Annotated in this window: 59 protein-coding genes (2 of these 59 running past the window's edge); 23 read left to right on the top strand and 36 right to left on the bottom strand. The window is 61.0% G+C overall.

The genetic code is table 11. From position 1 onward, the window contains the following. Window positions 1-900 carry the 5' portion of a calcium-binding protein gene (locus tag ACFOGH_RS18970; RefSeq protein WP_380074744.1) on the bottom strand. The gene continues 261 nt to the left of window position 1, outside the view, so 900 of the gene's 1,161 nt are visible here — the first part of the coding sequence; its start codon is at window positions 898-900; its stop codon lies beyond the left edge, outside the window. 116 nt (window positions 901-1,016) lie between these two features. Here ACFOGH_RS18970 and ACFOGH_RS18965 point away from each other — a divergent pair, with 116 nt between their 5' ends. Then, window positions 1,017-1,523, top strand: coding sequence for a DUF1643 domain-containing protein (locus ACFOGH_RS18965; RefSeq protein ID WP_380074743.1), 507 nt, complete (start codon window positions 1,017-1,019; stop codon window positions 1,521-1,523). Here ACFOGH_RS18965 and ACFOGH_RS18960 read toward each other — a convergent pair. After that, entirely contained in the window at window positions 1,520-2,578 is a 1,059-nt protein-coding gene (locus tag ACFOGH_RS18960) for a calcium-binding protein (RefSeq protein ID WP_380074742.1), read from the bottom strand. The two genes, ACFOGH_RS18965 and ACFOGH_RS18960, sit on opposite strands and share 4 nt — an antisense overlap. Before the next feature lie 317 nt (window positions 2,579-2,895). On the opposite strand from ACFOGH_RS18960, the gene rpsO reads away from it, so the two are divergent. From rpsO to ACFOGH_RS18935, 5 genes are all read left to right on the top strand, one after another. Further along, window positions 2,896-3,165 (top strand): 30S ribosomal protein S15, encoded by a 270-nt coding sequence (gene rpsO, locus ACFOGH_RS18955; protein ID WP_380074741.1) that lies wholly within the window; start codon window positions 2,896-2,898, stop codon window positions 3,163-3,165. Between the two features lie 148 nt (window positions 3,166-3,313). Next, entirely contained in the window at window positions 3,314-3,505 is a 192-nt protein-coding gene (locus tag ACFOGH_RS18950) for a hypothetical protein (protein ID WP_380074740.1), read from the top strand. Window positions 3,506-3,539: 34 nt separating this feature from the next. Further along, the gene (locus tag ACFOGH_RS18945; protein ID WP_380074739.1) at window positions 3,540-3,911 is read left to right on the top strand and encodes a type II toxin-antitoxin system death-on-curing family toxin; all 372 of its coding nucleotides are present in this window, start codon (window positions 3,540-3,542) and stop codon (window positions 3,909-3,911) included. 129 nt (window positions 3,912-4,040) lie between these two features. Next, window positions 4,041-6,182, top strand: coding sequence for a polyribonucleotide nucleotidyltransferase (gene pnp, locus ACFOGH_RS18940; RefSeq protein ID WP_380074738.1), 2,142 nt, complete (start codon window positions 4,041-4,043; stop codon window positions 6,180-6,182). Window positions 6,183-6,375: 193 nt separating this feature from the next. After that, window positions 6,376-7,386, top strand: coding sequence for a rhamnan synthesis F family protein (locus tag ACFOGH_RS18935; protein WP_380074737.1), 1,011 nt, complete (start codon window positions 6,376-6,378; stop codon window positions 7,384-7,386). Window positions 7,387-7,426: 40 nt separating this feature from the next. Here the strand turns inward: ACFOGH_RS18935 and ACFOGH_RS18930 are convergent, their stop codons facing one another. Further along, on the bottom strand, window positions 7,427-8,083 hold the full coding sequence (locus tag ACFOGH_RS18930) for a peroxiredoxin (RefSeq protein WP_380074736.1): 657 nt from the start codon (window positions 8,081-8,083) through the stop codon (window positions 7,427-7,429). A 226-nt stretch (window positions 8,084-8,309) separates the two neighbouring features. Between ACFOGH_RS18930 and ACFOGH_RS18925 the strand changes: the two genes are divergently transcribed. Next, window positions 8,310-9,755, top strand: a complete 1,446-nt coding sequence (locus ACFOGH_RS18925; protein WP_380074735.1) for an aldehyde dehydrogenase family protein — start codon at window positions 8,310-8,312, stop codon at window positions 9,753-9,755. A gap of 123 nt (window positions 9,756-9,878) precedes the next feature. Beyond that, window positions 9,879-11,852, top strand: a complete 1,974-nt coding sequence (locus ACFOGH_RS18920) for an oxidoreductase (RefSeq protein WP_380074734.1) — start codon at window positions 9,879-9,881, stop codon at window positions 11,850-11,852. Here ACFOGH_RS18920 and ACFOGH_RS18915 read toward each other — a convergent pair. The 10 genes from ACFOGH_RS18915 to hspQ form a co-directional block, all read right to left on the bottom strand. Continuing rightward, entirely contained in the window at window positions 11,849-13,477 is a 1,629-nt protein-coding gene (locus tag ACFOGH_RS18915) for an FMN-binding glutamate synthase family protein (protein ID WP_380074733.1), read from the bottom strand. The genes ACFOGH_RS18920 and ACFOGH_RS18915 overlap by 4 nt on opposite strands. Before the next feature lie 87 nt (window positions 13,478-13,564). Then, window positions 13,565-14,218 (bottom strand): RluA family pseudouridine synthase, encoded by a 654-nt coding sequence (locus ACFOGH_RS18910; protein ID WP_380074732.1) that lies wholly within the window; start codon window positions 14,216-14,218, stop codon window positions 13,565-13,567. Beyond that, window positions 14,215-15,108 carry a homocysteine S-methyltransferase family protein gene (locus tag ACFOGH_RS18905; RefSeq protein WP_380074731.1) on the bottom strand — a complete coding sequence of 298 codons (894 nt, stop codon included), beginning with the start codon at window positions 15,106-15,108 and terminating at the stop codon, window positions 14,215-14,217. The genes ACFOGH_RS18910 and ACFOGH_RS18905 overlap by 4 nt, the downstream gene beginning before the upstream one ends. Window positions 15,109-15,111: 3 nt before the next feature. Further along, the gene (locus ACFOGH_RS18900) at window positions 15,112-15,735 is read right to left on the bottom strand and encodes a LysE family translocator (protein ID WP_380074730.1); all 624 of its coding nucleotides are present in this window, start codon (window positions 15,733-15,735) and stop codon (window positions 15,112-15,114) included. Between the two features lie 13 nt (window positions 15,736-15,748). Then, a complete protein-coding gene (locus tag ACFOGH_RS18895; RefSeq protein ID WP_380074729.1) occupies window positions 15,749-16,108 on the bottom strand; it encodes a GFA family protein in 360 nt (119 codons plus the stop codon). After that, window positions 16,105-16,551 (bottom strand): GAF domain-containing protein, encoded by a 447-nt coding sequence (locus tag ACFOGH_RS18890; RefSeq protein ID WP_380074728.1) that lies wholly within the window; start codon window positions 16,549-16,551, stop codon window positions 16,105-16,107. The genes ACFOGH_RS18895 and ACFOGH_RS18890 overlap by 4 nt, the downstream gene beginning before the upstream one ends. Before the next feature lies 1 nt (window position 16,552). Continuing rightward, window positions 16,553-18,124, bottom strand: coding sequence for a gamma-glutamyltransferase family protein (locus ACFOGH_RS18885; protein ID WP_380074727.1), 1,572 nt, complete (start codon window positions 18,122-18,124; stop codon window positions 16,553-16,555). Between the two features lie 217 nt (window positions 18,125-18,341). Next, window positions 18,342-18,794: an ATP-binding protein gene (locus ACFOGH_RS18880; RefSeq protein ID WP_380074726.1), complete on the bottom strand. Its 453-nt coding sequence runs from the start codon at window positions 18,792-18,794 to the stop codon at window positions 18,342-18,344. A 4-nt stretch (window positions 18,795-18,798) separates the two neighbouring features. Next, window positions 18,799-19,134, bottom strand: coding sequence for an STAS domain-containing protein (locus tag ACFOGH_RS18875; RefSeq protein ID WP_380074725.1), 336 nt, complete (start codon window positions 19,132-19,134; stop codon window positions 18,799-18,801). Between the two features lie 85 nt (window positions 19,135-19,219). Beyond that, complete coding sequence (hspQ, locus tag ACFOGH_RS18870; RefSeq protein ID WP_380074724.1) at window positions 19,220-19,546, bottom strand: heat shock protein HspQ; 327 nt, start codon at window positions 19,544-19,546, stop codon at window positions 19,220-19,222. A gap of 242 nt (window positions 19,547-19,788) precedes the next feature. Between hspQ and ACFOGH_RS18865 the strand changes: the two genes are divergently transcribed. Further along, complete coding sequence (locus ACFOGH_RS18865) at window positions 19,789-20,367, top strand: transglycosylase SLT domain-containing protein (protein WP_380074723.1); 579 nt, start codon at window positions 19,789-19,791, stop codon at window positions 20,365-20,367. Window positions 20,368-20,380: 13 nt separating this feature from the next. On the opposite strand, the gene ACFOGH_RS18860 is transcribed toward ACFOGH_RS18865, so the two are convergent. Beyond that, on the bottom strand, window positions 20,381-20,989 hold the full coding sequence (locus tag ACFOGH_RS18860) for a LolA family protein (protein ID WP_380074721.1): 609 nt from the start codon (window positions 20,987-20,989) through the stop codon (window positions 20,381-20,383). Between the two features lie 350 nt (window positions 20,990-21,339). Here ACFOGH_RS18860 and ACFOGH_RS18855 point away from each other — a divergent pair, with 350 nt between their 5' ends. The 5 genes from ACFOGH_RS18855 to ACFOGH_RS18835 all read left to right on the top strand — a co-directional run bounded on the left by ACFOGH_RS18855 (window position 21,340) and on the right by ACFOGH_RS18835 (window position 26,379). Further along, complete coding sequence (locus ACFOGH_RS18855) at window positions 21,340-21,525, top strand: zinc-finger domain-containing protein (RefSeq protein WP_380074720.1); 186 nt, start codon at window positions 21,340-21,342, stop codon at window positions 21,523-21,525. 11 nt (window positions 21,526-21,536) lie between these two features. Then, the gene (locus ACFOGH_RS18850; protein ID WP_380074719.1) at window positions 21,537-22,211 is read left to right on the top strand and encodes a TIGR02117 family protein; all 675 of its coding nucleotides are present in this window, start codon (window positions 21,537-21,539) and stop codon (window positions 22,209-22,211) included. A gap of 335 nt (window positions 22,212-22,546) precedes the next feature. After that, entirely contained in the window at window positions 22,547-25,342 is a 2,796-nt protein-coding gene (gene polA, locus ACFOGH_RS18845) for a DNA polymerase I (protein ID WP_380074718.1), read from the top strand. Between the two features lie 115 nt (window positions 25,343-25,457). Beyond that, window positions 25,458-25,820, top strand: a complete 363-nt coding sequence (locus ACFOGH_RS18840; protein ID WP_380074717.1) for an MmcQ/YjbR family DNA-binding protein — start codon at window positions 25,458-25,460, stop codon at window positions 25,818-25,820. After that, window positions 25,813-26,379 carry a YdeI/OmpD-associated family protein gene (locus ACFOGH_RS18835; protein WP_380074716.1) on the top strand — a complete coding sequence of 189 codons (567 nt, stop codon included), beginning with the start codon at window positions 25,813-25,815 and terminating at the stop codon, window positions 26,377-26,379. The genes ACFOGH_RS18840 and ACFOGH_RS18835 overlap by 8 nt, the downstream gene beginning before the upstream one ends. Before the next feature lie 10 nt (window positions 26,380-26,389). Here ACFOGH_RS18835 and ACFOGH_RS18830 read toward each other — a convergent pair whose 3' ends face one another. From ACFOGH_RS18830 to ACFOGH_RS18820, 3 genes are all read right to left on the bottom strand, one after another. Next, window positions 26,390-26,851 (bottom strand): DUF1203 domain-containing protein, encoded by a 462-nt coding sequence (locus tag ACFOGH_RS18830; RefSeq protein ID WP_380074715.1) that lies wholly within the window; start codon window positions 26,849-26,851, stop codon window positions 26,390-26,392. Between the two features lie 152 nt (window positions 26,852-27,003). After that, window positions 27,004-27,372: an HIT domain-containing protein gene (locus tag ACFOGH_RS18825; RefSeq protein WP_380074714.1), complete on the bottom strand. Its 369-nt coding sequence runs from the start codon at window positions 27,370-27,372 to the stop codon at window positions 27,004-27,006. A gap of 3 nt (window positions 27,373-27,375) precedes the next feature. After that, a complete protein-coding gene (locus ACFOGH_RS18820; RefSeq protein WP_380074713.1) occupies window positions 27,376-28,953 on the bottom strand; it encodes a DUF5928 domain-containing protein in 1,578 nt (525 codons plus the stop codon). A gap of 138 nt (window positions 28,954-29,091) precedes the next feature. On the opposite strand from ACFOGH_RS18820, the gene ACFOGH_RS18815 reads away from it, so the two are divergent. Further along, window positions 29,092-29,910, top strand: coding sequence for a sulfotransferase family protein (locus tag ACFOGH_RS18815; RefSeq protein WP_380074712.1), 819 nt, complete (start codon window positions 29,092-29,094; stop codon window positions 29,908-29,910). 90 nt (window positions 29,911-30,000) lie between these two features. On the opposite strand, the gene ACFOGH_RS18810 is transcribed toward ACFOGH_RS18815, so the two are convergent. Together ACFOGH_RS18810 and ACFOGH_RS18805 are read right to left on the bottom strand one after the other, a co-directional pair. Then, window positions 30,001-30,993, bottom strand: a complete 993-nt coding sequence (locus ACFOGH_RS18810; RefSeq protein WP_380074711.1) for an NAD(P)H-quinone oxidoreductase — start codon at window positions 30,991-30,993, stop codon at window positions 30,001-30,003. A gap of 12 nt (window positions 30,994-31,005) precedes the next feature. Next, window positions 31,006-31,692, bottom strand: a complete 687-nt coding sequence (locus ACFOGH_RS18805) for a COQ9 family protein (RefSeq protein WP_380074710.1) — start codon at window positions 31,690-31,692, stop codon at window positions 31,006-31,008. Window positions 31,693-31,799: 107 nt separating this feature from the next. On the opposite strand from ACFOGH_RS18805, the gene rpsU reads away from it, so the two are divergent. Both rpsU and ACFOGH_RS18795 read left to right on the top strand, forming a co-directional pair. Further along, window positions 31,800-32,006: a 30S ribosomal protein S21 gene (rpsU, locus tag ACFOGH_RS18800; protein ID WP_054008279.1), complete on the top strand. Its 207-nt coding sequence runs from the start codon at window positions 31,800-31,802 to the stop codon at window positions 32,004-32,006. 229 nt (window positions 32,007-32,235) lie between these two features. Beyond that, entirely contained in the window at window positions 32,236-33,042 is an 807-nt protein-coding gene (locus tag ACFOGH_RS18795) for a transglutaminase-like domain-containing protein (RefSeq protein ID WP_380074709.1), read from the top strand. Here ACFOGH_RS18795 and ACFOGH_RS18790 read toward each other — a convergent pair. Genes ACFOGH_RS18790 through ACFOGH_RS18775 form a run of 4 tightly spaced genes read right to left on the bottom strand, consistent with a single transcriptional unit; the run spans window position 33,039 to window position 35,038 of the window. Continuing rightward, on the bottom strand, window positions 33,039-33,692 hold the full coding sequence (locus ACFOGH_RS18790; RefSeq protein WP_380074708.1) for an aquaporin: 654 nt from the start codon (window positions 33,690-33,692) through the stop codon (window positions 33,039-33,041). The genes ACFOGH_RS18795 and ACFOGH_RS18790 overlap by 4 nt on opposite strands. After that, entirely contained in the window at window positions 33,689-34,180 is a 492-nt protein-coding gene (locus ACFOGH_RS18785; protein ID WP_380074707.1) for an arsenate reductase ArsC, read from the bottom strand. The genes ACFOGH_RS18790 and ACFOGH_RS18785 overlap by 4 nt, the downstream gene beginning before the upstream one ends. A 7-nt stretch (window positions 34,181-34,187) precedes the next feature. Then, complete coding sequence (locus tag ACFOGH_RS18780; RefSeq protein WP_380074706.1) at window positions 34,188-34,532, bottom strand: ArsR/SmtB family transcription factor; 345 nt, start codon at window positions 34,530-34,532, stop codon at window positions 34,188-34,190. Window positions 34,533-34,573: 41 nt separating this feature from the next. Further along, a complete protein-coding gene (locus tag ACFOGH_RS18775; RefSeq protein WP_380074705.1) occupies window positions 34,574-35,038 on the bottom strand; it encodes an Lrp/AsnC family transcriptional regulator in 465 nt (154 codons plus the stop codon). A 141-nt stretch (window positions 35,039-35,179) separates the two neighbouring features. Here ACFOGH_RS18775 and ald point away from each other — a divergent pair, with 141 nt between their 5' ends. Beyond that, a complete protein-coding gene (gene ald / locus ACFOGH_RS18770) occupies window positions 35,180-36,298 on the top strand; it encodes an alanine dehydrogenase (protein ID WP_380074704.1) in 1,119 nt (372 codons plus the stop codon). A gap of 93 nt (window positions 36,299-36,391) precedes the next feature. On the opposite strand, the gene ACFOGH_RS18765 is transcribed toward ald, so the two are convergent. From ACFOGH_RS18765 to ACFOGH_RS18710, 12 genes are all read right to left on the bottom strand, one after another. Continuing rightward, a complete protein-coding gene (locus ACFOGH_RS18765; protein ID WP_380074703.1) occupies window positions 36,392-36,709 on the bottom strand; it encodes a hypothetical protein in 318 nt (105 codons plus the stop codon). 80 nt (window positions 36,710-36,789) lie between these two features. Continuing rightward, the gene (gene mscL / locus ACFOGH_RS18760) at window positions 36,790-37,200 is read right to left on the bottom strand and encodes a large conductance mechanosensitive channel protein MscL (RefSeq protein ID WP_380074702.1); all 411 of its coding nucleotides are present in this window, start codon (window positions 37,198-37,200) and stop codon (window positions 36,790-36,792) included. A 168-nt stretch (window positions 37,201-37,368) separates the two neighbouring features. Then, window positions 37,369-39,714 carry an aldehyde dehydrogenase family protein gene (locus ACFOGH_RS18755; RefSeq protein ID WP_380074701.1) on the bottom strand — a complete coding sequence of 782 codons (2,346 nt, stop codon included), beginning with the start codon at window positions 39,712-39,714 and terminating at the stop codon, window positions 37,369-37,371. 161 nt (window positions 39,715-39,875) lie between these two features. Beyond that, window positions 39,876-40,862, bottom strand: coding sequence for a deoxyribose-phosphate aldolase (gene deoC, locus ACFOGH_RS18750; RefSeq protein ID WP_380074700.1), 987 nt, complete (start codon window positions 40,860-40,862; stop codon window positions 39,876-39,878). A gap of 87 nt (window positions 40,863-40,949) precedes the next feature. Beyond that, window positions 40,950-41,309, bottom strand: a complete 360-nt coding sequence (locus ACFOGH_RS18745) for a cation:proton antiporter (protein ID WP_380074699.1) — start codon at window positions 41,307-41,309, stop codon at window positions 40,950-40,952. Continuing rightward, on the bottom strand, window positions 41,306-41,575 hold the full coding sequence (locus tag ACFOGH_RS18740; protein WP_380074698.1) for a K+/H+ antiporter subunit F: 270 nt from the start codon (window positions 41,573-41,575) through the stop codon (window positions 41,306-41,308). Before ACFOGH_RS18740 ends, ACFOGH_RS18745 begins: the two co-directional genes overlap by 4 nt. Next, a complete protein-coding gene (locus tag ACFOGH_RS18735; protein WP_380074697.1) occupies window positions 41,575-42,063 on the bottom strand; it encodes a Na+/H+ antiporter subunit E in 489 nt (162 codons plus the stop codon). Before ACFOGH_RS18735 ends, ACFOGH_RS18740 begins: the two co-directional genes overlap by 1 nt. Next, on the bottom strand, window positions 42,060-43,487 hold the full coding sequence (locus tag ACFOGH_RS18730; protein WP_380074696.1) for a monovalent cation/H+ antiporter subunit D: 1,428 nt from the start codon (window positions 43,485-43,487) through the stop codon (window positions 42,060-42,062). Before ACFOGH_RS18730 ends, ACFOGH_RS18735 begins: the two co-directional genes overlap by 4 nt. Next, the gene (locus ACFOGH_RS18725) at window positions 43,484-43,822 is read right to left on the bottom strand and encodes a Na+/H+ antiporter subunit C (RefSeq protein WP_380074695.1); all 339 of its coding nucleotides are present in this window, start codon (window positions 43,820-43,822) and stop codon (window positions 43,484-43,486) included. The genes ACFOGH_RS18730 and ACFOGH_RS18725 overlap by 4 nt, the downstream gene beginning before the upstream one ends. After that, window positions 43,822-46,593, bottom strand: coding sequence for a monovalent cation/H+ antiporter subunit A (locus tag ACFOGH_RS18720; RefSeq protein ID WP_380074694.1), 2,772 nt, complete (start codon window positions 46,591-46,593; stop codon window positions 43,822-43,824). The genes ACFOGH_RS18725 and ACFOGH_RS18720 overlap by 1 nt, the downstream gene beginning before the upstream one ends. 649 nt (window positions 46,594-47,242) lie before the next feature. Then, window positions 47,243-48,466: an ROK family transcriptional regulator gene (locus tag ACFOGH_RS18715; protein WP_380074693.1), complete on the bottom strand. Its 1,224-nt coding sequence runs from the start codon at window positions 48,464-48,466 to the stop codon at window positions 47,243-47,245. 8 nt (window positions 48,467-48,474) lie between these two features. Then, on the bottom strand, window positions 48,475-48,900 hold the full coding sequence (locus tag ACFOGH_RS18710; protein ID WP_380074692.1) for an RbsD/FucU family protein: 426 nt from the start codon (window positions 48,898-48,900) through the stop codon (window positions 48,475-48,477). Window positions 48,901-49,121: 221 nt separating this feature from the next. Here ACFOGH_RS18710 and ACFOGH_RS18705 point away from each other — a divergent pair, with 221 nt between their 5' ends. From ACFOGH_RS18705 to ACFOGH_RS18690, 4 genes are all read left to right on the top strand, one after another. Continuing rightward, window positions 49,122-50,135 carry a substrate-binding domain-containing protein gene (locus ACFOGH_RS18705; RefSeq protein WP_380074691.1) on the top strand — a complete coding sequence of 338 codons (1,014 nt, stop codon included), beginning with the start codon at window positions 49,122-49,124 and terminating at the stop codon, window positions 50,133-50,135. Window positions 50,136-50,258: 123 nt separating this feature from the next. Then, window positions 50,259-51,338, top strand: coding sequence for an ABC transporter permease (locus ACFOGH_RS18700; protein WP_380074690.1), 1,080 nt, complete (start codon window positions 50,259-50,261; stop codon window positions 51,336-51,338). Further along, a complete protein-coding gene (locus tag ACFOGH_RS18695) occupies window positions 51,335-52,120 on the top strand; it encodes an ATP-binding cassette domain-containing protein (protein ID WP_380074689.1) in 786 nt (261 codons plus the stop codon). Before ACFOGH_RS18700 ends, ACFOGH_RS18695 begins: the two co-directional genes overlap by 4 nt. Beyond that, a complete protein-coding gene (locus tag ACFOGH_RS18690; RefSeq protein WP_380074688.1) occupies window positions 52,117-52,725 on the top strand; it encodes a nucleoside triphosphate hydrolase in 609 nt (202 codons plus the stop codon). The genes ACFOGH_RS18695 and ACFOGH_RS18690 overlap by 4 nt, the downstream gene beginning before the upstream one ends. Before the next feature lie 259 nt (window positions 52,726-52,984). On the opposite strand, the gene ACFOGH_RS18685 is transcribed toward ACFOGH_RS18690, so the two are convergent. Next, window positions 52,985-53,932, bottom strand: a complete 948-nt coding sequence (locus ACFOGH_RS18685) for a DMT family transporter (RefSeq protein WP_380074687.1) — start codon at window positions 53,930-53,932, stop codon at window positions 52,985-52,987. Between the two features lie 80 nt (window positions 53,933-54,012). On the opposite strand from ACFOGH_RS18685, the gene ade reads away from it, so the two are divergent. Beyond that, on the top strand, window positions 54,013-54,568 hold the 5' end (the start) of the coding sequence (gene ade / locus ACFOGH_RS18680; protein WP_380074686.1) for an adenine deaminase. The gene runs 1,145 nt beyond the window's last position; 556 of the gene's 1,701 nt are visible here — the first part of the coding sequence; the start codon lies at window positions 54,013-54,015; the stop codon falls past the right edge of the window.

Below are 54,568 nucleotides of genomic sequence, written 5' to 3'. Positions count from 1 at the left end.
GATGCGCAGCGTATCCTCGGCAGGGTTGAAATCGGTGATCACGGCGGCCTGATCGTCGGCATGGGCCGCAGAATCGGAAATGGTGGCGTGATCGGCGCCGCTGCCCAGTGTCGCAATGTCCCCCTGCGAGAGGGTCAGCAGGTCATTGCCCGCGCCGCCATCCAGCACGTCGAAATTATTGTCGGTGAACCATGACAGCTGATCCGCGTGGCTGCCTTGAAACTGGTCACTGTTGATGTCAGCCCGTAAGGTATCGTCGCCCGCACCGCCGATCAGCGTGGCCTGACCATCGAGGTTCATCAGCGCGTCATTGCCTGCGCCGCCGTCCAGCGTTGCGCCATTGCCATCAGCCACTGCCACGGCATGTTCGGCGCCACCCTGAAACAGCCCGCCGCCATGCGACAACACATGCAGCACGCTGTCATCTTGCGTGCTGCCCAGCATGGTGTCGCCCGCCCCAATCACGCCAAAGCCTTGGTCTGCGTTGGAAAAATCAAGCAGATCCTGGCCGTCGCCCCCATTGGCGAACACGCCGTTGCCGTTGGCGATCAAGGTGTCATTGCCGGCATTGCCATAGATGTTCTGAATATTGGGGTGGCCCGCCGGCCCTTGCGCGAACAAGTTGAACAGCACGTAGTCGGGGCTTTGCTGGCTGATATCCTGAAAATGCGGATCATCGCGGGTGATGCCTTGGGCGGTGAGGGTGTCATCGCCCGCCCAGCCTGATCGGTTGCCGATTTCATTCAGACCAATCGACAGGTGATCATCGCCCGGGGTGCCGTGGCTTGGGGTGTCGGGGGTTTCTGGCGTAGGCTCATCCGGTTCGTCGTTGTCATTGGCGTGAAACAGCCCGCCAATCGCAAAAGCCGCGAACAATCCCATCAACCCAAGTCCCAGCATTGCCGCCACCCTTCACCATACCAATCACGACGATGTTATCTGATGCGGGGTGTTTCACAAGCACCGCGCGCGATGCTACAGCGTTTCCAAACAAGCGATTTGGGTTTGGACAGGCAATGATCACGCGGCGGCATTTGAAGGGCGATGCGGAGAGTGTGGCGGTGTATTCGCCTTGCGAGGCTTATCGCTATGCGCTGACGCGGGTGTGGCATCCGGCTGGGCGCAAGGCGTTGTTTGTGATGCTGAACCCTTCGACCGCGACGGAAGTGCAGAACGATCCGACGGTGGAGCGTTGCGAGCGGCGCGCCCGCGCTTTGGGATTTGGGGCGTTTCGGGTGGCGAATATCTTTGCCTATCGCGCCACGGACCCCAAGGTGATGCGGGCGCAGGGTGATCCGGTGGGGCCGGGCAATGATGCGGCGATTGTCGAAGGCGCGGCCTGGGCGGATCAGGTGATTTGCGGCTGGGGCAGCCATGGCGCGCATCTGGAGCGCGGCGCGGCGGTGACGGCATTGCTGCGGGCAACCGGGTTGCCGCTGTACCATCTGGGGCTGACGCTGGCGGGCGCGCCAAAACATCCGCTGTATATTGGTTATCAGGTGCAGCCGACCTTGTGGGTTTAAGCCGCCTGTAGGGTGATACTGCTCAGATCCAGCCCGGCCACGGATTGCAGGCTGGCCAATGGCACGCCGTCCAGCAACAGCGTTGTGCCACTGTCGGTGGTTTCAACGGTCAACTGTGGATCAGGATGCAGGCTGGCGTCATACATCACCACCAACGCATCTTCGTGCGGATTGAAATCGGTGATCTGCGCCACGGGATCATCCGCGCCGATGTCGAGCAGGTGGAACGTGTCTTCGCCCTCGCCGCCATTGCCATAGTCGCCTGCGCCGAGCATCAAGGCATCATTGCCCGCGCCGCCGTTCAGGAAATCTGGCGTGTGGTCGGCATCATCCTCTGTCTGACCCCATATCGTGTCGTGGCCATCGCCGCCGTCGAGGGTATCGCTGCCCGCGCCACCCCGCAGTTGGTCGTCGCCAAAGCCCCCGTCAAGCGCATCGTCGCCCGTGCCGCCTGACAGATTGTCTTTGCCTTCCCCACCGAGCAGGCTGTCTGCACCCGCGCCGCCTGACAGGCTGTCGTCGCCGTCGCAGCCTTGCAGCGTGTCGTCGCCTGCACCCCCGTCGAGGCTGTCATTGCCAGCCTCGCCATGCAGCAGGTCGTTTCCGGCATCACCCCAAAGGCTGTCATCGCCCGCGCCGGCATTCAGCGCATCATTGCCATCGCCGCCATCAAGCTGATCGTTGCCTGCGTATCCCGTCAGCGCATCATCGCCGCCCTGACCGGCAATATGATCATCGCCGCCGTCACCGCCCAGCATGTTGGCCAGATCATCGCCGTTCAGCCACAGATCTTCGGCGGGTGCCACGATCACATCGTTCGAGGAGATCACGCCGTCTTGTTCGGTATCGTCGCTGCTATCGGTTTGCTGGGTGTCTGTGGCAGTGCTGCCATCGCGCGACGACAGCATATGAAAGATGTTGTTTTCTTCGCCCCCGACGTCATGCGCGTCATCGGCCTGATCGTCGGTTTCATCGTTGCTGTCATTCGCAGCGGTTAATGAATCGACCATCACGCCCGCGAACACAGCGCCAAGCAGACCAAGCAAACCAAGCATGATGAAAACCTCCGACAACTGGAAACAGGTGGCGTTAACCTTTTGTTAACCAAATTTCCTGTTAACCTTTTGGTCAGGCAGGATAATTCTGGATTAAGGTATCACAGAATCGTGCGGGCTTCAAAAGCTGTTTGCGCTGGGCGTTCGGAAATTTGGCCGATGGTAAATGAAAGCTGTCGGGCGGCTGCCGTGGCGAATCAGCTTTTCTTTGATGCGAAATCCCCCTATACGCGCGCATCCGTCTGTAAAGGCGGTGTCATTGGCCTTGCTGGACGACATCCCGGCCTGCGCCGCAACCCTCTTAACAGGAGATTCCGATGTCGATCACCGTTGAAGAAAAAGCCCGCTTGATCAAAGAATACGCGACCAAAGAGAACGACACCGGCTCGCCGGAAGTTCAGGTTGCCATCCTGTCGTCGCGCATCGCGACCCTGACCGAGCATTTCAAATCGCACAAGAAAGACAACCACTCGCGCCGCGGTCTCCTGATGCAGGTTGCTCAGCGTCGTAAGCTGTTGGACTATCTGAAGGCCAAAGACGAAGCCCGCTACGCTTCGCTGATCGCACGCCTCGGCCTGCGTCGCTAAGCCTTACGGCATTTGTCGGAGCGCCCGTGGTGAAAGCTGCGGGCGTTTTGTTTTTGGGTAGCGAACGTTGCAACCGATTCTTTGCAATACTGGTTATTTGGGCCAAACATGTTATGTTTTCGAACATGCGGTGAAGAAGGCGAAAGATATGACCAAAACTTCCTCTTCTAAAACCACCTCAGTGAATGGGGGCTGGATCAAGCGGGATCAGCGCGATGGCCGGCTTGTTGAAGTTCAAACCAGCAAGGGTGGCGCTAAAGCTAGCACTCTTTCCGCGTCTTCTCTGAGCCAAGCATCTTCCAAACGCAGCGAGACCCTTAAGCGGCTTGCAGACCGTTAAGATGCACTACCGATTGACTTTGGCTGACGCTGTCATGGCGCATGACGAAGCTCTTGTGTTTGGTGGCCGTGACGGAATCAGTAGTCTGCATTTGATTGAATCTGCTTTGGCGCGCCCCTATTCTGGCTATCATAGACCCATCACACGCAAAGCCGCCGCAGTATTGCACAGCATGGTCAGCAATCACGGATTTTTGGATGGCAACAAGAGGACTGCGTGGTTGCTTGTTGAAATCCTTGTTGATCGAAGTGGTTATGTGCTCGACATCCCAGACGACGAACGGATTGACGATTTTGGGTTGCCGTTGCTGATGGGCAATATGATTTTCAGCAAATTTCCGATTGGTTTGTTGCGCGCATCCGCAGACCATAGGCATCCCCTTCCCAAACGCCCCCTTTTCCTGTAAACGCGCGCAATCTGCGATATGAGGCCTGCCCCGGCCACATGCTTTAGGATTGGGGCGGCGGCAATGGGGCCGCGATTCAAAAGGAAGACATGGCAGGGGCCATGGGTGCTTCCATACAGGGAACGATAGATGTTCAACGTGACTAAAAAATCAATCCAGTGGGGCGAAGAAACGCTGACGCTGGAATCGGGCAAGGTTGCCCGTCAGGCTGACGGCTCGGTCATTGCCACCTATGGTGAAACCAGCGTCATGGCCAACGTGACCTATGCGCGCGCGCCGAAACCGGGACAGGATTTCTTCCCGCTGACCGTGCATTACCAAGAGAAATACTACGCCGCTGGGAAAATTCCGGGCGGCTTTTTCAAACGCGAAGCCCGTCCGAGCGAGAAAGAAACGCTGACCTCGCGTCTGATCGACCGTCCGTGCCGCCCGCTGTTCGTCGAAGGCTTCAAGAACGAAGTGCTGGTGATGGCAACCGTGCTGTCGCATGACCTCGTGAACGATCCCGATATCGTCGCGATGATCGCCGTTTCGGCGGCGCTCACGATTTCCGGCGTGCCGTTCATGGGCCCGATTGGCGCTGCACGGGTTGGTTTCTCGGGTGGCAACTATGTGCTGAACCCGTCAATCGACGACATGCAAAACCTGCGCGGCAATCCGGATCAGCGTCTGGATTTGGTCATCGCTGGCACCAAAGACGCCGTGATGATGGTGGAATCGGAAGCCTATGAGCTGACCGAAGACGAGATGCTGGGTGCGGTGAAATTCGGCCATGCCGCGATGCAGCCAGTGATCGACATGATCATCGACTTCGCCGAAGATTGCGCCAAAGAGCCGTTCGACTTCCAGGCCCCGGATTACTCGGACCTATACGCACGCGTGAAAGCGGCGGGCGAGACCGAAATGCGCGCGGCTTTCGCGCTGCGTGACAAGCAAGAGCGCACCAATGCGATCTCGGCTGCGGTTGCGACCACCAAGGCGGCGCTGTCGGATGAGGACAAGGCCGATCTGAACCTTGGTTCGGCGATCAAAAAGCTGGAATCCTCGATCCTGCGCGGCGACATCATCAACGGCGGCGCGCGGATTGACGGGCGTGACAACAAGACCGTGCGTCCGATCGTGTCGGAAACCGGAATTCTGCCGCGTACGCATGGCTCGGCCCTGTTCACCCGTGGCGAAACCCAAGGCTTGGTTGTGACCACGCTTGGCACCGGCGAAGATGAGCAGATCATCGACGCTTTGCACGGCAACTCGCGTTCCAACTTCCTGCTGCATTACAACTTCCCTCCCTATTCGGTTGGCGAAGTTGGTCGCGTGGGTTCGCCCGGCCGTCGTGAAATCGGTCACGGCAAACTGGCATGGCGCGCGCTGCAAGCCGTGCTGCCGGCACCGACCGATTTCCCCTACACCATCCGTCTGGTGTCCGAGATCACCGAATCGAACGGCTCGTCGTCGATGGCGTCGGTCTGCGGTGGTTCTTTGTCGATGATGGATGCGGGCGTGCCGCTGAAGGCTCCGGTGGCGGGCGTCGCCATGGGGCTGATCCTGGAAGACGATGGCCGCTGGGCCGTGTTGACCGACATTCTGGGTGATGAAGATCACCTCGGCGACATGGACTTCAAGGTTGCAGGCACCGCCAACGGCATCACCACGATGCAGATGGACATCAAGGTGGCTGGCATCACCCCGGAAATCATGGCGCAGGCTTTGGCGCAGGCCAAGGACGGTCGTCTGCACATTCTGGGCGAGATGAACAAGGCGCTGTCGGCCCCGCAAGGCTTCAGCGAATACGCACCGAAGATCGAAACCCTGCAAATCCCGACCGACAAGATCCGTGAAGTGATCGGTTCGGGCGGCAAGGTGATCCGCGAGATCGTCGAAGTGTCGGGTGCCAAGGTTGACATCAACGACGAAGGCATCATCAAGATCGCCTCGTCGGATGCAGCGGCGATCAAGAAGGCCTATGACATGATCTGGTCGATCGTGGCAGAGCCGGAAGAAGGCCAGATCTACACCGGCAAAGTGGTGAAACTGGTCGATTTCGGCGCTTTCGTGAACTTCTTCGGCAAGCGTGACGGTCTGGTGCATGTATCTCAGATCGCCAACAAGCGCCTGAACCACCCGAACGAAATCCTGAAAGAGGGCCAAGAGGTTAAAGTGAAACTTCTGGGCTTTGACGACCGCGGCAAGGTTCGCCTCGGTATGAAGATGGTTGATCAGGAAACCGGCCTGGAAATCACCGAAACCAAGGAAGAAGCCGCCGAGGCGTAAGCTTTCGCAAAATCTTGAACGGCGCCGAACGATTTCGGCGCCGTTTTGCGTGAAATTCCCCTACCACACAACGCCTGCTTGGCCTATTCGCTGCACTGCGGTATCTGATGCTGCAACGCAATCCAGTGTAAGTAGGTGCGAAATGTTGCCGATGTGGAAGGTAAAGCGCGAGGTATTGCGCGCCAAAGACCATATGCGATTTCCCTTTATCGCATTGTCCGGCCCACTGCGCCGCAAATGGCACGATCTGCGCAAAAACCGAAATTCAAAATATACCAATGGCACGTTGGCTGCTGGGCCGAATGTGGTGTTGTATCTGCTTTATCAACCCAAGGGGCTTTTGGCATCCTCTGTCGAGACCTGCCGCTATTTCGCCGCTAAGGGTTTTTCAGTTTTCATTGTCTCGAATGCGCCGCTATCAGATGCAGACCGCAATACGCTTTCTGGCCTAAGCTTTGGTGTGCTGGAGCGTGAGAACTTTGGCTACGATTTCGGTGGCTATCGTGACGGGATCCTGCATCTGCTGGAAAGTGGGATCCAGATGGATAAGCTGTTGATCATGAACGATTCTGTCTGGTTTCCGACCTTTGACGACGAGGATTTCCTTGATCACGTTCTGGCGGCAAAAACGGATCTTTATGGTGCCGTTCTGTCGCAACGCAAGCAGCATATGGCGCAGCGCCACCTGCAATCATATGCCGTGGCCTTTGGCAAAAAACTGTTGGCCAGCAAGGATTTTGCAGTCTTTTGGCGCCACCTTCTGCTCAGCAGCAATCGGGAATGGACCATCCGCAATTGCGAAGTGCAAATGACCGTGCATTTCCGCAAACTGGGTTACTCTCTGGATGCGCGCTGGGGGTTCGAGAGCTTGGGCAGCGTGCTGGATCAACTTTCGGATGATGAACTGAAAGACTTGCTGCGGCTTGAGGCGGAATTGGAACGCAAACGCGCACCGACGATTGAGGCCCTGATTGCAACCCATGGCAGCCCAACTTGGCGCGCCGATGTGACAGCTTTTGTCGATTCACGCAAATTCCGCAAACAAATCATGCTTTTGCACCCAGCAGCGCTGTCGCGCATGAATTTCCCATTCATGAAAAAATCGCGCGAGCCTTTTTACAGCGTTCTGCGGCCGCTTTATGCGAAATGGCTGGGCAACAAATGCGCGCCGACGGTTCTGCAAGAACTGTCGCATTGGGATTGAACGCAAAGGGCGGCAACCGGATGGTGCCGCCCTTTGAAAATTACTTCGGCTGTTTCGCAAAACGCAGATACGGCAGTTTGATGTCAAGCGCGCCGAATTTCTCGGTGGCCTGATCGTTGTTCAGGCTCAGCGCCACGATCACGTCCTGACCCGGTTGCCAGTTGGCGGGGGTTGCAATCGGCACGCCATCGGTGGCTTGCACGGCGTCAAGCGCGCGCAGGATCTCGGCAAAGTTGCGGCCCACGCTCATCGGATAGGTCATCGACAGGCGCACCTTCTTGTCCGGCCCGATGATGTAGACGGTGCGCACTGTGGCGGTGTTGGCGGGGGTGCGGCCCTCGGTCGGCAGGTAGTAATCAGCCGGCAACATGTCAAACGCCTTGGCGACGGTCAGGCTGGTATCGTCGATGATCGGAAAATCAGCGGGCGCGCCGCCGAAAGCCTCGATATCGCGCTTCCATTTGCCATGATCAGCCACCGAGTCGACCGACACTCCGATCACCTTGGTGTTGCGTTTTTTCCATTCCGGCGCCAGTTGCGCCACAGCGCCGAATTCGGTCGTGCAGACGGGGGTGAAATCACGCGGATGGCTGAAAATGATCGCATAACCGCCCGCCAGCCAATCGTGAAAATGGATGGTGCCAGCGGTGGATTCGGCGGTGAAATCGGGCGCAATGTCGTTGATGCGGATAGACATGTTTTCTCCTGCGACTGTCAGATGGCGTTGATGTAAGCGATTTGGAACGGAATTTCACTATCTCGCATCCATTTGCCATCAGAAGGGAAGGATATTCCGCCAGATTGGTGCTGCGCGGAATGCTGCCACCGCACAGCCGCTGCATTTCGCGACATTTCCTGTCGGGCGTATGGTTGTATGGCGGCATCGGCACTGCCATATTATGATCAAATCTTTGGAGGCTGCCATGATCATCAAGCGCGATTTCTACATCAACGGCGCGTGGGTTCCCCCGATCACCCCGCGCGATCTTGAGGTGATTGATCCTTCCACCGAAGAGCCCTGCGCGATCATTTCGCTGGGGTCAGAGGCTGACACCAATGCAGCCGTGGCGGCCGCGAAGGCGGCATTTCCGGCTTGGGCTGCGACCGATCCGGCCGTGCGGCGCGATGTGGTGGTGAAAATTCTGCAGCAGTATGAACTGCGGCTGGAGGAACTGGCCCATGCCATCGCCATCGAAATGGGTGCGCCGATTGACATGGCGCGCAGCAGCCAAGCGCCTTGCCTGCCGTGGCATGCCACCAACTTTCTGACCGCGTTCGATGCGATGGAATGGGTGCGCCCGTTGGGGCCACATGCGCCGAACGACCGTATCGCGCTAGAGCCGATTGGTGTGGTGGGTCTGATCACGCCATGGAATTGGCCGATGAACCAGATCGCGTTGAAAGCGATTCCGGCGATTCTGGCAGGCTGCACCTGCGTGCTGAAGCCGTCGGAGGAAAGCCCGCTGAATGCGATCCTGTTTGCTGAATTCTGCCATGACGCGGGCCTGCCGCCGGGCGTGTTCAATCTGGTGAATGGCGATGGCCCCGGCGTGGGCGCGGTGCTGTCGTCGCACCCGGATGTCGAGATGATTTCTTTCACCGGCTCAACCCGCGCCGGTCGGGCGATTTCGGCGGCTGCCGCGCAAACCCTGAAGCGCGTGACGCTGGAACTGGGCGGCAAAGGCGCCAATGTGATCTTTGCTGATGCCGATGACAAAGCCGTGGAACGTGGCGTGCGGCATATGATGAACAACTCTGGCCAAAGCTGCAACGCGCCCAGCCGGATGCTGGTCGAGCGCCCGGTATATGACCGCGCAGTTGAGATTGCAGCGCAGGTTGCCGACTCGATCAAGGTTGGCTCGGCGCATGAACCGGGCAAGCATATTGGCCCCGTGGTGAACAAACGCCAGTGGGAGCAGATTCAAGCCTATATCCAGAAGGGCATCGACGAAGGTGCGCGTCTGGTCGCTGGTGGTCCGGGCCTGCCCGAAGGCTTTAACCGTGGATTCTACGTCAAACCGACGGTGTTTGCCGATGTTGTGCCGGGTATGACGATTGAAAAGGAAGAAATTTTTGGCCCTGTGCTGTCGATCATTCCTTTCGATACCGAAGAAGATGCGGTGCGTATCGCCAATGATACGCCCTATGGCTTAACGAATTATGTGCAATCGCAGGACGGCGCGCGGCGCAACCGCATGGCGCGGCGGCTGCGCTCTGGCATGGTTGAGATGAACGGCAAATCGCGCGGCGCGGGCTCACCTTTTGGCGGGGTGAAAGCCTCAGGCCGGGCGCGCGAAGGCGGGCATTGGGGGCTGGAAGAGTTTCTCGAGGTCAAGGCGATCTCGGGCTGGGATTCTGATCAGGCTTGAACGCCGCGAAATCACGAAAACGCCGCCCCTGACCGGGCGGCGTTTTGCTTTTCTGCCATGGGCTAAAACTTGACACATGTGTCGATTCGTAGTTTTCTGAGATCAGCCACAGCAGGAGCCAGCATGACCGCGCATCCCCGTCTTCTTTCGCCGTTGCAAATGCGTGGCCAAACCCTGCGCAATCGCATTGTGTTCGGCGCTCATACCAACAACATGGCCGAACAGGGCCTGCCGGGCGCGCGGATGGAAGGCTATTTTCTAGAGCGTGCCTTGGGCGGGGCCGGGATGATCGTAACCGAACCGGTGCCAGCACACCGAACAGGCGTTCTGACGCGCGGCAACATGCTGCCCGAGTCCGACGACATTATCCCGCATTTTCAGCGTATTACCGAGAAGGTGAAAGATGCGGGCGCGGTGATCTGTCAGCAGATCTACCATGTGGGCGCGCATGGCGATTCCGACCTCAGCTTTGCGCCGCATTGGTCGCCTTCGGGTGGGCCGTCGTATCACGACAGCGACGGTTCGCATAAAATGACCGAAACCGAGATCGAAGAACTGCTGGCGGCGCATCTTGCCGCAGCGGTGCGGGCGCAGAAATCTGGCTTTCAGGGTGTCGAGGTTTGGGCGGCTTACCATTCACTGCTGGATCAATTCTGGACGCCGTGGTCAAACCAGCGCGATGACAAATGGGGCGGTAGCCTGGAAAACCGCACCCGCTTCTCGCGCACCTTGGTGGAAAACATCCGCCGCGCCTGCGGTGAGGATTTCATCATTGGCATGGCGGTCAGCTATTCCACAGCCTATTCGGCGACACTTTCTGCGGAAAACATGTGCGAAATCATCAGCCTGCACGACGCGACCGGGCATCTGGATTACGTCACGGTTGGCGCGGGCAGCTATCTGGAGTTTGACGCGATCATCCCGCCGTTCACCCATGGCGAAAAGCTGACGACGCCCCTCACCGCGCAGTTGAAGGCCTTGGCGAAGAACATCAAGATCACCTCGGAGGCGGGGGTGCGGACGCCCGAGAATGGCGAAAGTATCCTTTCCGCGGGCGAGGCCGATCTGGTCTCGATCGTGCGCGGCCAGATTGCTGATCCGCATCTGGCGCGCAAGACCACCGAGGGGCTTGTCGAGGATATTCGCGGCTGCATTTCCTGCAACCAGATGTGCTGGGGGCGGCGCAGCCGGGATTACTGGATTTCCTGCCTGATCAACCCTTCGGTGGGCCGGGAATGGGAATGGGGTGGCGACCGTTTCACCCCAGGTGCGGGCAAATCTGTGTTGGTGGTGGGCGCTGGCCCGGCTGGGTTGGAAGCGGCACGTGGCGCGGCAGAGCGTGGCTACCGTGTTGAAATTGTTGAGGCTCTGCCTGTGATCGGCGGTCAGTTCCGGCTGGCGGGGATGCAACCCCGACGGGCGCAGATCCTTGATCTGATGAATTGGTATGAGCGGCAGTTTACAAAACTGGGTGTCACGTTGCGGCTGAACACTTATCTCGATCCCGAAGAAATCGCCGCGCATCCTGCGGATATTGTGGTGCTGGCCACCGGCTCGCTGCCGGATGAAAAGGCGTTTCAGCGCTGGCTGCCGCATCTGGAAAGCCTGCCGGGGTTAGAGTTGGGCGGGGTTTGGTCGCCCGAGGATGTGATGCGGCGCGAAGCCCGGTTGGGCGATGCGGTGGTGGTCTATGATGAGGGGTCGAACTGGCGTGGCGTGGGCACGGCTTGGGCCCTGGCTGAGGCGGGCAAGCAGGTGACGATTGTCACGCCCGAAGCTTTTGTCGGCAAGGAAATCGCTCGGACGGCGGCGGATGGTGCAGCACGGCGGCGGCTGGCCAAGCTGGGGGTTCAGTTCAAGACCGAATCCTGCATCGCGCGTTGGCATGGCAATGGCGCGTCGGTGTTGAACATGTTGACGGGCGTCGAGGAGGTCATTCCAGCCTCAGGTCTGGTAATGGCCACGACCAATCGGGCGTTTGATCCGTTCCCCAAAGATTTCGAGGGCAAGAAAACGCTGCGCATCGGCGATTGCGTCGCCCCCCGGCTCGCTGCTTACGCGTTCCACGAGGGGCGGAAACTGGCGCTTTCGCTTTAGCCGACCCGGCCAAAACTGTTGGGGGATGACAACGCCCAAGCTTCGCGGAACTGCGGTGAAGACGACGGGTCTGCCAGCAGTTGACCGGGTTTAAGCTGTTCATATTGCTCGGCGAACGAGATCACCTTGTCGGACGAGGCGCGGCGTTGGAAATGGTGCGGGCGCAGCTCTTGCGGATGTGCCAACCCAGCGGCAGCCACCAATTCCGCCAAGGCGTGCAGGGTGTTGTGATGGAAATTGACCACCCGCTCGGCCTTGTCAGGCACCACAATCGCGCGCTGACGTGCCGGGTCTTGCGAGGTCACACCCGTGGGGCACAACCCGGTATGACAGGACTGCGCCTGAATACAGCCCACCGCGAACATGAAGCCGCGCGCCGCATTGCACCAATCTGCGCCGAGGGCCATGATCTTGGCCATGTCAAACGCCGAGGTGATCTTGCCCGATGCGCCGATCTTGATCTTGTCGCGCAGGCCGATACCAATCAAGGCATTGTGTGCAAAGGACAATCCATCGCGCAATGGCATGCCGACATGATCCATGAATTCCAAGGGCGCGGCACCCGTGCCACCTTCCTTGCCGTCGATCACGATGAAATCCGGGGTGATGCCGGTGTCCAGCATGGCCTTGCAGATCGCCAAGAACTCCCACGGATGGCCGATACACAGCTTGAATCCCGCCGGTTTGCCCCCCGACAGATCACGCATCCGGGCGACAAATTCCAACAGGCCTGCTGGCGTGGAGAAAGCGGAATGGCTGGCGGGCGACACGCAATCCTGCCCTATCGGCACGCCGCGAATCTTCGAGATTTCTTCTGTTACTTTCGCAGCGGGCAACACCCCGCCATGACCGGGTTTTGCGCCCTGCGACAGTTTCAGTTCCACCATCTTGATCTGCGGGTCAGCCGCAGCATCGGCGAACAGCGTGGCATCGAAACCGCCTGACACATTGCGCGCGCCGAAATAGCCCGAGCCCAACTCCCACACCAGATCACCGCCAAATTCGCGGTGATAGGGCGAAACCCCGCCCTCGCCGGTGTCGTGGAAAAACCCACCCGCCCGCGCGCCCTTGTTCAGTGCCCGGATGGCATTGGCCGACAAGGCCCCATAACTCATCGCGGAAATGTTCAGTAAAGAGGCCGAATAGGCGCGGGGCCCAAGGCCAATGTCCACGCGCATCGCGTCAATCGGGGCGGCGGGTTGCGGCGCAATGGAATGATGCAGCCATTCGTATTGTTCCTGATAGACATCATACATCGTGCCAAACGGCCGCTTGTCCAGCTCGCGCTTGGCGCGCTGATAGACGATGGCGCGCTTGTCACGCGGAAACGGTGCGCCATCTTTCTCGCCTTCGAAGAAATACTGCCGCAACTCTGGGCGGATATCTTCCAGAATGAAGCGCATATGTGCGACGATGGGATAGTTGCGCAAGATCGCGTGGCGGGTTTGCAGAAGGTCATGCACGCCCAAAGCGACCAGAGCCAGCATCACCACGCAAAGCAGTTCCAGCACATCGGCATAGGCCAGCCAGCGCTGACTGAGCGCGGCAAAAATCACGGCCAAGACCACGCAGATCGTCATTGCGGAATACCGAGGCTCGAACGGGTAGCGCAGAAATTGCATCATTATCCTTTTGGCAGCGCTGTGGCCGCCATGTAATCGCACATTCATTGCGGCAAGGTTAACGCCGGAATGTCACATTGTCTTGTCACATTAAAATGGCAACGGGGCCATGAAACTTACCCATTCATGGCTGGCCGGATGGTGCAGCGAGAGGCTTTCGGCATGCAGCATCAAGCGCGGAAATTCGCGTGCCTTTCCCGTGGCATAGATCGGATCGCCCAAGATCGGGCAGCCCTGCGCCAGCATATGCACCCGAAGCTGATGGCTGCGCCCGGTCAGCGGCGAAAGCCGGACGCGGGTGGTGTCGGCGGTGCGGCTGATCACCTGCCAATCGGTCTGTGCGGGCCTGCCATGGATGTGATCGACCATTTGTCGGGGGCGGTTCGGCCAATCGGCGCACAAGGGCAGGTCGATATGGCCGTGATCTGGCGTTAACTGCCCGTAAACTTCTGCGACATAGGTTTTCTTGGCACGCCGCTTTTCAAACTCCTGCCCCAGAAAGCCTTGCGCTTGTTTGGTGCGGGCAAAGATCATCACGCCAGAGGTGTCACAATCCAGACGATGCACCAATAACGTATCCCAATGCGCCGCTTGCAGACGCGAGGTCAAACAATCCTCGCGCCCCTCAAGCTTGCCTGGCACCGACAACAAGCCCGCGGGTTTGTTCACCACGATGATCTGCGCATCCTGATACAGGATATCCAGCGGCACGTCCGGTGGGTTGTAGATAAAGTCGGGGATCATACGATGCTGTGGCCCGCCGCTTTCAGGCTGGCGGCAAGATGGCGGATGTGGGCGGGGCCGACCTCGCAGCAGCCGCCGACGATCGTGGCCCCCAAGGCCACCCATTCCATCACGAAGGCGGTGTATTTCTCGGGCGAAAGATCGTGGCGGTGGGTGTAATCGGGCGCAGCCACGGCATCCGGCAGCGGCAGGCTAGAGATTTCGCTGAAGCCGTTGGCATAGGCGCCAAACGGCAGACCCATCGTGGACAGCTCGCGCAGGGCGGCCAGCATGGCCTCGGGCATGGAGCAGTTTGCCAGCACGGCGGCGGTGGGGTGTTCGGCGATCAGATCGCGCAGACCGGCAATCGGCTCGCCCGAGCGCAGGCGGCTGCCATCGCGGTCATGCACCGACACCGAAAGCCAGACCGGCAGGCCAGCGGCTTGCGCGCCTTGCAACGCGCCGCGCGCCAGATCCAGCGAGGACATGGTTTCCAGCAGGATCACATCGACATGTGGGGCCAAAATCCGGGCCTTTTCGGCATAAAGCGGGGCGGAAACGTCAACCGGCGGGGTCAGATCGGGGCGATAGGACTCGCCCAGCGGCCCCATCGAGCCAGCAATAATCCCGCGACCGGCTTGGGCTTTGGCCTCATGTGCCTCCATCAAAGCGCGCAGGTGCAGGGCGTGGTAAAGGCTGTCCAGCCCAACCCCCTCCAATCGATCATGCAGGATATTATAAGTATTGGTGGTGGCGACCGAGGCTCCGGCCGCGAAATAGTCGTCGTGGATGGCTTTCACCAAACCGGGATGGTCGATCATCACACGGGTCGCCCACAGCGGCGTCGGCTCGTCACCCGAGCGTGCCACCAATTCTTGCCCCATGCCGCCATCCAGAAGGGTAATCTGCATCATTCACTCCGTGATCAACCGGGCCGCCAGACCCGCAAAAACGAGCGCCGCGATCTTGTTCAGCAGGCCCATCCGTGCGCCAATAGCATGGCCCGCCCGCCCTGCCAAATAGCCATATCCCACCGTGATCACCGTGCCGGTGATGCCAAAGATCGTGCCAAGCAGCAGGATTTGCGGCCAAACCGGGCCAAGGGTGGGGTTCACGAATTGCGGCAGGAAGGCCAGCATGAACAGGATCGGCTTGGGGTTCAGCATGTTGGTGAAAGCGCCTTTGCGCAGCGCGGCCCAGCCGCTGCGTTGGCCTTTTCCGGGGGTGAATGTGCCGCTGTCACGCCAGGATTTCCAAGCGATATAAAGCAGATAGGCGGCTCCGGCGTATTTGATGCCCGACAGCGCCGCCGGGTTGGCGGCGATCAGGGCAGAGAGGCCAAGCGCCGACAGCGCCACATGCCAAAGCGCCCCAAGACCCACGCCCAAGCCCGCCATCACGCCCGCGCGCGGGCCGCCCTGAATGCCGGAAGCGGTGGCGAAAAACACATCCTGCCCCGGCGTGAGGTTGACGATCAGGCCACCGCCGATGAAGGCCAACAGGTTGTGCAAGCCGATGCCATCAAGGATGTCCCACATGACGCCTCCGGGCTCAAGTGTCTGGAATGTCGTAATAATCGCCCTTGTCTTCGCGGTGCCAATGCTGGGCGATGTGCAGGCCCGTTTCGCCCTCTAACGCCCCGGCTGCGATGCTGATGCGACCTTCGCCCTGCGGTTCCCAGAACAGGCTGGCGCCGCAATTGCCACAAAAGCCGCGCCGGGCCTCGGCTGAAGATTGAAACCAGCGCAGGCCAGCGCTTTCGGTCAGACGAAAGCGGTCGAGCGGAACGGAGGTTGCCGCCCAGAAATGCCCCGAGGTTTTGCGGCATTGCGTGCAATGGCAGGCAAATACCGCGCGCAGCGGCGCGTCGGCCTCAAACCGCACCTGACCGCACAGACAACCGCCCTTCATTGTGCGTCCCGGAAGACTTCGGCCAACAGCGGCACCAGCCAGTCTTCATCGGCCTTGGTGAAGGCCGCCGGGGTGTCACTGTCGATATCCAGCACGCCCAAAAGCTTGCCAGCCCCATTCCACACCGGCAGAACAAGCTCTGATCTGGTGGAAGTCGCGCAAGCGATATGGCCGGGGAAAGCATCGACATCAGGCACGTTCTGCACCTGCCCGGTGCGCGCGCAGGCCCCGCAAACCCCGCGCGAAAACGGGATGACAAGGCAGCCGTGGCCGCCCTGATAGGGGCCTATTTTCAACAGGTTAGGTTCTGTCACCCGGTAGAATCCGGTCCAATCGGCAAAGGGATGCGCGTGATGCAACTCGCAAGCTACGGTGGCCATCAGCGCCACAGTATCGGTTTCGCCATGGGTCAGCGCGCGGATGGAATCGACAACGTTCTGCATCTTAATACCCCAGCGCGCAGCCATCTTTGCGCGGGTCTGACGCGCCGATCAGGATGCCGCTGTCGTCGATCAGAATGCTTTGCGCACCGCCGATCGGGTCAGGCGACAGCGCCACCTGATGCCCCATCGCAGCCAGTTCGGCACGGACCTGCGGGCTATATCCGCTTTCCACCAACATGCCTTCGGCCCCAGAGAAGCAGCGCGGCGCATCGATGGCGGCCTGCGAGTCCAAGCCGTAATCCACCATGTTGGTGACAAATCTTGCATGGCCGCAGGGCTGATAGGCCCCGCCCATCACGCCAAACGGCATGATCACCTTGCCATTCTTGCGCAACATGCCCGGAATGATCGTGTGCATCGGCCGTTTGCCGCCGCCCGCTTCGTTCGGATGACCGGCTTGCAGGGTAAAGCCCGCGCCACGGTTCTGGAAATTGATACCGAATTTCTGCGAGGCAATGCCTGCGCCAAAACCCCAGAAAATCGAATAGATCAGCGACACCGCCATGCGGTCACGGTCGACGACGGTGATATAGATCGTGTCTTTATGCACCGCTTCGGTCAGGGGGGCCGCGCTTGCCATTGCGCGTTTGGGGTCGATCAGCGCGGCAAGGCGGGCCGCGGTTTCCGGCGACAGCATGTGGTCCAGCCGCGGGGCGGCTTCGGCAATGAATCGATCGCGGGCGTCATAGGCCAGCTTGGCGGCCTCGGCCTCAATATGCGCGCGTTGGGTGCCGAACGGATCCATCGCGGCCAGATCGAAATGCTTGAGGATGTTCAGCATCAGGATCGCCGTCGCACCTTGGCCATTTGGCGGATGCTCGACCAGATCGACACCTTTGTAATCGCCCGCGACGGGGTCGGTGTAAGTGCAGGCAGTGGCGGCGAAATCTTCCATCGTGTGCAAGCCGCCCATCGCACGGAGCGAATTCACCATATCTTCGGCGACTTCGCCTTCATAGAAACCAGCGCGCCCTTCGCGGGCAACGCGGCGCAGCACTTCGGCCTGACCGGGGGCGCGGAAGGTCTGGCCCAATTTCGGAATCTCGCCATTCAGCAGGTAAAACTTGCGGGCATCGCCGCTGAGTTCGGGGCCATCGGCGGCCCAGTCAAAGGCCACGCGTGGGGCCACGGGCACGCCTTCATCGGCATAACGAATGGCGGGCGCAAGAACGCGGTCCAATCCCAATTTGCCCCAATCCGTCGACAGGCGGCAGAACGCGTCCATCGCCCCGGGCACCGTGACGGGATCGACGCCGCGCAGCGGAACGGCAGCAAGACCCCGGTCGCGCATGGCCTGCGCCGAATAGGCCTTCGGCGCACGGCCAGAGCCGTTCAGCGCCACGATGCGTTCTTCGCCCGCAGGTTTGATCAGTGCAAAGCAATCGCCGCCAATGCCCGTCATCTGTGGTTCGCAAATGCCCAAAAGCACCGCACCCGCAATCGCCGCATCCACCGCGTTGCCACCTGCTTCCAGCATCTCGACCGCAACTTTGGCAGCCAAAGGATGTGAGGTGGCGCAGATGCCATTGCTGGCATAGATCGCTGATCGGCCCGGAGCCTGAAAGTCGCGCATGGAAAAACCCTCCTGTTGGCCGCAGCCTAGGGAGTTGTCGCCGGACTTCCAAGAGAGAGATGAACCTCGACGCCACGAACTGGGTGGGGGCATTATTCGCAGCGCCGAGGGAAGCTTTATGCAGCTACCCCTTGAATATCAGTATTGCGCGGGGCTGTTTTAGGGGGAAATTTCGGCAAATAGGTGGCAGTTCTGACGAAGTTAACACAATCGGGGATCATGCTGGCGATTGTTGCGTGTCTAATCGGAAGCTGAGCAGATTGCGCCCGCCGTCACGATGATAGCTGAGGTCTTTTGACAGGCTGCGAATCAAATGCCAGCCAAAGCCGCCCTCGGGCAGATCATCGAAAGCGCCCAGCGGCGCCAGCACGCCTGCGGGCAACTGACCGTCCGGCATCGGCAGCCCGGTGTCGGAAATCTGGCACAGCAACTCGTTGTGCCGCAGCTGCAGTGAGATTTCGATTTCCCCATCGTGATGCGCATAGGCATGTTCGACAATGTTGTTCAACGCCTCGGACAGCACGATTTCCGCTGTGCCGCGCCCATCTTCTGGCAAGCTGCGCAGCAAAAGCGTGTCGAGCAGGGCGCGCAGCCCATCTCGCACCGCCGTTGCCCGCCCCGGTATCGTCAACCGGATCGACGAAGAGAGGTCGCCTGCTTTGACCTGCATCGACCTACCCCACCTGCCGCAATCCGTCGGGAAGGTGATCATGAATGGTGAAAATACTGTCCATGCGGGTCAGGCGGAACACCTTTTGCACCGTGGCCGTCAGCCCGGAAAGTTCAAGCTTGCGCTCTGGCCCCAAGGCTTTCATCACCGCCACCACCGCGCCAAGGCCCGAACTGTCAAGAAATGCCACCCGCGACATATCCAGCACCACCCGCGATGACGGCATCTGCGTCAATTCGCGCATCCGATCCTTGAACTGGATCGCCCCCGCAGCGTCGATCCGGTCGCCCAAGGCGCTGACCACAATCATTTCGCCACGTTGTTCTGCCACAAGCTCCATCTGCCTGGCCCCTTTTGTTGGAAAACTGGGGTCAGGTTAGGCGCAAGAAGTTACCGAGACGTAAGCGCCAGACTGGGCAGCAGAATTAATTCAGCTGAAATTGCAGCGGATATCGGCCATTCTCAAAATCGCCGAACAGATCCGGCAGATCGGGATGCGTGATCGGCTCGCCTGTTTCATCCGGCACCAGATTTTGCTCGGACACATAGGCCACGTAATAGCTTTGATCGTTTTCGGCCAGCAGATGATAAAACGGCTGATCGCGCGACGGGCGGGCATCTTCCGGGATGGCGTGATACCATTCTTCGGTGTTGGAAAACATCGCATCCACATCGAAGACCACGCCACGAAATGGGTGCTTGCGATGGCGAAGCACCTGACCGATGTGATATTTGGCCGCCGTCTTCAGCATCGCGTGTTTGCTCCCCATACAGGGTTAGTAATCGGTTGCGCAGGCGGTGTCCATTCCACAGGCACGCCCGAGGGGAAACAGTCTGTGTTGGTCAGACGCCCAGTTGAGCGGCACCTCGCCCATCCGAAAAGCCGCCGAAAGCCCGATTTGCACGGGATTGTCATGTGAAAACGCAGACATGCCCATTTCATCCACAAGATTTTTCTCGTATTCTGGCGGCAAAATAAGAACGCGAGGGGCGAATGAGCAGACTTCTCCGCGCGTCGATCCTGTTGTTGGCCCTTGCATCTTGCGGGGGTGGAAACTCGACGGCGCCTAAAAACATGGATGACGCCTGCGCTATTGTGCGGCAGCGTCCGGCCTATTTCAGCGCGATGCGCGCGACCGAGCGGAAATGGGGCGTGCCGGTGCATGTGCAGATGGCCGCGATCTATCAGGAATCGAAATTCATCGGCAACGCCCGCACCCCGCATCAGTTTGCGCTGGGGGTGATCCCGATGGGGCGGCAATCCTCGGCCTATGGCTACAGTCAGGCGCTGGATGGCACTTGGGATGAGTATCAGAAAGAACAGCGTCGCCGCGGTGCCAAGCGTGACCGGATCAGCGATGCCACCGATTTCATGGGCTGGTATATGAGCCAGAGCAGTGAGCGTCTGGGCATTTCGCTGAACGATGCCGAGGCGCAGTATCTGGCCTATCACGAGGGTCGCACCGGCTATGCCAATCAGTCCTATCTCGAAAAGCCATGGCTGGTGGATGTCGCCGCCGCGATCGGGCGGCGGTCAGAGATGTATCGCGGCCAGTTGGAATATTGTCGCTGATCAGCGACCTTGATCATCGACTGCCGCCGCGGCGCTCGATCTCGTCGGTGATGTTGAACAAGCTGGCGCTGTAATTGCCGCCGGTTCTCAGATCACCCAGGATCACCGTGGTTTGCTGACCCAGATCATCGGTGATCACCCATTGCCGCAGCGTGGTTGGTTTGGCGGTGAACACCAGCGCGATCTGGCCGTATTCGGGGTGCTGCGGGTCTTGGGCCACCACCTGCGTGGTGTTCTTTTCCTCGGTGTGGGAAACCACGGTCTTGGCGCTGCCAAGGTTGACGTTGGCGGCAAGGATCAGGTTCAGCGGCGTGCGCTTCAGCGGGTATTGCTCGGGCGCCTGGTTGGACTTGGCATCGAAAATCGCCACGTTGCCGCTCGAGGCAAGCACCAGCGATTTATCGGGCGGGGCGTATTCAAACCGCACCCGGCCGGGGCGCTTGATGATCAGCTTGCCGGTGGCGATAGAGCCGTCGGCGTTCACTTGGGTGAACTCGGTCTCAACGGTGCCAAGGCTGTTGAGATAGGCCGACAAATCGTTCAGCGAGATTTTATCGGCCCAGGCAGGGGCAACCAAAGCCATCAGGGCGAGCGGGGCGAGGAGGAGGCGAAGCTTTTTCATCCCCCCTATATAGGCCAGCCCGCCCCCGCCTGCACCCCCTTTGCATTCACTTGGCGGAGAGGTGCCGAGAGCGGCTTTGTGACTGGTCCCAACTCGGGACCATTGTTTTATAAGGGAAACATTGTGGCGAACGCTGGTATGGTTAATGGCTGTTAACCTGCGCCCGGCATCAGCGTCGAAGCCTCCGGCGGGAGTATTTGGGCCAATGTGAAGGCCTTTGCGCTTCATCTTGGCAAAAATACTCCCCGCGGAGCGTTCCGCAGTTTCAACCCACGCAGCCCTTGCCCGTGGGGCCACAGCGGTTACAATGCCGCCAACCCAAAGCCCCCGACCTTATTTCAGGACGCGCCATGTCGATCAAAGCCCCGGAAACGCAAGTTGTCACCCATTGGAAAATCGCCTGCGACGGTGGTGAGGGTGCATTGGGGCATCCGCGTGTCTGGCTGACCATCCCCGAGGATACCGGCTTTGTCGAATGCGGCTATTGCGACAAACGCTTTGAGATCGACCGCGCCCATGCTCATGACGATCACTAAGGCCTGAGCCTTTGCGCGCCCGGATTTTGCTGCGGGCGATCACCGCTGTCATCTGCCTGCCGCTGGTGTATGTCGCGGCGGGTTTTGTCGGGGCCGCTATCACCGGCAAACATGCGGATTTGGCCGCCGGCACCGATGTGCTGATTGGTCTGGCGCGGGCACCCATCCACTATGATTTCCTGTTGCCGATGTCGCCCGAGGTGCGGGCGCAGTTTGGTTTTGCCGAAGGCGCAGGCGTGCCCATTTCGGCACCGCAGGCGGAATGGCTGTTGGTGGGCTGGGGGTCGCAGGCGTTTTACACCTCGGCGGGCAGCTATGCCGATATGAAGCCGGGGGCCGTTTTCACCGCGATCACTGGCGATCAGGCGGTGCTGCATCTGGATGTGGCGGGGGATGTCTCGGGTGTCGATGGCATCCAGTATCTGACTTTGTCCGAGCCGCAATATGCCGCCTTGCTGGCGCGGTTGGCGGCGGATTTTCAGCGCGATCAGACCGGGGCGGCGCTGCCCTTGGCGGCGCATTTCAACGACCACGATGCCTTTTTCGAGGCGAAGGGGCACTTCAACATCTTCCATCCCTGCAATGCCTGGCTGGGTGAGGTGTTGCGCGACGCTGGCGTGCCGTTCGGGATATGGACGCCGACGCCGCAGGCGGTGGAGATGGCGCTGCGTTGGCATGTGGGGTGAAAGTTGAAACGCGCGGCTGAGCCGAGAGAAAACTCTGCGGGGCAGAGTTTTTCGGCGAATTGCACAAAAGGCTGAAGGCCGTTGCGCAAGGGGAGTGGGGCCGCACTCTGAGGCATGGAAATCTGCCCGCGCCTGACTGGCGGGCGCGGTAACGCGCCTGCCGGGGGCAGGCAGGCGCGGGCAGATTTGTCGCGGGACAAATCTGCCAGATTGCAAACGTTGCTCGACTTATCCCTTGGACACATCCGATGTGGACGCGCTGGCATCTAGGCTGGATCGCCCCGCCGCTTCATGGCAATACTGGCCGCTGGTAGCAGTAGAGGGGCACGACGATCATGGCATTCGGCAAGGGCAATCACCTGCATCTGATCGACGGCTCGGCCTTCATCTTCCGTGCCTATCACGCGCTGCCACCGCTGACGCGCAAATCCGATGGCATGCCAGTGGGCGCTGTGGCGGGGTTCTGCAACTTGCTGTGGAGCGAGTTGACCGCCACCCGCAAGGAAACCGCGCCCACCCATCTGGCGGTGATTTTCGACGCAGGCTCGATCACCTTCCGCAATGCAATCTACGATCAATACAAGGCCAACCGCCCGGAATTGCCCGAGGATTTGCGGCCGCAGTTCATCTACACCCGCAAGGCCACCACCGCTTTCAACGTCGCCTGTATCGAGCAGGACGGCTATGAGGCCGACGATATCATCGCCACCTTCGCCCGCCGCGCGCGGGAAGCCGGGGGCACGGTGACGATCATTTCCTCGGACAAGGATCTGATGCAGTTGGTCGGCGATGGCGTCGACATGCTCGATCCGATGAAAAACAAGCGCCTTGGCGTGGACGAGGTGATTGAGAAATTCGGCGTCAAGCCGAACCGCGTGGTTGATGTGCAGGCTTTGGCCGGGGATTCGGTCGATAACGTGCCGGGCGCGCCGGGGATCGGCATCAAGACGGCGGCGCTGCTGATCGAGGAATATGGCGATCTGGAAACTCTGCTGGCGCGGGCGGGCGAGATCAAGCAACCCAAGCGGCGCGAGGCTTTGGTGGACAATGCCGAATTGATCCGCATCTCAAAGCGCTTGGTGCAACTGGACGATGACATGCCGCTGGATGTCAGCCTTGACGCGCTGGAGGTGAAGCCGGTCGAGGCCGAGCCGGTGATGGCTTTCCTGCACGAGATGGAATTCACCACGCTGACCAAGCGCGTGTCAGAACGGCTGAAAGTGGCGGCTCCGGTGGCTGCGGCGGTCAATGTGCCCGAAGCCGAGGATGCGCCACAGGCCGAGCAACTGCCGTTCGATGTGGCGGGCTATGAGAAGATCGACACGATGGCCGCGCTTGATCGCTGGATCGCGCGGATCACCGAGGTGGGGCATGTGGCGGTGGATACCGAAACCACCAGCCTGAACGAGATGCTGGCCGAACTGGTGGGGATTTCGCTGTGCGTCGATGCAGGCCAAGCGGCCTACATTCCGCTGGGGCATAAGCAGGGCGGCGGCGATCTGTTCGGGTCATCAGAACTTGTGGCGGGTCAGTTGCCGCTCGATGACGTGCTGGCGGCGCTGAAGCCGGTGCTGGAGGATGCGGCGATCCTGAAGATCGGCCAGAACATGAAATATGACTGGAAGATTTTCGCGCGGTATGGGGTGGAGATTGCGCCGCTGGACGACACGATGCTGATGTCTTCGGCGATGCAGGCCGGGCTGAACGGGCATGGCATGGATGCTTTGTCCGAGAAATACCTCGGCCATACCTGCATCCCGATCAAAAGCCTGCTCGGGTCGGGCAAGGCGCAGATCACCTTTGATCGGGTGGGGATCGACGATGCGGTGAAATATGCCGCCGAGGATGCCGATGTGACGCTGCGGCTGTGGCAGTTGTTCAAGCCGCAACTGCATCGGGCGCGGGTAACGACGGTGTATGAAACGCTGGAGCGGCCCTTGGTGCCGGTCTTGGCGCGGATGGAGATGGCGGGCGTGCAGGTGGACCGCGATACGCTTTCCCGCATGTCGAACGCCTTCGCGCAAAAGATGGCGGGGTTGGAGGCCGAGATTCAAGAGGTGGCCGGGGTGCCGTTCAATGTGGGCAGCCCCAAGCAATTGGGCGAAATCCTGTTCGACAAGTTGGCTTTGCCCGGCGGCGAGAAGGGCAAGACCGGGGCCTATGCCACCGGGGCGGATGTGTTGGAGGATCTGGCGACCGAGCACAAGCTGCCGGGGTTGGTGCTGGATTGGCGGCAGCTATCCAAGCTGAAATCGACCTATACTGATGCCTTGCAGGACCACATCAACCCCGACACGGGCCGGGTGCATACCAGCTATTCGATCACCGGGGCGGTGACGGGGCGCTTGGCCTCGACCGACCCGAACCTGCAGAACATCCCGATCCGGTCCGAGGAGGGGCGGCGGATTCGTGAGGCGTTTGTGGCGCCGAAGGGCAAGGTCTTGGTGTCGCTGGACTATAGCCAGATCGAGTTGCGGATTCTGGCGCATGTGGCGGAAATTCCGTCGCTGCAACAGGCGTTCAAGGATGGCATTGATATTCACGCGCTGACCGCGAGTGAGATGTTCAACGTGCCGCTGGCCGAGATGACCAGCGATATCCGCCGCCGTGCCAAGGCGATCAACTTTGGGGTGATCTACGGGATTTCCGGCTTTGGTCTGGCGCGGAACTTGCGGATTCCGCGCGCCGAAGCGCAGGGCTTCATTGACCGCTATTTCGAGCGGTTTCCCGGCATCAAGGAATACATGTCGGATACCGTGGCCTTCGCGCAGAAGAATGGCTTTGTGCAGACCCTGTTCGGCCGCAAGATCCATACTCCCGAGATCAACGCCAAAGGGCCGGGCGCGGGCTTTGCCAAGCGGGCGGCGATCAACGCGCCGATCCAAGGCACCGCCGCCGATGTGATCCGGCGTGCGATGATCCGTATGCCGGCGGCGATTGCAGACCTGCCCGCGAAGATGCTGTTGCAGGTGCATGATGAATTGCTGTTCGAGGTCGAGGAAGCCGCTGTCGAGGCGCTGATCAAGGTCGCCAAGGATGTGATGGAGGGGGCCTCGCATCCTGCCGTGCATCTGAAGGTGCCGCTGACGGTCGAGGCGGGCGTGGGGGCGACCTGGGCTGCGGCGCATTAGCCTTGACGGCTGGGGGTTTACCAACCCCCAGGCCCCCTTGGCTGTTGATAGGCGGTGTGCAGGTTAAGGCTGGGGGGCTCGCCCCCCAGACCCCGAGGATATTTGGGCAGAGAGGATGACCAAGGTGATCCGGGATTGGGCAGAGTTGAAGGCTTTTGCTTTGGCACTGGGCTTGCCGGAAATCACCCATGCGACGCCTTGGGGGCATGAGGCGCTGAAGGCCTTTGGCAAGATGTGGTGTTATTGGTCGTATTACGAGGATGGTGCGGTGTTCAAAGCCTCGCTCGATGAGCGCGAAATGTTGATGGCGGCGGACCCTGAGACGTTCTTTCTGCATCCGCATTATGCGCCGTATCATCTGGTTCTGGTGCGCGCCGGGCGGATTGAGCCGGCTTGGGCACGCGCGCGGTTGGTGCAGCAGTGGCGCGATGCAGCACCCAAGCGGTTTTTGAAGGATTGGGACGCACGCCATGATTGATGCCATTGCATTTGCCACGCCGGAAGATTGGGCGGCTTGGCTGGCCGATCATCACGCCAGTTCCACCGAGGTTTGGCTGCGGATTTACAAGAAAAGCTCGGGCATTCCGTCAATTGATTGGGGGCAGGCGGTGATCGAGGCGCTGGCTTGGGGCTGGATTGACGGCGTGAAGAAATCTGTTTCGGAAACCGAATGGGCGCAGCGCTTTACCCCGCGCAAGCCGGGATCAGCGTGGAGCCGGACAAACCGTGCCCATGCGGAAAAACTGATCGCCGAGGGTCGGATGCGGCCTGCGGGGCTGGCGCATGTGGCGGTCGCCCAAGCCAATGGCCGCTGGGAAAGCGCCTATGCGGGCAGCCGGACCGCAGAAATGCCAGAGGATTTTTTGCTAGCGCTGGCCGAAGGGCCGCAGGCGGCACGCGACGAATATGAGGGGCTGAACGGGCGCAATCGTTACGCGATCTACTATCGGCTGACCACAGCCAAGCGCCCGGAAATCCGCGCCAAGCGGATCGCCGAATATGTGGCGATGTTGGCACGGGGCGAGACTTTGCATTGACGCCAGCAGGTTAGCTGCGGTCGATCCGCACCTGATAGCAGTTGTTGCGGGCAGAACGGATGTGGACATAGGCGACGCGCGGATCGCTGAGGCGGGCCTCGGCCTCTGCCGGGATCGTAGCGGTGGGGACGACAGCGCCGGTGCCGTAAAGGATGCGGTTGTCGGGCGTGTAGGCGCGGATGATGTATTCGGGCGAGGCGAGGATTTCGGGGAGTTCCGCGCCGCCACCCGCCTCGCATGGATCGGCGCAGAGGAAGATCGGGCCAAGTTCGGCATAGGGCTGCGGGCTGGGGAAGGGGCGGTGCGCGAGGATCAACATGGCCGCGCCCTTGGGGATGTTTTGCAGGCAATGGCGGCACGGGGTGCCGGGGCCATCCGAGATATGCCGCTCGGGCGTCTGACCGTTGGCGTCGGGGGCGCCGGATTGATAGGCGCGGGCGATTGCGGTGGGGATTGGGGTGAAGTGGATCATGGCGGCCTCTGGGTTGCGGTTGCGCCAAAATGCCGATTTACAGGCTGCCAAGCGACCCGAAACCTGCGGTTAAAGATTTGACTTTAGGCTGATAGCCAAGCCGCCACTCAGATTGGGAAAATGCTGATGCTCTTGCAGAAAACCAATCCGCCTTAACGCTGGATCAGCGGCCCCATCACCTTGCCGCCCAAAATATGCAGGTGGTAATGCGGCACTTCCTGCATGCCATGTGCGCCCGCGTTGGTGATGGCGCGGTAGCCTTGGCCGGGGGCGACGCCGACAATCTCGCACACCTTGGCACAGGCGCGGTGGAAGTCGAGGATTTCCTCAGCGGATGCCTTAGCCGCGAAGTGATCGAACGTCGCGTAGGGGCCTTTCGGGATCACCAGCACATGCACCGGGGCATGTGGGGCGATATCGTGGAAGGCCAGCGTATGCTCGGTTTCCAGCACGGTTTTGTTCGGAATTTCACCGCGCAGGATGCGGGCAAAGACGTTCTGAGGGTCGTAGGCATAGGGCATGGGTCAATCCACAAACAGATATTCGGTGGCAGCGATTTCGCGCGCCTTCTCGGGCGATATATCCAGAAACTCGGCCAGAGGCACGGTGTTTTCGTCGATGCTGGCACTTTGGCGCACGCGCAGCAGGTTGGGGAAACCGGCGTCGCGGATGCGGTCGCCCTCAAACTTCACATCATAGCGGATGGTCGGCAGCAGCCGCTCAATCGTGTCTTTTGGCGTGGAATCGCTGGCAAGACCCACGCGCTTGGCATGGCCGATCAGGTAATCATCTGTGAAGTCGCATTCGATTTCCAGCAGGCGGACCTTGGCCTTGTCGTTGTAGAAATCCTGCATCAGATCGACATTCGATGGGTCGATGCAGACCACAAGCTGATCGGTCTGCCAGTAGTCGAACAGCACCCGCATCAGCGCGCGGCGGTGGCGGGTGCGCTTTTCCAGCGTCGATTGGATCCCGCCAAGATCGGGCAGCGGGGTGGAGGCTTCGTTGAACAGATAGTCCAGCGCGGGCAGGTTGGTGACTTGGCGCACACGTTCGACCAAGCGTTTCGCGACGTGCCATTTCTTGCACGTCACCATCATCAGCGTGCGGTGACGGCCCAGCGAGCTTTCGGTTTCCCAGAACCGCGGCGCGAAACGGCGGCCCACCCGACCCCGGCCCGAGATGAACTTGAACAGGCTGCGGCCCTCGTTCGAGATCGAAAAGCGCACACCCTTGGCGGCGTAAAGCTTGCCAAGCCGCTCTTTCAGGTCTTTCGCATCCGGGCTGATCTTGCGGGCGAACAGGTAATCCTGGCTGATCAGCAGGTCGTAATTGTCGTTATAGAACGTCACCGGCATGCCGTAATCGGTGAACATCAGGAAGGTCAGCGTGCGGGTGCGCAGCTCGTGTTCCGGGATCAGGTGGCGGACGATGGTTTGAAAGAACGTCTCGTCCGGGATCCAGGTGGTGCGGAAAAACCGCATCACGTCGCGGCGCTTCTTGGTGAAATCCAGCACGGATTCAACGGTGCGGCGGCGCAGGCACCACCATTGGCTGCCGATCTGCATGGCGATGTCGGCGGGCACTTTGCGGGTCAGACCCAGTTTGTCTTGCCACTTCATCGAGGCGTAAAACAGCTTCTTGTGGGTGCGTTCATTGAAGTAGTGCCGGTAGATCAGACGTTCTTCCTTGATGCCGGTCTTGATCCAGTCCGAGTTGAAATAATCAAAACTTTCAATGTAATCGACCTCTTCGCGGTCCAGAAACTTATGCGCGAATTCAGCGGATTTGATCGGCATGCAGTCGCCCGACAGCATGTAGAAATGCGTCGCCCGCGGGAAGGCATCGACGGCGGCTTCCACCGCCATCAGCGTGGCTTCGACCAATGACCATTCGCCCCAGCCGCATTTGGCGCGGCGTTTGGTGAAGGTGACATTCGGGTTGGCGGTCAGCACCGAGCGGATTTTTTCGAAATCCGACGGCTTGGCGCGGCCATCAAAGTGAATGGCGACATAATCCCCCACCGCTGTCAGGCGTTGGGCCTGAGCGATGATCCCTTCGGGATCTTTGTGGCAGAGCAGGATGTAGGCGATTTTGGCCATCTGGTGAACATTAAACCCTTGAACGCATCATTGTTTCCCTAAATACCTTGAAGACACGTTGAAAAGACAGAGTTTGTTTGCTTTTTTGTGCTGGATTGAGTTTGTGCCACTTTGGCGCAGACGATGGGGAGTGTGCGGATGGGTTTTCCTGGTACCTGGATGACAGAGTCGGAATCGGTGGTGTACCGGGTGGTGCCGAAATGCGCCTGTTCGACCATCGGACAGATCATGTTCTACTCGGATCATGGCAAGTTTTTTGACGGCGACATTCATGACGCAACCGGCGGCATGCACAAATGGGCGATTGAGGCGAGCCAGCCGTTGATCGAGCGCAACGTCAAGCTGCACAAGTCTTACGCATTCACCTGCGTGCGCAACCCCTACACGCGGATTCTGTCATCCTTTTTCGATAAGATTTGCGGCATTCAGCGCAACGGCAAGCGCTATCGCGGCAATCTGGTGCCGCTGTTGGTGCAGAAATACGGTGTGCAGGTTGGCGGCGATGACGGCAAGGCCGAGTTCGACCAGATCGAAAGCTTCCGCCGCTTTCTGCTGTTTGCCCGCGACACCATCCGCTTCAAAAAACCGATGGAGCCTGACATTCACTGGTCGGCGATGGCGGGGCATGTCTCGACCTATATCGTCAACGGCGGGCGCTATGACAAGATTTTCTTCACCGAGAAATTCGATGAAGGCATGGGCGCGGTTCTGAAGAAAATCAAGGTAAAACATAAGGTTGATCTGAAGAAGATCCCGAAATTCAATGAAAGCGAAGGCCATGGCCCCAAACGCTTGCACCCGGTTGAGGATTACTTTGACGATCTGTCGCGGCATCTGATCTGGGAAATCTACAAGCGCGATTTCCAGCTGTTCAAATACGATTTCGACAATCCGGGCAACAAGATGCCGATTGGTGAGATTGATCTGGATGAGGTTCACGCCAAGCTGGGCGATTGAGGCAGGCCAAGGCTGGGGGTTTCACACCCCCAGACCCCCGTGGAGTATTTTCGCCAAGATGAAGGCAAGTTTTAGATAAATTGTCTGGGTCTACTCTGGCACTTTCATCACGATCTTGCCGATATGGCCCGAGCTTTCCATCCGCCAATGCGCAGCGGGGGCTTCGGTCAGAGGGTATTCGCTGTCGACCACCACGCGGAACTTGCCTTGGGCGATCATCGGCCAGACGTGGCTTTCCACCTGTTCCGCGATGGTGGCCTTGGCGGCATCGGACTGCGGGCGCAGGGTTGATCCGGTCAGCGTCAGGCGGCGCATCATCATCTCGGCAAAGTTCAACTCGACCTTCGGGCCTTGCAGGAAGGCGATCTGCACAAGGCGGCCATCATCGGCCAGCGCGCGCACGTTGCGCGGCAGGTAGGGGCCGCCGACCATATCGAGGATCAGATCGAAGCCGCCGAGTTTCTTGGCCTCTTCGCTGAAATCGGCGGTCTTGTAGTTAAAGCAGGTCTCGGCCCCCAAAGCCTCAACCGCGCGGCATTTCTCGTCGCTGCCAGCGGTGGCAAAGACGCGGGCACCCAAGGCGCTGGCGATCTGCACCGCCGTCGTGCCGATGCCTGATGAGCCGCCATGCACCAGAAACCGCTCGCCCGCCTTGAGCTTGCCGCGCATCACGATGTTCGACCAGACGGTGAAACAGGTTTCCGGCAGGCAAGCGGCTTCGCGCAAGCTAAGACCTGTCGGGATCGGCAAAGCATGGGCCTCGTTACAGGCGGCGTATTCGGCATAGCCGCCACCGGGCAGCAGGGCGCACACCTTGTCGCCGATTTGCCAGCGCGTCACCCCCGGCCCCATCGCCACCACCGTGCCAGCCCCCTCCAACCCCGGCAGCGGCGATGCAGAGGCGGGCGGCGCGTAAGAGCCTGCACGTTGCAGCGCGTCGGGGCGGTTCACGCCGGTATAGGCCAGATGAATGATGATCTGGCCATGCCCCGGCACTGGCACTGGCACCGAGACGGGCTTCAGCACATCCGGACCACCGGGGGCAGAGATTTCCATCGCCAGCATCGAGGAGGCAAGTGTCATGGGTCGGGCCTTTCAGAGTTTGGTTCGGCCGGGCAGATCGTGCCGGGCCGCAGGGGCGGTGATCCGCGACAGCAGTTTGCCGGGGCCGGCAAACAGCGCCTTGGCCACCGGATTGTTGGCCAGCGCGGCCTTGGCCTTTTCAAACTGCATCACATTGCCAAGGCGGCGGTCAAGGAAGGCCCAGGTGTCGGCGTTGTCGTCGGATTGATCGCCCAGCCAGAACAGCACGGTGGCACTGTAAACCGCGGCCAAAGTGGCGCGTTTGGAATACCAGTTGATATCGGTCGAGGTATCGCCAAGCGCTGTCCAGATCGCATCGGCGGTGGACCAGATCAGCTTGGCACCCTCGGGCGCATGGTGTGGCAGGCTGAACAGCGTGGTGCCGCGCCGCACCAGTTCCTTGTCGGCCCCGGTCAGCCGCAGCTTCACCGCCAGCGCCACGCGGTCGGTATAGCGCAGGGCGGTCAGATCGGTGGCGGCAAGCGCCTCGGCCATCGCGCGGTCGCCCTGTTGGTGATAGGCGACGGCCAGATCAATGCCGCCGCGCGGGAACAACGCACGGGTCAATGCGGGGGCCAGGCCCGAATCAGCTTGGGCGGCCAGCAGGGTCGTCTCTGACCAGCCGTCAAACGCCGCATGGGGCAGGGCGGCTTGCAGAATAAGGCTTTTGGCGGCGTCCATGCTGTTTTCCTGATCCATTACGGTCCCCTTCCCTGCACACCGTAGACAAAGCGGCCCGGCTTTGCTATGCGCGCCAAGCCTGCACATTCAGTGCAACTCTAACTTAGGAAGGTGGTGACAACCACATGCAGGTCAGCGTCCGCGATAATAACGTTGAGCAAGCGCTCCGCGCCCTCAAGAAGAAGCTTCAGCGCGAAGGCGTGTTCCGCGAAATGAAACTCAAACAGCATTTCGAGAAACCCTCCGTCAAGAAAGCTCGCGAATCCGCCGAAGCCGTGCGCCGTGCGCGCAAGCTCGCCCGGAAGAAGCTTCAGCGCGAAGGCGGGATGTAATCTTCGGATTGCAGCTACGTTAGCGACACTGGGGCAGCGATGCCCACCCCGATTGACCCCCGACCCACAAGGCCGGGGGTTTTTCTTTGCGATGATCTTTGCGGCAATCTGCCCAGAATTATTGCGAAAAACGATATTCAGGCCGTTACTGCGTGATGGCGCAGCAATGTGGCAACCGAAAGCGGACAGCGGCGTTTAGCTGGAAACGATCACAGCGAAAGGGCTGTCTATGCTTATGCGGTTTGGCTACGACATTACGGTTTCATGTGGGCAAGACACGCCAATGATTTGCATGATGTCGGTGCGCGACGAACTGCGCGAGAACCTTCGACTGCAATCGGCGATGGGAACCCAGCCCGAGGTGCCCACAACGCTTTATCGTGATCTGTTTGGCAACACCTGTCGTCGGATGGTTGCGCCCGCAGGGCCGTTCAGCGTGCACAGCGATTGCACGATCGAACTCAGCGGTCTGCCCGATCCGGTGATGCCGTGGTTGCAGGCCACACCGATTGCCGATCTGCCCGATGACGTGCTGATCTATCTGTTGGGCAGCCGCTATTGCGAGACTGATCGCCTGAGCCAGATCGCTTGGGATATGTTCGGCCATATCGCCCCCGGCTGGGCTCAGGTGCAGGCGATTTGCGACTATGTGCATAACCACATCCGCTTTGACTATCAGAACGCCCGCTTCACCCGCACCGCCTATGAGGCGTGGCAAGAACAGACCGGGGTGTGCCGCGATTTCGCGCATCTGGCGGTGGCGCTGTGCCGCTGCATGAACATTCCGACCCGGTATGTGAACGGCTATATCCCCGACATTGGTGTGCCGATCACCGGGCCGATGGATTTTTGTGCCTGGATGCAGGTGTATCTGGATGGCGCTTGGCGCACGTTTGATCCGCGCAACAACGTACCGCGCATTGGCCGGGTAGAGGTGGCTTATGGGCGCGATGCGGCGGATGTGCCGCTGATCCATTCCTTTGGCCCGCATCTGTTGCAGAAATTCACCGTCTGGGCGGATGAGGTGAAATCTTAACGCGCTGTCGGTTTGAACAGCCATGCGCTGAACGCTGCTGCAACCAACGCTCCCGCCACCTCTGCCGCCCAATAGCCCGGCAAATCGGCGGGGCGGATGCCTGCGAACGTATTGGTCAGGCTGCGCGCCAAAGCCACGGCGGGGTTGGCAAAGCTGGTCGAAGCGGTGAACCAATAGGCGGCAGTGATATAGGCGGCGACCGTGGTGGCGATATTGGCGCGGGCGTTGATCGCGCCGAAAATGCACAGGATCAGGCCAAAACTCGCGATGGTTTCGGCCACCCATTGCCCAGCCCCGCTGCGCGCGGTTTCCGAGATTTGCAGCAGCGGCAACTCGAACATGACATGCGCCGCAAGCGTGCCCACGATGCCGCCCAAGCATTGCGCCACAACGTAACCCACCGCCAGCCTTGCCGAAATCGCGCGCTGGAGTGTGAAAACCAGCGTCACAACCGGGTTGAAATGCGCGCCTGAAACCGGGGCGAAGGTGGTGATCAGCATGATCAGCGCCGCCCCGGTGGCCACGGTATTGGCCAGCAGGGCAAGGGCTACGTCATCGGTCAACCGATCCGCCATGATGCCCGACCCGACAACTGCCGTGACAAGCAGCGCGGTGCCCAAAGCCTCGGACGTCAGGCGGCGCAGGGTCATGCCTTGCCGATCTCGGTCAGCTTGGCCTTCAGCGTCATCGCGTCCAGCGTGGCGATGGGCAAAGCCGCAAAAGCCTGCACCCGGCGCGTCAACGCGCGATAGGTCTCGGCGAAAGCCAGCGCGATTTCGGCGTCATTCCCGGTTGCAAGCGCCGGATCAGGCAGGCCCCAGTGTGCTGTGACAGGGCTGCCCGACCAATAGGGACATTCCTCTGCCGCCGCATTGTCGCAAACGGTGAACACGAAATCGAGCTGCGGGGCATCTGGCCCGGTGAACTCATCCCAGCTTTTTGACCGCGCAAAGCTGATGTCAAAACCCTCACGCTCCAGCAACGCAATAGCATGGCGGTTCGGCGTGCCCGTGGGTTTCGAGCCTGCCGAATAGGCCCGAAACAGGCCGTGGCCTTCGCGGTTCATCACCGCCTCGGCCAGGATCGAGCGGGCAGAGTTGCCGGTGCACAGGATCAGCACATTCCAGGGCTGGCTCATTTTATCCTCAACAACAGGGGGTTTTCAGGCAGGCGATCTGATCCAGCACCGGGGCGCAAAGTTCGGGCGCGCCACCGCAGCAATCTTGCAAAAGCCAGGTCAGCAGGCCCCGCAGCGCCGCCATATCGGCGCTGTAGATGATGGATCGCCCGTCGCGGCTGGGCCGGATCAGGCCCGCCGCTTGCAGGATTGCCAGTTGGCTGGACAGCGTGTTGGCGCGCAGATCAAGCTGGCGGGCGATCTCTCCGGCGGGCAGACCTGTCGGCCCCGCTTGCACCAGCAACCGGAACACCGCCAACCGCGAAGGCTGGCCAAGGGCTTGAAAGGCAGAGAGGGCGTTCGACATTTCCATGATTCTGGAAATATCGACGCGATGTAACGCCTCTGTGACGTTCAGACCGCCAGCGCGGTGGTTTTGACCACGGTGCGCAGGGCGAAACTCGATTGCATTTGCCGCACGCCGGGCAGGCGCGACAGGTGCTGGCGGTGGATGCGCGCGAAATCCTCGGTATCCTCGGCCATGATCTTGATCAGGTAATCGGCTGTGCCCGCCATCAGGTGACATTCCAGAATATCGGGCACCTTGGCGACCTCACGCTCAAAGGCGTCGAGCAGGTCTTCGGCTTGGCTTTGCAGGGTGATCTCGACGAAAACCGTCGTCGGTTTGCCCATACGGCGGGTGTTCAGCAGGGCGACATAGCCGTCGATATAACCCGCTTCCTCCAGCAGTTGCACCCGGCGATGGCAGGCCGAAGGCGATAGGTTCACCCGTTCCGACAGATCGGCATTGGTGATGCGGCCATCCTTTTGCAGCACGCCTAAGATACGGCGGTCGGTGGCGTCCAGTTCGGCGGGCATGGTGGAAATCTTTCCTAGGGCGGCATTTCTTCGCAGAATCTATCAAGGATGCGGCATGATGTCATTAAAGTTTCAAAGCATTTGCAATGGTTCGGGTTCAAGCTGAGGCATCAACAGATTTTGCGATCAGGGAGAGAGCGCATGAAGATCGGATGTCCGAAAGAGATCAAACCGCAAGAATTTCGCGTTGGCATGACCCCGAACGCGGCGCGTGAAGCCGTGCTTGCGGGTCATGCCGTGATGATCCAGACCGGCGCAGGGGTGGGTGCTGGCTTTACCGATGCTGATTACATCGCGGCAGGGGCCGCGATTGTCGGCACTGCCGCTGAGGTTTTTGCAGCCGCCGATATGGTGGTGAAGGTGAAAGAGCCGCAGCCGGTAGAGCGTGCGATGCTGCGCGCGGGGCAGGTGCTGTTCACCTATCTGCATCTGGCCCCCGACCCGGATCAGACTCGCGATCTGCTGGCCAGCGGGGCCACCTGCATCGCTTATGAGACTGTGACCGATGATCGCGGCGGGCTGCCGCTGCTGGCGCCGATGTCGGAAGTGGCGGGGCGGTTGGCACCGCAGGTTGGCGCATGGACGCTGCAAAAGGCCAATGGCGGGCGCGGCGTGTTGATGGGCGGCGTGCCGGGCGTGCTGCCCGCCAAAGTGCTGGTGATCGGCGGCGGCGTGGTCGGCACCCATGCGGGCAAGATCGCGGCAGGGATGGGCGCGGATGTGACCGTGCTGGATCGTTCGATCAACCGCCTGCGCTATCTCGATGACGTGTTCGGTGGGCAGTTCAAATGCGGCTATGCCGATGCGGCGACGACGATTGAACTGGCGCGCCAAGCCGATCTGATCATCGGCGCAGTGCTGATCCCCGGTGCTGCGGCCCCGAAACTGATCAGCCGCGCGCAACTGGCCGAGTTGAAGCCGGGTGCGGCGCTGGTCGATGTGGCGATTGATCAGGGTGGTTGCTTTGAGACCAGCCGCGCCACCACGCACCAGGACCCGATCTATGAGGTCGACGGCATCATGCACTATTGCGTCGCCAACATGCCGGGGGCGGTGGCGCGCACTTCGACGCAGGCCTTGGGCAATGCGACGCTGCCGTTCATGATGGCTTTGGCAAACAAGGGCTGGAAGCGGGCTTGCGCCGAGGACAAGCACCTGCTGGCGGGGCTGAACGTCCACGCGGGCAAGCTGACCTATGCGGCGGTGGGCGAGGCTTTGGGCCTGCCCAGCATCACCGGCGCGGAAGCCCTGACGATCTGAAACCATGTGCGTTCGCGGCGGGCATCGAGCCCGCCGCAAACGCCTGCCGGGGTGGCTTTGCGTCGGTTCGGTTAAACTGGAGGGTGGCGGGCACTAGTCTTTGCGACTGTTGCGGGGGCGATCAAAGATCCGGTTGGCTTGGCGATTTTCGGGAAGATAGGCCACCAGATTGTTACTGGCATCGTTCAGATAAAGCCTGCCACATGCGACACACTCCCATCCCAGCCGACTGGGTTCGCCGCGCCTGACCTGCATCGCGATCCGCGCTTTATCGGCACTGCTATCTTCAATCGCCGCGTCAATGCGGCCGAGAAAATCCAGATAATCCTTGTCGCCGATGATATGAGCCTTGTGCGGCAGATCATCGCTTTGATCCACGATGATCGCACCGCAAGCGCAGGTAATCTTCATCTGGCCCCCTTGCCTGCGACCATGCCCACTGCCGCGCCGTTGACCAACGCGGCAGCAGGATTTCTTGCCCCTTGCGCGGCTTATTTGCTGCGCAGAGTGGTCAGGATCTCTTTCAGCACGTCCAATTCGGACGGACCAGCCGGGGCCGGGGTTTCGACTTTTTTCGGCATCAGTTTGTTCATCGCCTTGACCAGCAGGAACACCACGAACGCGATGATCAGGAAGTTGATCAACGCGGTGATGAAGGCACCATAGGCAAACACCGCAGCCCCGGTGTCTTTGGCGACTTGCAGCGACGACGGGTTGGTGCCCGACAGGTCGATGAACATGTCCGAGAAGTTCACGCCACCCAGGATCAGACCGATCACCGGGTTGATCAGATCGCCCACAAGGCTGGTGACGATAGCAGTGAATGCAGCGCCGATGATGATACCTACCGCGAGGTCCACCACATTGCCCCGCATGATGAAGGCTTTGAATTCGTTGATCACTTGTCTGTTCCCTCTTTGAATCCGCCGTTTTGGCGTGATGTGATGCCCGCGACTGGCGCATAACGCGCGAACTATGCCACAGGTTTTTCACCCAAGTCAGGGGGAATTTTTCACGCGGCGTGAACAATTCCACGCGATTCGCGGGATTTACCCCGGATTGATGCGGATTCATTCACCATACGGCACCCAGATGGTTTTCACCTCGGTCGCCGCGCGCAGGAATGCGTGGCTGTCGGACGCGGCCAGCCAATCGCGCGCCTGACCATTGTTGACCCAAGTGCGCTTGATGTTCCCGGCGGCTTCCTTCTCGATCAGTGCCGAAAGCGGCGTTGATGAAAAGCTCCAGACCGCATCGACATCCAGATGCCCTGCCAGCGGTTTGGCCAATTCGGCATGGCTGCCGGTGACGATATTGACCACACCCGCAGGAAGGTCGGATGTTTCCAGCACCTGATAGAAATCAGTCGCCGCCAGCGGGAAAGGCTCTGACGGGATCAGCACGCAGGTGTTGCCCATCGCAATCGCCGGCGCCATCACCGAGATCAGGCCCAGCAGCGGCGCATCATCCGGGCACAGCGCGCCGATCACGCCGCAAGGCTCGTTCATCGCCAAGGCCACACCGCGCAGCGGCACCGATTTCACCGCGCCATCGAATTTGTCAGCCCAAGCGGCATAGGTGAACAGCCGCGCAATCGTGGCCTCCACCTCGGCCTCGCCAGATTTTCCGGTCAGATCACGCAGGCGGCCTGCAAACTCCCCAGCGCGGGCCGAGAGGTTCTCGGCGATATAATACAGGATCTGCGCGCGCGCATGGGCAGTAGTTTTCGCCCATCCCTTCGCCGCATGGGCAGCTTCAACCGCGTTGCGGATATCCTTGCGGTTGCCAAGCCCTGCGTGGCCCAGCAGCTTGCCCTTCGGCGACCAAATGGGAAGCGAATAGCCGCCATCCGGGCGGGCCTGTTTGCCCGCAATGAACAGCTTCGCGGTGCGGTCGATGCCCGAGGCTTCGATGACAGCCGGGGCGGCAAGCGGTTTGACCTGCGCCAGTGCCTTGCTGACGCGGATCGGCTTCAGGTAAGCCATCAGCCCCTCCCATCCGCCCTCGCGGCCAAAGCCACTTTCACGCACGCCGCCGAAACCGGCCGCCGCATCGAACAGGTTGGTGGCATTAACCCAAACCACCCCCGCCTTGATCTTGGGGGCCACATCCAGCGCGAGGTTCACATTCTCAGACCAGATCGTCGCCGCAAGGCCGTAGCGGGTGTTGTTGGCAAGCTCGACCGCCTCGGCAGGGGTGCGGAACGTCATGCCGACCAGAACCGGGCCAAAGATTTCTTCCTGCATCAGGGTCGAGGCGGCAGATAGCCCTGTGATCAAGGTGGGCGGGTAATAACACCCCTCGGGCACGTCACAGGCGGCGTGATAGGTCTCGCCTTCGGTATTGCTGTCGACCAGCCCGCGAATGGTGGCCAGTTGCACCGGATCGACGATCGCGCCGACGTCGATGCACTTGTCCAGCGGATCGCCCATCCGCAGCCCATCCATCCGGCGTTTCAGCTTTTCGTAAAAGCGATCCGCGATGCCTTCCTGCACAAGAAGGCGGCTGCCAGCGCAGCAGACTTGGCCCTGATTGAACCAGATCGCATCGACCAAGCCTTCGATGGCAGAATCGATATCGGCATCCTCGAACACGATGTAGGGCGATTTGCCCCCCAACTCCAACGTCAGCGCCTTGCCGCTGCCAGCGGTGGCCATGCGTATCTTGCGCCCCACGGCGGTCGATCCGGTGAAGGCGATCTTGTTCACATCGGCATGGTTGACCAGCGCCGCCCCGGTGTCGCCATCGCCGGTGACGATGTTCAACACGCCCTTGGGCAGCCCAGCCTCGCGGCTGATCTCGGCAAACAGCAGGGCGGTCAGCGGGGTGTATTCGGCGGGTTTCAGCACCACGGTATTGCCCGCCGCCAGCGCCGGGGCCACCTTCCACGCCAGCATCAGCAGCGGGAAGTTCCATGGGATCACTGCGCCGCACACGCCAAGGGCAGTCTGCCCCGGCAGCTCGTCGTCGATCAGTTGCGCAAGGCCTGCGTGATAATAGAAATGCCGCGCCACCAGCGGAATGTCGATGTCGCGGGATTCGCGGATCGGCTTGCCGTTGTCCATGCTTTCCAGCACCGCAAACAGGCGCGCGTGTTTCTGCACCAACCGCGCCAACGCATAGAGATATTTCGCCCGCGCGTGACCGGGCAATTTGCCCCACTTTCCCTGCGCGCGGCGTGCAGCCTTGACGGCGGCATCGACATCGGCGGCGCTGCCTTGGGTGACAAGTGCCAGCGGCTTGGCGGTGGCGGGGTTGCGCGTCTCAAACGTCTGGCCCGGTTTGGTGAACGCGCCGTCGATCCAGTGGCCAAAGGATTTATGCTTGGAAAGCCATGCCAGCACCTCGGCATTGCTTTCCGGGGCGGGGCCGTAAGCCATGCTGTCAAAGATCTCGCGAACGGAAGGGGTGGTCATGGCTTTGTCCTTTTGGCGGGAACGCTGGTGGAGAGCTGCGCCTCCGGCGGGAGTATTTTTGCCAAGATGAAGACCGGGATAGGCTTCATCTTGGCAGAAATACTCCGGGGTGAGGCGAAGCCGAGGGGCAGCGCCCCTTTCTTGGGCGAAGCGTGCATCGTTCAGCCCATCGCATGGCGGTTGGCGGCCGAATAATGGCCGGTGAGGTGGTGTTCGAGTTGCCGTTCGATATCGCCCAGCAGCGACGAGGCACCAAAGCGGAACAGGTCGGGTTGCAGCCAAGGGTGGCCGAGTTCATCCTTCATCAGCGCCATATACAGCAGCGCGTCTTTCGCCTTGGAAATCCCGCCCGCCGGTTTGTAGCCCACCTTGATGCCGGTGCGGTCCTGATAATCGCGGATGGCGCGGATCATCGTCAGGGTGACGGGCAGGGTGGCGTTGACGCCTTCTTTCCCGGTCGAGGTCTTGATGAAATCGGCCCCTGCCATCATGCAGACGAGGCTGGCGCGCGCGACATTGCGCAGGGTGGCGAGTTCTCCGGTGGCGAGGATGGCTTTGACATGCGCGTCGCCACATGCGGCCCGCATCTCGCGCATTTCGTCATAAAGCGCCTGCCAGTTGCCGGTCAGCACATGGCGGCGTGAGATCACGATGTCGATTTCCTGCGCCCCTGCGCGCACAGACTCGCCGATTTCCGCGATGCGCAGCCGGAAGGGCGACAGGCCCGCCGGAAAGCCGGTGGAGACTGCGGCCACGGGGATATTGCTGCCCTCCACCGCGCGCACGGCGGTGGCCACCATCTCGTGATAGACACAGACCGCCCCGGTGGTCAGACCCGGCAGGCCCAGCTTTTCGAGCATCCATGGCGCGACCGGCTGGCGGGCTTTGGCGCAGAGGCGTTTCACCCGGCCTTCGGTATCATCGCCCGACAAGGTGGTCAGGTCGATCAGGCTGATGGCTTTCAAAAGCCACGCCGCCTGAAAATCTTTCTTGACCGACCGCCTGCCGCCAATCGTGCCTGCGCGCCGTTCGATGGCCGAGGTGTTGGCCTGCACCCCCGCCACCCAATCCAGATCCAGCGCCATGCCGGGGTTGCGGGTATGGGTCAGCGTTGGCAGCTGCGTCGCTTCGGTGGTCAGGGTTTGCATCTGGGCCTCACCTTACAGGATGCCACAGACTGCGCCGGAGACGGGCAAACTGGCAAGGGGGGTAGGCGGGATTTGACCGAAGCGGGCTTACGGCTCGGTCTTGCTGGGCCGCTCACCCGCCCAAGGTGCCCCCGTGCCAGTTGGCGGCACGGCGGTGCGGTCAAGGTGGCGGTGGGCTTTGGCCAGCATCAGGCCCGACAGCGGCGCGGTCAGAAACAGGAACGCCGCCACCAGCACACCTTGCCAATTCGCCACCCCCGTCGCCGCATAGGTGGCCAGCGCCGCGCCGATCAGGCTGGCCCCCACCCCCACCGTGGTGGCCTTGGTCGGCGCATGCAGCCGCTGCATCGCGCCGCGCAGCTTCAGCAGGCCAAAGCTGCCGATCAGCCCGAAACAGCCGCCGATCACCAGCAAAGCCGAGATCAGGATTTCCATGCCAAGGCTCACTCGATGATCCCCCCGCGCAGCAGAAACTTGCAGAACGCCACGGTCGAGACAAACCCCGTCATCGCCAGCAACAGCGCCGCGTCAAAGGTCACAGCCGACTGGGTCTGCGCCCCATAGAGCACGATCAGCGCGATGATGTTGATGACCATCGTATCCACCGTCAAAATGCGGTCGGGCATGGTGGGTGCCGTCGCCAGCCGCCACAGGTTCAGGATCAGCGCAAGCGCAAAGCAGGCAATCGCGAAGGTCAGCGCATAGGTCAGCATCAGCGGAATATCCTTTGCAGACGGGCTTCATAGCGGGATTTGATCTCATCCCGCGTGGCATCCGGGTCCGGGGCATGCAGGGCATGGATCAACAGCGCCTTGTTATCGGCGGAAAACTCGGCCGTCAGCGTGCCGGGGGTCAGGGTGATGGTGCCTGCCAGCAGCGCCAAGGCCTCGGGGCAGGGCAGATCGACCGGCACGCAGATCCAGGCCGACTGGATGCGCTCGGCTGGCATGAACAGGATGATCCGCGCCACCTGAATATTGGCGATGATCACATCGTAAATCACCAGCGCGATATAGCTGACCAACCGCAAGGGGTGGCGGATTTGCGGGCGGCCAGGCCAATAGGCTTGGGTGGCCAGCGGGATCAGCGTGGCAAGGATCAGCGCCATCACGATCGAGTTCAGCGCCACACTGCCCGCCAGCAGCAGCCACGCCAGAAACAGCGCGGTGGTCAGCATCGGGTGGGGGAAAATGCCTCTCATTCAGCGGCCCCCAACTGGTTGGCGGCGATATAGGCGGTCGGCGCGTCCAGTGCCGCCGCCGTCTGCCCCAGCCAAGCTGTGATCGGCCCCGCCGCCAGCGTCAGCGCCACCAAAGCCGCAAGACACAGCAGGATCGCAGCCTTGCTGTGCGCCGGGGCCTCGGTGCTGGGCGCTTTCCAGAACAGATCAGAGCCGCTGCGGGCCAGCCCGATCATCGTCAGCAACGATGACAGCAGGATCATCACCCACGCCAGCGGATCAGAGCGTAGCGCATCCAGCACCAGCAACTTGCCGACAAAGCCCGAAAGCGGCGGCATCCCGGCCATGGCAATCGCGGCCCCCATGTAAAGCGCCGCCGTCAGCCCATCGCGGCGGCTGCGGGCAAGATCGGCGATCAGGAACAGCGCAGCGGTCGCAACGGTGGAATGGATCAGATAGTACAGCGCAGCCGAAATCGCTTCGGGCGTAAAGGCCGACACCGCCAGCAGCAGCGTGCCCATCGAGCCTATCGCAGCAAAGGCAATCTGGCGCGGCAGGGCGTTTGCCGCCAAGGTGCCAATCGCGCCCACCGCCATTGTCGCGATGGCGGCGGGATACAGCAGCCCCGCCAACAGCCCGCCGATGGCAGGCAGATCGCCCGGAAACACCAGCGTGCCAAACCGGATCAGCGCATAGGTCCCCACCTTTGTCATCACCGCAAACAGCGCCGCGACCGGGCCGGGCGCGTTGGCATAGGTGCCGGGCAGCCAGAATTGCAGCGGCACCAGCGCCGACTTGATCGCAAACACCAGCATCAACAGCACAGCGGCCACGCGGATCAGCGCGGTATCCTCTGCGGGAAGCAGGGGAAGTTTTTGCGCCAGATCGGCCATGTTCAGCGTGCCCATCGTGCTGTAAATCGTCGCCAGCGCGAACAGGAACAGGGTCGATCCCAGCAGGTTGAACGCCACATATTGCACGCCCGCGCGGATGCGCGCCTGCCCGCCGCCATGCACCATCAACCCGTAGGATGCGATCAGCAGCACCTCGAAGAACACAAACAGGTTAAAGGCGTCGCCGGTCAGGAAGGCGCCGTTCAACCCCATCAGTTGAAACAGAAACAGCGCGTGAAAATGGCGGCCCTGTGCATCCCATCCGGTCGCAATACTGTGGATCAGCACGATCAGCGCAAGGCCCGCGGTCAGCAGCAACATCAGCGCCGACAGGCCATCCAGCGTCAGGGCGATGCCAAACGGCGCGGGCCAGTTGCCAAGGAAATAGGCCTGCGTGGGGGCTTGGATCAGGATGATCGCCAGCGCCAGCAAGGCCAACGTGCCAAGGCCCGATATGGCGCGTTGCACCCCCAGCGCATTGCGCGCGAACAGGATGATGAACCCAGCCAAGGCAGCGGGCAGGATCACCGGCAAGATCAGCAACTGGCTCATGGCTGATCCTCGGCGGGCTTATCTTCGGTGTCGATCCGGTCATGGCCCGCGGTCAGGTAAGCCCCTAGCGCCATGATCACCAGCACCGCCGTCATGCCAAAGGAAATCACGATCGCCGTCAGCACCAGCGCTTGCGGCAATGGGTCGGTATAGGGGCCTTGCCCGATGATCGGCGCGGCATCCAGCCGGATGCGGCCCGAAATGAAGATGAAGAGATTCACCGCATATGACAGCAGCGACAGCCCCAGAATAACCGGAAACGTCCGCGCGCGCAGCATCAGGTAAATGCCGCAGGCGGTCAGCGTGCCGATGGCGATGGCGACCAACACCTCCATCAGCGGCCCTCCTGTGGTTTGGCCAGCCGCGCCAGCGCATCCAGCGCCAGCATCACCGCGCCCAGCACGCAGAGGAACACGCCCAGATCGAACAGCGCGGCGGTGGCGAGTTCGAAATCTTCAAACGGCGGCAGATGCACATGGGTGTAGTTCGAGGTCAGAAACGGCCGCCCCGCCAGAAATGATCCGATCCCGGTCGCACTCGCCACCAACACCCCCGCGCCGATCATCGCGTGATAGGGAATCCGGCGGCGGGCAGCGGCCCAATCCTGACCGCTGGCGATATACTGCAGCACAAGGCCAATGGCGAACACGAGCCCCGCCACAAAGCCGCCCCCCGGCTCATTATGGCCGCGCAGAAACAGATAGACCCCCACCAGCAGCGCCATCGGCAAGATCAGCCGTGTCGCGTTTTGCAGCAGGATCGGATGCGGATCCCCCGAATCCCCTGCCGCATGATCGGGTTGCACCGCCCATTTGCTGCCCAAAAGGCTTTCGGTCAGCGCAAAGATCAACAGCGCGGCAATACCCAGCACGATGATCTCGCCGTATGTGTCATAGCCGCGGAAATCGACGATGATGGTGTTCACCGCATTATGCCCGCCCGCCCCCGGCAGCGATTGCGCCATATGAAATGCCGAGATCGGTGGAAAGATCGCATCCCGCGTCATCAGCGCATAGGCCAGCGCCGCCACGCCAGCACCCACCGCCACCGCCAGAGCCCCATCACGCAGCTTGCGGAAGGTGGCGGTTTTGCGCGGCGTGGTCTTGGGCAGAAAGTTCAGCGCCAGCAGCATCAGCGCAATCGTCACCACCTCAACCGTGATCTGCGTCAGCGCAAGGTCTGGGGCCGACAGATAGGCAAAGCTGGCCGACAGGATCAGCCCGACAATCCCGGTCAGCAACAGCGCCAGCAACCGTTTGCGGTGCAAAGCCGTGGCAGCCAGCGCCGCCGTCATCATCAAGGCAAATCCCACCGCCACCGCAAAGGTAACAGGCGTCAGCGCCAACCCACCGGGCCGCGATGGCGCGGTAAGATAGGCATAAAGCCCCAGCGCCAGAAAACTCGCCAAAGCCAGCGCAAAACCGCGCGAGAGACTGCCGTTGTGCAGCCCTTGGCTGAGGGCAGTCGCACCCTTGGCGAGTCCTGTCATGCCCGTATCAAACATCGCCTTGGCCTCTGGCCGTGGCACTGCATCCCACGCTGCGCGCAAGCGCGGATACAGCCCCAGCACCACCATCGCCCCGCCAATCGCCGCCAGTGACATCCACAGCGCCGGTGGCTCCAGCCCATGCCACAGCGCGATATGGGCGTGCACCGCTTCGCCCGTCACCGCACTGGCCGCCGCATCCACCAGCCACCCGGCAACCGCCATCGGCGCGAGGCCAATCGCCACCACCAGAACCGCCAGCAAAGCGGGCGGCAGCCATAGCCCCACACCGGGGTCATGCGGCGCATGGGCATAGGCGGGCTGCGGGCCAAGGAAAGTATAGCTGAGAAACCGCAAGGAATAGGCCACCGACAAAAGCGCAGCGATGGTCGCCAGCACCGGGATCACCCATGGCGCGCTCTGTGCCGCTTGCTCCAGCATCATCTCTTTCGACAAAAACCCGTTCAGCGGCGGGATCCCCGCCATCGACAAGGTCGCAATACTCGCCAGCGCAAAGCTGATCGGCATCGCGCGCCGCAAGCCGCCCAAGGCGCGAATGTCGCGGGTATGGGTGGCATGGTCGACAATCCCGGCCAGCATGAACAGCGCCGCCTTGAACGTCGCATGACACAGGATATGAAACACCGCCGCCAGTGCCGCCGCCTTGGTGCCCAAGCCCAGAAGAAAGGTAATCAGCCCCAGATGGCTGACGGTGGAATAGGCCAAAATCGCCTTCAGATCATCCTTGAACAGTGCCACCTTGGCCGCAAAAGCCATGGTGATCAGCCCCGCGCTGGTGACAATCCAGAACCATTCTGGCGTGCCCGACAGCACCGGCCACAGCCGCGCCAGCAGGAATAGGCCCGCCTTCACCATGGTTGCCGAATGCAGATAGGCCGAAACCGGGGTGGGTGCTGCCATCGCATGCGGCAACCAGAAATGAAACGGAAACTGCGCCGATTTGGTGAACGCCCCCAGCAAGATCAGCAGCAGCGCGGGCAGATACAGCGGGCTGGCCTGAATCGCCGCCTTCTGGCCGAGAATGGTCGAAAGATCATACCCGCCCGCGATATGGCCCAGAATCAGCATCCCGGCGATCATGGCCAAGCCACCTGCGCCCGTCGTCGCCAGCGCCATCCGCGCGCCTTGGCGGGCCTGTGGCAGGTGGCTCCAGAACCCGATCAACAGGAAGGACGACAGCGAGGTCATCTCCCAGAACACCAGCAAAAGCAGGAGGTTATCCGACAGCACAATGCCCAGCATCGCACCTTGAAACAGCATGAGGTAAGTCAGAAACCGCGCATAAGGCTCAGAGGCATCAAGGTAAAAGCAGGCATAGGTCTGGATCAAAAGCCCAATGCCAAGGATCAACAGCGCGAACAGCAGCGCCAGCCCATCCAGCCGGAAATTGGCGTTCAGGCCCAGCGTTGGCAGCCAGTTGATTTGAGTGGTGATCGTCTGCCCCGCCACAATCGCAGGCACATGCTGCAAGATCAGCAGCAGTGCGGCAGCGGTAAACAGCGCCACGGTTCCGGTGGCAATGCTGCGGCCAAAGCGTTCCGTCAGGGCAGGGGTCAGCGCGCCAAGAAAGGGTAAAGCAGCAATCAAGGCAAGCGACATAAGGTTGCCTTTCCGGCATTGGGGCACCAGCCCGGTCTGGCGGACGCCCCCAAGGCCGCCGCTTATCGTGCTCAAAGATAAGGACTTTGGCACGCTGATCAAGGTTTAAGGTGTCTTTCACCCCTTCTGCATGGCGCGATAGCCATTGGGCACAACGACATTGCCCAAGCAATCTGGCGAAGGCCATCGCCTTCGCTATGTGGTGCAGGGGCCAGTGAGACCGCCGGGCCTCAATGGCCCGGCCAGCGCCCGACCCGCCGATGGCGGGCGCTTCTCGCCCGCCGGGTCGGGCACTGGCCTCAGGGGGGTTCTTGCTGAGCCGACTACAGGATGAGGCCGCGTCCGCGGGCGGGGAAACGCAATGCGTTTCCTGTTTCCGCCCGGACCTAAGGGCAACCCAAGCGCGTGAAGGTCGATTGGCCTTGGCCCTCACCCTCCCCACGCCGCCCCGGACTTGATCCGGGGCCTCTGCGTCAGACCATGAGGCCCCGGATCAAGTCCGGGGCGGCGTGGTGAAAGGGGGCAAATGGCGGCGCTATTTGCAACTTACCACCACATGTTGTGGTTTATCGCCGAAATAATCTCAAAAAACACAAGTCATTCCCATCTGGGAATGATTTTTCTTGCCTGCCGCTGCATTGTCTGCCGCCTAACCCTGCCGCCCCGCCGCGTTCTGGTCGATCAGATAGCGCTGCGACAACGGGATCGCCGCCGCCCCCAGCGCCCGCGCCTGCGCGCCGAGACTGCCTTCGCGGATCACCGGCGGGTCGATGCCGTCAAGGTCCAGCGCGTGCAGCGCTGCATGGGTGCGCCGGGTGATCTCGGCGCGGATTTCCGTCGGCATCCAGCCGTCGATCATCACCGCCTCAATCTCCAACAGCGAAGCCGCCCCCAGCGTCGCCCAAGCCAGACCATGCGCCGCCTGATCCATCCAATCCGACAGGATCTGCGCCGAGACATGCCAGTGTTCGTGCTGTTCAAACAGGTGGTCGGATGGCTCTCCGGCGGCCTCCATCGCGGCGGCGAGCGTGGACATCGAGGCCGCCGAAATCAGCCGATCCATCTTGCCATCGCGTCCCGGCACCGGCATTGGCCCCACACCAGCGGCATTGCCCGACCGCCCAAGGAAAAGCTGGCCATTCAGCACCAGACCACCACCGACGAAATAGCCAAAGTAGAAATACAGAAAATCCTTTGGCCGCTCTCCCGTGCCAAACACCAATTCCGCCCCGCAGGCCGATGTCGCGTCGTTCTGCACATAAACCGGCAGGCCCGTCACGGCGGCGAGTTCGGCCTGAATATCCACATGCCGCCAGGCTTCCATATCGGCCTTCGGCGCGCCGATCAGTTGCACCCAGGACCACAGTTGAAACGGCATCGCGACGCCCATGCCACTGATCCGCGCCCGCTCGGCGGTGTTCAGGCCGGCAATCACCTCGGGCAGGCTGCTGGCGACAAAGCTGACCACCACATGCGGCGCAGGATAGCGGTAAATCTGCCGTTTGGTCGCCCGCACCCGGCCCATGAAATCCACCAGCGTCAGATCCACCGACCGCCGTCCGATCTTCAGCCCCAGAAAGAACGCACCTTCAGGGTTCAGAAACATCGGCACCGAAGGCTGGCCAATCCGCCCCCGCACAGGCTCACCGCGCAGCAACAGCCCATCTTGCTCCAGCGCGCGCATGATCACCGAAACCGTCTGCGCCGAAAGCCCGGTGATCCGCGCAATGTCAGATTTCGCCAGCCCCCCCTGCTGCCGCACCAGCGACAGCACCAACCGCTCATTATGGTCGCGCATCCCAGATTGGTTCGATCCGCGCAGACCAAGGTCGTCGCTGGGCCGTTCCGATACGATGTCAGCGCCCGAGGGCATGGGTGAACCTATTGAACAGCGGAAGCAGGCAGGGCTGCCTTGCGCAGGATGACATTGGCGAAAAGTTCTGATTCAGACGTTGCAACAATGGCATAAGCCGCCTTGATGCGGGGGTAAAGCTGATCACCGCTCAGCGGCGTCATGGGGAAATGTTGTCCGCAGGTGTGGCACAGATCATCCACTCCGTGATGGATCACCCCCCGTTGCGCCGCATCATTGTGCAGACTGGCGCGAAACCCTGCCTCAACCGGAAGCACATGCAGAATCGCCCGCAGCATTGGCATCAGCAAAATCCCATCGGCTCGGATCAGCCTGCGGGCATGTTCCGCCGCCGGATAGTTGCCATCGACAATCGCAATTTCGTCGCCATGACCCATCGCACGCAGCGTGTGCAGCAGGTCCGGCCCCAGCAGGGGCGAAATTCCGATCAGCATGTCAAACGGCCTCCCACGGCGATTCCGCAGGTTGAAGCCACCCGCGTTCAGCCCAGAGACTGCGGCCAGATCGGGGTGCTGTCAATAATAAATCACTCTGATTTATTTATCTTGACGCAAGGACGGGAATCAGGCCATGTAGCGGCATCGCCGGGCAGGAGCGCTGTGGCGAAAGACTTTCTACAGGGGAATAAACCCCGAAATCCTTGGGAGGACGACCTATGAAATTCAACACCAAAGCTTTGCTGGGTGCTGCTGCCATCGCGCTGATCGCAGGCTCGGCATCGGCGGCTGATCTGGCTTGCCTGATCACCAAGAACAACACCAACCCCTTCTTCGTGATGATGAAAAAGGGCGCTGAGAAAGCCGCCGCTGATGCAGGCATGGATTTCCAAGCCTACGCAGGTGAGAAAGACGGCGACGCTGCCCCGCAGATCACCGCGATTGAAAACTGCGTTGCGGCTGGCGCAAAGGGTATCCTGATCACTCCGTCGAACGACTCGGTTGGCCCGGCTTTGAAAGACGCCCGCGCCGCTGGCATTCTGGTGATCGCGCTCGACACGCCGCTGGCTGACGCCGAAGCGCAAGACATGACCTTTGCCACCGACAACTTCCAGGCTGGCCTGCTGATCGGTCAATGGGCTGCTGCCACCATGGGTGACAAGGCTGCCTCGGCCAAGATCGCAATGCTCGACATCAACAAAGACAACATCTCGGTCGACGTGCAGCGCGACACTGGCTTCCTGAAGGGCTTTGGCATCGAAGTGCCGGATCTGACCGTGATGGGTTCGGAAAAAGACCCGCGCGTGATCGGCCATGAATCGTCGGATGCAAACCCTGAAGGCGGTCTGCGCGCGATGGAGACCCTGCTGGCCAAAGACCCGGATATCAACGTGGTGTACACCATCAACGAACCGGCAGCAGAAGGCGCATTCCAAGCCCTGAAAAACGCAGGCAAAGAAGGCCAGGCGATCATCGTTTCGGTTGACGGCGGCTGCCCCGGCGTGGCTTCGGTCAAATCTGGCGTGATCGGTGCGACCTCGCAGCAATACCCGCTGCTGATGGCGTCGAAAGGCATCGAGGCTATCGTGGCTTTCGCCAAAGACGGCACCAAGCCGACCGCGTCCGAAGGGCTGACCTTCTTCAACACCGGTGTGAACCTTGTCACCGACAAACCGGCTGCTGGCGTCGAGTCGATCGACAGCACCAAAGGCACCGAGCTTTGCTGGGGCTAAGCGATTGGTCGCTTGATCAAGCGGCTTGATTAACAGAAGGGCGGCTTTACAGTCGCCCTTCTTCTTAAGCGAAACCCGATGCGACGGGATTCGAGGATCATCACCGGAGGGGAAGCCGAAGCGATGAGCACAGATGAAGCACCAACCAAAACCATTTCCGACTTTGAGGCGACGCTGACCAAAGCCGATACGGCTGTCGCGGCCTTCGAGCGGGACGATAAATCTTTCATACCGATGTTGCGGAGCTATCTGCGCAACTATCCCACCATGATCCCGGCGCTTGTGCTGTTGGTTTCCGTGATCTGTTTCAGCATCATCGCGCCGCGCTTCTTGGGCATTGGCGCCTTGTCGACGGTGCTAAAGCAGGTGACGGTGACGGGCTTTGTCGCCCTTGCGCAGACGCTGGTGATCCTGACCGCGGGAATTGATCTGTCGGTCGGCGCGATCCTTGTGGTCTGCTCGCTGATCATGGGCAACCTTGCGGTGATTTCGGGCCTGCCGGTGGCGCTGGCCATTCTGATCGGGCTGTTCTTTGGCGGGCTGATGGGCTTCATCAACGGTGTGCTGGTGGCAAAGGTCAAGCTGCCGCCGTTCATCGTGACGCTCGGCACGCTGTCGATCTTCAACGCGCTGAAGCTGTGGTATTCGCAGTCTGAATCCATCCGCAACGTCGATATCGAAAAGACCGCGCCGACGCTTTTGTGGTTCGGCAAGGGCTTTAACATGGGCGGCGCGTCGATCTCTTATGGCGGCATCACCCTGATCTTGCTGGCAGCCGTGCTGTGGTATGTGTTGAACCACACCGCTTGGGGCCGTCACGTTCATGCCATCGGCGATGACCCGGATGCGGCAATGCTGTCGGGGATCAAGGTGAGCGGCACGTTGATTTCGGTCTATGCGGTGGCCGGTCTGATCTGCGGCTTTGCTGCGTGGATTGCGATTGGTCGGGTCGGGTCGGTCTCACCCATCGCGTTTGACACGGTGAACTTGGGCTCAATTACCGCTGTGGTGATCGGCGGCACGTCACTGTTCGGCGGGCGCGGCTCGATCATCGGCTCGGTTCTGGGGGCGTTCATTGTGGGCGTGTTCAACACCGGCCTGTCGCTGGCAGGTGTGGATGACTACTGGCAGATGTTCGCGGCAGGTTGCCTTGTGATCATCGCTGTTGCTTTGGATCAATGGCTGCGGAGGGCTTCGCAATGACCACTGGAACTCCTATCCTGCGCGCACGCGGGTTGATGAAGCGCTATGGCACGGTTGTCGCCATGAACGGTGCCGATTTCGATCTGAACGCGGGTGAGATCGTGGCCGTGATCGGTGACAACGGCGCGGGCAAATCGACCCTGATCAAGGCGCTGTCCGGCGCTGTCACACCAGACCACGGCACCATCGAACTCGACGGCAAGCCGGTGAACTTCCGAGGCCCCGAGGATGCGCGGGCCGAGGGCATCGAGACGGTGTATCAGAACCTTGCGATGTCGCCGGCTTTGTCGATTGCTGACAACATGTTTCTGGGCCGCGAATGGCGCAAACCCGGCATCATGGGCAGCCTGTTCCGCCAGATGGACCGCCCGCGGATGGAGAAATTCGCCCGTGACAAGCTGTCGGAACTGGGGCTGATGACCATCCAGAACATCCATCAGGCGGTGGAAACCCTGTCGGGTGGTCAGCGTCAGGGCGTGGCCGTGGCACGCGCTGCGGCGTTTGGCTCGAAAGTCGTGATCCTGGATGAGCCGACCGCTGCACTGGGCGTCAAGGAAAGCCGCCGGGTGTTGGAGCTGATCCGCGATGTGCGCGCACGCGGCATCCCGATCATCCTGATCAGCCACAACATGCCGCATGTGTTCGAAGTGGCCGACCGCATCCACATTCACCGTCTGGGGCGGCGTCTGTGCGACATCAGCCCGAAGGACTATTCGATGTCCGATGCGGTGGCATTCATGACGGGGGCGAAACTGCCGGAAGGCGTGACGGAGCAGGCATGACTCCGACCGAGCTTGCGGAAATCATCCGGGCAAAAACCCAAGGGCAGGGGCGGTTTCTGACCGCCCTTGCTGGCCCGCCGGGGGCCGGGAAATCCACCTTGGCGGCCGAGTTGGTAAGCGCCTTGGGGCAGGGTGCCAAGGCCGTGCCGATGGATGGCTTTCACTATGACGACGCCGTGCTGATCGCGCGCGGTGCCCGCAATCGCAAAGGCGCCCCCGATACCTTTGACGCGCAGGGTTTCTTTCACCTGCTGCGCCGTTTGCGGGTTGAGGATGAAGTGGCGATCCCGCTGTTCGACCGCGATCTTGAGATTTCGCGCGCCGGCGCGGATATCGTCACGCCGCAAGATCGTCTGCTGGTGGTCGAAGGCAATTACCTGCTGTTGAACGAAGCTCCATGGCCACAAGCCGCGCCGCTGTTCGACCTGACCGTCTGGATTGACGTGCCCGAGGATGAACTCGACCGCCGCCTGCAAGCCCGCTGGGAGCATTACGGCAAGACCCCTGCAGAAGCGCGGGCGTGGATCGACAGCAACGATATGCCGAACATCCGCCGGGTGACGCAGAACAGCAGGGCGGCGGATCTGAATATACGCTGGGGCTGACAGCGTCAGGCCCGCATTGGCAGATGCCATTGCATCTGCCAAGCGCAACGCTGGCAACGCAACCCCCGGTGGCCAAAGCCACCGGGCAGCGCCCGACCCGCCCCCGGCGGGCGCTTCTCGCCCTCCGGGTCGGGCGCTGCCCTCTGACACTGCTGCCTGAAGCGGTCTACCCAATGCGTTTCCACATGACCGGGGCCGATCCTCCACTGGAGGATCGCCTGTTCCCGGCCACCTCAGGCGCTTGCCAGGCGCAAGGGTCTCACCCCTGCGGCGTCATCGCCTTGCGGCCTTTGGCGCGCTCCAACCCCAGCCGTCGCTCGCGCCAGATGATCAATATCCCTGCGAAAATCACCAAACCCGCGCCAATCAGCATCGTCCGCGTCGGCACCTCGTCAAACGCAAAGTAGCCGATCAGCAGCGCGAACAGCATCGACGCATAATCGAACGGTGCGACCAAAGACGCATCCGCCTCGCGATAGCTCGAGGTCAGCAAGATCTGCCCCACCCCGCCCAACAGCCCGCACGACACCAGCAAGACCGTCTCCAGCGGCGTCGGCACCACCCAGCCAAACGGGATCGTCAGCAGCGCCAGCAGCGACGACGACAGCGAAAAGTAAAACACGATCGCCGCCGTCTTTTCGTTATGCACCAGCTTGCGCACGAACACCTGCGCCAGCGCCGCACAAAACGCGCCGCACAAAACCAGCATTGCACCAAACGCCTCCCGCGTCGATGCCGCATCGCCCGACACGATCGTCAGCCGCGGCGACAGCACCACCATCACCCCGGTCAGCCCAAGGGCCACCGAGGCGATGCGGAACAGCCGCACATCTTCGCCCAAGAACATCGCCGCAAACACCACCACCAGCAAAGGCGAGGCATAGCCAATCGCCGTCACCTCGGGCAGCGGCAGATAAGCAAGGCCGGCAAACCCCAGCCCCATCGCCATGGTCCCCATCAGCCCTCGCCAGAAATGGCCAAACAGATTATGCGCGCGAAACCCCGTCGCCAATTCGCCCCGCATCGCCAACCAGCCCACGATCACCGGCATCGCAAAGAACGACCGGAAAAACACCGTCTGCCCCGGCGGCACATGCTGCGCTGTCACCTTGATCAGCGAAGACATCACGATGAACACCACCACCGAGCCCAGCTTCAACGCGATGCCGCGCAGCGGGCGGGCGGGGGGATGCGGGGTATCGGGCATGGCAACCTCTGGGGTGGAAGGGCAAATCCGCACTGGACGAAGCCGCTGCCATAAGCTTCCCTATCCGAAAGGAGATTACCATGCCGAAAGCACCGCTATCAGACCGAATTGATCAAGGCCGCGGCATCACGCCCGCCGATATCGTGCTGAAAGGCGGGCGGGTGTTCGACCTGATCACTGGCGAACTGGTCGCAACCGATGTGGCGATCTGCGGCGATACCATTGTGGGCGTGTTCGGTGACTACACAGGCCGGGTTGAGATTGACGTGACGGGCAAAGTGCTGGTGCCGGGCTTCATCGACACCCATCTGCACATCGAATCCAGCCTTGTGACGCCGTTTGAATTTGACCGCTGCGTGTCCCCGCACGGCGTCACCACCGCGATTTGCGACCCGCATGAGATTGCCAATGTCTGCGGCCTGACCGGGATCACCTACTTCCTCGAAGCCTCGTCCCGCACGCTGATGGATATCCGCGTCAACCTGTCGTCCTGCGTGCCCTCGACCCATATGGAAACCACCGGCGCGCGGCTGGAGGCTGCCGATCTGGTGCCGCTGATGGATCATCCCCGCGTCATTGGCCTTGCCGAGTTCATGAACTACCCCGGCGTCTTGTTCAAAGACCCCGGCTGCATGG

It is taken from the genome of Cypionkella sinensis, assembly GCF_042646385.1.
In the GTDB taxonomy this organism is placed as follows: Bacteria; Pseudomonadota; Alphaproteobacteria; order Rhodobacterales; family Rhodobacteraceae; genus Cypionkella; species Cypionkella sinensis.
This window is presented reverse-complemented; position numbering and strand designations above follow the sequence as displayed.

Bases quoted from the DNA above. Each gene is read 5' to 3' on its own strand.
- ACFOGH_RS18925 (WP_380074735.1), top strand. From the start codon at position 8,310: ATGATCATCAAGCGCGATTTCTACATCAACGGCGCGTGGGTTCCCCCG.
- pnp (WP_380074738.1), top strand. From the start codon at position 4,041: ATGTTCAACGTGACTAAAAAATCAATCCAGTGGGGCGAAGAAACGCTG.
- ACFOGH_RS18915 (WP_380074733.1), bottom strand. From the start codon at position 13,477: ATGATGCAATTTCTGCGCTACCCGTTCGAGCCTCGGTATTCCGCAATG.
- ACFOGH_RS18920 (WP_380074734.1), top strand. From the start codon at position 9,879: ATGACCGCGCATCCCCGTCTTCTTTCGCCGTTGCAAATGCGTGGCCAA.
- polA (WP_380074718.1), top strand. From the start codon at position 22,547: ATGGCATTCGGCAAGGGCAATCACCTGCATCTGATCGACGGCTCGGCC.
- ACFOGH_RS18965 (WP_380074743.1), top strand. From the start codon at position 1,017: ATGATCACGCGGCGGCATTTGAAGGGCGATGCGGAGAGTGTGGCGGTG.
- ACFOGH_RS18730 (WP_380074696.1), bottom strand. From the start codon at position 43,487: ATGAGCCAGTTGCTGATCTTGCCGGTGATCCTGCCCGCTGCCTTGGCT.
- ACFOGH_RS18855 (WP_380074720.1), top strand. From the start codon at position 21,340: ATGTCGATCAAAGCCCCGGAAACGCAAGTTGTCACCCATTGGAAAATC.
- rpsU (WP_054008279.1), top strand. From the start codon at position 31,800: ATGCAGGTCAGCGTCCGCGATAATAACGTTGAGCAAGCGCTCCGCGCC.
- ACFOGH_RS18740 (WP_380074698.1), bottom strand. From the start codon at position 41,575: ATGCTGACCTATGCGCTGACCTTCGCGATTGCCTGCTTTGCGCTTGCG.
- ACFOGH_RS18945 (WP_380074739.1), top strand. From the start codon at position 3,540: ATGGCGCATGACGAAGCTCTTGTGTTTGGTGGCCGTGACGGAATCAGT.
- ACFOGH_RS18735 (WP_380074697.1), bottom strand. From the start codon at position 42,063: ATGAGAGGCATTTTCCCCCACCCGATGCTGACCACCGCGCTGTTTCTG.
- ACFOGH_RS18930 (WP_380074736.1), bottom strand. From the start codon at position 8,083: ATGTCTATCCGCATCAACGACATTGCGCCCGATTTCACCGCCGAATCC.
- ACFOGH_RS18935 (WP_380074737.1), top strand. From the start codon at position 6,376: ATGCGATTTCCCTTTATCGCATTGTCCGGCCCACTGCGCCGCAAATGG.
- ACFOGH_RS18785 (WP_380074707.1), bottom strand. From the start codon at position 34,180: ATGAGCCAGCCCTGGAATGTGCTGATCCTGTGCACCGGCAACTCTGCC.
- ACFOGH_RS18775 (WP_380074705.1), bottom strand. From the start codon at position 35,038: ATGCCCGCCGAACTGGACGCCACCGACCGCCGTATCTTAGGCGTGCTG.
- ACFOGH_RS18700 (WP_380074690.1), top strand. From the start codon at position 50,259: ATGAGCACAGATGAAGCACCAACCAAAACCATTTCCGACTTTGAGGCG.
- ACFOGH_RS18905 (WP_380074731.1), bottom strand. From the start codon at position 15,108: ATGCAGATTACCCTTCTGGATGGCGGCATGGGGCAAGAATTGGTGGCA.
- ACFOGH_RS18885 (WP_380074727.1), bottom strand. From the start codon at position 18,124: ATGCGCGACTTTCAGGCTCCGGGCCGATCAGCGATCTATGCCAGCAAT.
- ACFOGH_RS18780 (WP_380074706.1), bottom strand. From the start codon at position 34,532: ATGGAAATGTCGAACGCCCTCTCTGCCTTTCAAGCCCTTGGCCAGCCT.
- deoC (WP_380074700.1), bottom strand. From the start codon at position 40,862: ATGCAAACCCTGACCACCGAAGCGACGCAGCTGCCAACGCTGACCCAT.
- ACFOGH_RS18715 (WP_380074693.1), bottom strand. From the start codon at position 48,466: ATGCCCTCGGGCGCTGACATCGTATCGGAACGGCCCAGCGACGACCTT.
- ACFOGH_RS18810 (WP_380074711.1), bottom strand. From the start codon at position 30,993: ATGACACTTGCCTCCTCGATGCTGGCGATGGAAATCTCTGCCCCCGGT.
- ACFOGH_RS18690 (WP_380074688.1), top strand. From the start codon at position 52,117: ATGACTCCGACCGAGCTTGCGGAAATCATCCGGGCAAAAACCCAAGGG.
- ACFOGH_RS18875 (WP_380074725.1), bottom strand. From the start codon at position 19,134: ATGGAGCTTGTGGCAGAACAACGTGGCGAAATGATTGTGGTCAGCGCC.
- ACFOGH_RS18950 (WP_380074740.1), top strand. From the start codon at position 3,314: ATGACCAAAACTTCCTCTTCTAAAACCACCTCAGTGAATGGGGGCTGG.
- ACFOGH_RS18910 (WP_380074732.1), bottom strand. From the start codon at position 14,218: ATGATCCCCGACTTTATCTACAACCCACCGGACGTGCCGCTGGATATC.
- ACFOGH_RS18710 (WP_380074692.1), bottom strand. From the start codon at position 48,900: ATGCTGATCGGAATTTCGCCCCTGCTGGGGCCGGACCTGCTGCACACG.
- ACFOGH_RS18790 (WP_380074708.1), bottom strand. From the start codon at position 33,692: ATGACCCTGCGCCGCCTGACGTCCGAGGCTTTGGGCACCGCGCTGCTT.
- hspQ (WP_380074724.1), bottom strand. From the start codon at position 19,546: ATGCTGAAGACGGCGGCCAAATATCACATCGGTCAGGTGCTTCGCCAT.
- ACFOGH_RS18725 (WP_380074695.1), bottom strand. From the start codon at position 43,822: ATGGAGGTGTTGGTCGCCATCGCCATCGGCACGCTGACCGCCTGCGGC.
- ACFOGH_RS18880 (WP_380074726.1), bottom strand. From the start codon at position 18,794: ATGCAGGTCAAAGCAGGCGACCTCTCTTCGTCGATCCGGTTGACGATA.
- ACFOGH_RS18835 (WP_380074716.1), top strand. From the start codon at position 25,813: ATGATTGATGCCATTGCATTTGCCACGCCGGAAGATTGGGCGGCTTGG.
- ACFOGH_RS18695 (WP_380074689.1), top strand. From the start codon at position 51,335: ATGACCACTGGAACTCCTATCCTGCGCGCACGCGGGTTGATGAAGCGC.
- ACFOGH_RS18840 (WP_380074717.1), top strand. From the start codon at position 25,458: ATGACCAAGGTGATCCGGGATTGGGCAGAGTTGAAGGCTTTTGCTTTG.
- ACFOGH_RS18755 (WP_380074701.1), bottom strand. From the start codon at position 39,714: ATGACCACCCCTTCCGTTCGCGAGATCTTTGACAGCATGGCTTACGGC.
- ACFOGH_RS18900 (WP_380074730.1), bottom strand. From the start codon at position 15,735: ATGTGGGACATCCTTGATGGCATCGGCTTGCACAACCTGTTGGCCTTC.
- ACFOGH_RS18805 (WP_380074710.1), bottom strand. From the start codon at position 31,692: ATGGATCAGGAAAACAGCATGGACGCCGCCAAAAGCCTTATTCTGCAA.
- ACFOGH_RS18890 (WP_380074728.1), bottom strand. From the start codon at position 16,551: ATGCAGAACGTTGTCGATTCCATCCGCGCGCTGACCCATGGCGAAACC.
- ACFOGH_RS18830 (WP_380074715.1), bottom strand. From the start codon at position 26,851: ATGATCCACTTCACCCCAATCCCCACCGCAATCGCCCGCGCCTATCAA.
- ACFOGH_RS18895 (WP_380074729.1), bottom strand. From the start codon at position 16,108: ATGAAGGGCGGTTGTCTGTGCGGTCAGGTGCGGTTTGAGGCCGACGCG.
- ACFOGH_RS18765 (WP_380074703.1), bottom strand. From the start codon at position 36,709: ATGAAGATTACCTGCGCTTGCGGTGCGATCATCGTGGATCAAAGCGAT.
- ACFOGH_RS18795 (WP_380074709.1), top strand. From the start codon at position 32,236: ATGCTTATGCGGTTTGGCTACGACATTACGGTTTCATGTGGGCAAGAC.
- ACFOGH_RS18860 (WP_380074721.1), bottom strand. From the start codon at position 20,989: ATGAAAAAGCTTCGCCTCCTCCTCGCCCCGCTCGCCCTGATGGCTTTG.
- ACFOGH_RS18685 (WP_380074687.1), bottom strand. From the start codon at position 53,932: ATGCCCGATACCCCGCATCCCCCCGCCCGCCCGCTGCGCGGCATCGCG.
- ACFOGH_RS18720 (WP_380074694.1), bottom strand. From the start codon at position 46,593: ATGTCGCTTGCCTTGATTGCTGCTTTACCCTTTCTTGGCGCGCTGACC.
- ACFOGH_RS18865 (WP_380074723.1), top strand. From the start codon at position 19,789: ATGAGCAGACTTCTCCGCGCGTCGATCCTGTTGTTGGCCCTTGCATCT.
- ACFOGH_RS18960 (WP_380074742.1), bottom strand. From the start codon at position 2,578: ATGCTTGGTTTGCTTGGTCTGCTTGGCGCTGTGTTCGCGGGCGTGATG.
- ACFOGH_RS18815 (WP_380074712.1), top strand. From the start codon at position 29,092: ATGGGTTTTCCTGGTACCTGGATGACAGAGTCGGAATCGGTGGTGTAC.
- ACFOGH_RS18705 (WP_380074691.1), top strand. From the start codon at position 49,122: ATGAAATTCAACACCAAAGCTTTGCTGGGTGCTGCTGCCATCGCGCTG.
- ACFOGH_RS18820 (WP_380074713.1), bottom strand. From the start codon at position 28,953: ATGGCCAAAATCGCCTACATCCTGCTCTGCCACAAAGATCCCGAAGGG.
- ald (WP_380074704.1), top strand. From the start codon at position 35,180: ATGAAGATCGGATGTCCGAAAGAGATCAAACCGCAAGAATTTCGCGTT.
- rpsO (WP_380074741.1), top strand. From the start codon at position 2,896: ATGTCGATCACCGTTGAAGAAAAAGCCCGCTTGATCAAAGAATACGCG.
- ACFOGH_RS18825 (WP_380074714.1), bottom strand. From the start codon at position 27,372: ATGCCCTATGCCTACGACCCTCAGAACGTCTTTGCCCGCATCCTGCGC.